The following is a 57,348-nucleotide window of genomic DNA, read 5'->3' on the forward strand; positions in this document are numbered from 1 at the left end:
CGCGATGGCCTCGGCGAGGGCCTCGTTGAGGCCCAGCGCGCGCGCCAGCGAGCGGGCGACCTGGGTGACCTGCAGCGTGTGGGTCAGCCGGGTGACGAAGTGGTCGCCGTCGGGGTTGAGGAACACCTGCGTCTTGTGCTTGAGCCGGCGGAAGGCCTTGGCGTGCAGGATCCGGTCGCGGTCGCGCTCGAAGGCGGTCCGCAGGGGGTCCTCCGGCTCGGGGACGGCGCGGCCGCGGGTGGCCGTCGAGCGCGTGGCCGCCGGCGCCAGGGCCTCCTCCTCGCGCTCCCGGGCCGCCCGGTCGACCAGGCGGAAGCACCCCCCGCCCATCAGCGCGACCGGGGCGCGGGGCGGTCCGTCGCGGGGTCCAGGGCGATGCCGAGCAGCGCGTCGACCGCGTCGGCGACGACCCGCGGGGCGCCGTCGTCGGGGTCGTCGTCCGGCCCGGTGGCCAGCGTCCGCGCCGCCCAGTCGTCGACCAGTGCGATGGCGCCGGGGCTGTCGAGGTCGTCGGCGAGCCGCTCGCGCAGCCCGTGCAGCACCGGGGCGGCCGGGGCGCCGGCGTCGCGGGCCACGGCGCGCCGCCAGGTGTCCAGCCGCTGCTCGGCGGTGGCCAGCAGGTCCGGCGTCCAGGCGCGGTCGGTGCGGTAGTGCCCGGCCAGCAGCGCCAGGCGGATGGCCATCGGGTCGACGCCCTCCCCGCGCAGCTTGGAGACGAAGACCAGGTTGCCCCGGCTCTTGCTCATCTTCTCGCCGTCCAGGCCGATCATCGCCGCGTGCACGTACGTGCGGGCGAACGGCTTGGTGGCGGTGAGCGCCTCGGCGTGGACCGCGGAGAACTCGTGGTGCGGGAAGACCAGGTCGCTGCCGCCGCCCTGGACGTCGAAGCCCATCCCGATCGTCTCCAGCGCGATCGTGGCGCACTCGATGTGCCAGCCGGGGCGCCCGGCGATGCCGCGGGGGCCGGGCCAGGAGGGCTCCCCCGGCCGCTCACCGCGCCACAGCATCGGGTCCAGCCGGTTGCGCTTGCCGGGGCGGTCGGGGTCGCCGCCGCGCTCGGCGGAGTACCGCAGCATGGTCGCCTCGTCGTAGCCGGACTCGCTGCCGAAGCCGGGCGCCTGCGCGACGTCGTGGTAGACGTCGCCGGTGCCGTCGTCGAGCACGTAGGCCAGGTCCTCGTCGAGCAGCGTCTCCACGTGGGCGACGATCCGCGGCACCGACTCGACCGCGCCGACGTAGTCGTCGGGCGGCAGCACGCGCAGCGCGGTCATGTCCTCCCGGAACAGCGCGGTCTCGCGCATGCCGAGCACGACCCAGTCCTCGCCGTCCCGCTCCGCCCGCTCGAGCAGCGGGTCGTCGATGTCGGTGACGTTCTGCACGTAGTGCACGGCGTGGCCGGCGTCCCGCCACACCCGGTTGACCAGGTCGAAGGCCAGGTAGGTGGCGGCGTGACCGAGGTGCGTGGCGTCGTACGGGGTGATGCCGCAGACGTACATCCGCGCCGTCGTGGCCGGTGAGGTGGCGACCACCTCCCCGCGCGCGGTGTCGTGCAGCTTGAGGACCGGACCGGTGCCCGGGAGGGTCGGGAGGAGCGGGGCGGGCCAGGCGAGCACGTACCGAGCCTAGAGGCGGCTATCCACGGGCCCGATCGGCCCTCATCCTGTCGGAGGACCGCGGCGCCGCCCGCGGGGAGAGGGGCGCGATGGAACCCGACGAGTACCTGCCGGTCCTGCAGAAGACGGACGCCCGCTTCGCCGACGCCGCCGCGGAGGCGGTGCTGGCCCGGGGGTGGCAGGCACCGGTGCCCGGCTGCCCCGGGTGGGCGCTGGCCGACCTGGTCTGGCACCTGGCCGAGGTGCAGCACTTCTGGGCGTGGGTGGTGCGCACCCGCGCCACCGACCCCGGGACCTACACCCCGCCGGTCCGGCGCCCGGACGACGAGCTGCTCGGCTTCGGCCTCGCCCAGTCCGCCGAGCTGGAGACGGTGCTCGACGGCGCCGACCCGGCCGAGCGGGTGTGGACCTGGGCGCCCCGGCAGGACGTCGGCTTCGTGCTGCGCCGGCAGGTGATGGAGGCGGTCGTGCACACCGCCGACGTCGAGCAGGTGCTCGGCGACGTGCACCCGATCCGTGCCGACGTCGGCCTGGACGGCCTCGACGAGTGGCTGGAGGTGATGGTCCCCGGCGCGCTGCCGCAGGGCCCGCCGGCGGACGCGCACCCCGTCGTCCTGCACGCCGTCGACGTCGGCGTCGAGCGGGTGCTGTTCCCCGGCTCCCGGCCGGTGCCGGTCGCCCGGCTCACCGGCACCGCGGGCGACCTGCTGCTCGCCGTCTGGCGGCGGGTGCCGCTGGAGGTGCTCACGGTGGACGGCGACGGGCTGCAGGCCGCCGCGATGATCGACCTGGTGCGCCTGGAGTGAAGGCCCCCCTGCCCCCCACCGCTCGCAGGCTCGCGGCGGGACCCTGCAGGGGGCCGGGCTCAGGGCCAGGTCGTGGCATTCTGCTCGAAGTCCTCCCCGGTCTGGACGCCGACGACGTCGAAGACCATCCCGGCGGGGTCCTTCATCTGCCAGAAGCCGCCCATGTCCGCGATCCGCCGCGCCCCCAGGGCCTCCAGCCGGGCCACCTCCGCCTCGACGTCGTCGGTCTCGACGTCGACGTGCCAGCGGGGCGGCGTCCCGGTCCCCGTGCGCTGCACCTCGAGGTGGAAGCCGCCGGCGAACGAGCCCAGCGACGACCAGTTCTCGTCCGAGGGGTCCGGGGACACGTCGTGACCCGTGGCGGCGGACCAGAAGGCCCGCCCGGCGTCGTGCAGCTCGGGCGGCAGGTCGAGCATGAGGACGGCCAGTCGGCTGCGGTGCGGCACGCGGAGATGGTGCCGCAGGGAGTGCGACGGCGTCCTGGCGATCAGGCGCCGATCACCACGGATCCGTCGCACCCGACGCGGGGAGGGCCCGGACTCAGAACGGCGGCCAGGGCAGCGCGGGCCAGTCGCCGCTGGGCTGGGGGTGCCGGCCGGTGCGCAGCAGCTCGGCGACCCGCTGCTGGGTGCGCCGCACCTCGCGCCGGGTCAGGTGCTCGTGCAGCTGGTCACCGAGGTCGCCCATCAGGTCGCCGGTGAGCTTCTCCAGCGCCTCGACCGCCTCCGCCGGCAGCGGCTGCCCGGCCCAGCGCCACAGCAGGGTGCGCAGCTTGGGGTCGACGGAGAAGCAGATGCCGTGGTCGACGCCGTACACGTGCCCGTCGGAGGTCGGGATGATGTGCCCGCCCTTGCGGTCGGCGTTGTTGACGACGGCGTCGAAGACCGCCATGCGCCGCAGCCCGGGGTCGTCGGAGCGGACGAAGGCGGCGAGGTCGACGTCGGGGTCGCCGTCCACCCACAGCTGCACCATGCCGGGGCCGAACGGACCGTCGCGCAGCACGGTCGGCGGCACGACCCGCCAGCCGGTCGCCTCGCTGACCAGGGCCGCGGACACCTCGCGCCCGGCGAGGGTGCCGTCGGGGAAGTCCCACAGCGGCCGCTCACCGGCGACCGGCTTGTAGACGCACTCGGCCTCGAGCTCGCCGGTGCGGACGTAGCCGACCAGCGTGACGTTGCTGGCGTCGAGCATCCGGCCCTCGAGGTCGATCTCGCCGGTGAGCAGCAGGGCGCGGGCCTCGGCGTCGTCGGCCGGGGCGCGCAGAGCCGCGGCGGGGTCGGCGGGGCGCTCGGTCATCGGGGCGGCCGGGTCGCGCTCAGCGGCGGTAGCCGTTCTGCCGCGGGCACACGTGCCCGGCGGGGTCCAGCGGGAGCGAGCACAGCGGGCAGGCGGGGCGGCCGGCGGCCACGACCCGGCGGGCCCGGACGACGAAGGCGCGGGCGGCGGCCGGGGTGATGGTCACCCGCAGCGCGTCGGGGCCCTCCTCGCTGTCGGAGAGGATGACGTCCTCCTCGACCGGCTCGTCGCCGGCGGCCACGGCCTCGACGACGACGGCCTGCGACTCGCCGTCCCACGCCAGGCCCATGGCCGCGACCCGGAACTCCTCGTCGACCGGGGCGGTGAGCGGCTCGAGGTCGTCGACCTCGGCGTCCGGCGGGACGACGGTGCCCGGACGGGTGGCGACCTCGTCGAGCAGCTCGTTCATCCGGTCGGCGAGCACCTGCACCTGCGCCTTCTCCAGCGCCACGCTGACCACGCGGCCCGAGGCGTCGGCGGCCTGGAGGTAGAAGGTGCGGTCGCCGGGCTGGCCCACCGTGCCGGCGACGAACCGGGACGGGCGGTCGAAGAGGAACAGCTGGCGAGGCACGGCATCAGGTTACGCGGGCGGGCGCGGTGGGCGAGCCAGGCGGCGAGGTCAGACGGTCGCGCCCGCGCCGCCCCCGACGACGGCGTCGGAGTCGGCCCTGCGGCGGCGCCGTCCCTTCTTCCTGGGCGGGATCAGCGCGGCGACGTCCCCGCCGGTGTCGTTCACGCGTACCACGAACGGGCGGGTGTCGGTGTAGGTGACCACCGAGATGGACGCCGGGTCGACGACGATCCGCTGGAACTGGTCGAGGTGCAGCCCCAGCGCGTCGGCGAGCACGGCCTTGATGACGTCGCCGTGGCTGCAGGCCAGCCAGACCGCGTCCGGCCCGAGCCGGGCGTTCCACTCGCGGACGGCGGCCACCGCGCGGGCCTGCGTCTGCGCCAGGCCCTCCCCCTCCGGGCCGGGGAAGACCGCGGCCGACGGGTGCTGCTGCACGACCTTCCACAGCGGCTCCTTGACCAGCTCCTTGAGCGGGCGGCCGGTCCAGTCGCCGTAGCGGGCCTCGCCGAGCCGGTCGTCGAGGGCCACCTCCAGGGCGCGCCCGGGGAGGACGGCGCCGGCGGTCTGCCGGCAGCGCTCCAGCGGGCTGCTGACGACGGCGGCCAGGGGCACCGGCGCCAGCCGCTCCCCCACCGCCCTCACCTGCTGCTCGCCGGTCTCGTCGAGCTGCACACCCGGGGTCCAGCCGGCGAGCACGCCGCCGGCGTTGGCCGTCGTGCGGCCGTGCCGCAGCAGGATCACGGTGGTCACGACGCCCGAGCCTAGAGAAAGGACCCTCCTGCTCCCCCACCGCTCGCAGGCTCGCGGCGGGGCCCTGCGGGAGGGCCGGCCCGGGTCCCGCCCTGAGCCTGCGTAGCACGATGCCCGTCCTCGACGCCGGGGAGATCGCCGCGGCCGTCGGCGACCACGTCGCCCGCAGCACGCCGTCCTCGTGTTGATCATGGGGGTGTTGCCGGGGGGCACGCCGCGTCGGGCGCGTCCGCGTGCACCGACCCCATGATCAACTCAGCGAGGCGGGCGAGCGGCGGGGCACGGGGAGCCGCTCCCCCGCGTCACTGCGGCGCGAGCACCCCCGCGCCGACGAGGCCGAGGATCAGCAGGCCGAGCAGCACCCGGTAGACGACGAACGGCGTGAAGCTGCCGCGGTCGAGGTAGCGCAGCAGCCAGGCGATGACGGCCAGGCCGACGCCGAAGGCCAGCACCGTGGCCACGATCGTCGGGCCCCAGGAGACCGCCTCCCCGGCGACGCCGCCGGTGAGCGCCTCGTACACCTGGAAGAAGCCCGAGGCCAGGACGGCGGGGACGGCGAGCAGGAACGAGTACCGCGCCGCGGCGGCCCGTGAGTAGCCGAGGAACAGGCCCATGGTGATCGTGCCGCCCGAGCGGGAGACGCCGGGCACCAGCGCCATGGCCTGGGCGAACCCGAAGGCGATGCCGTGCCCGACGGTCAGCTGGTCCAGCTCGCGCTTCTTGCGGCCCACCCGGTCGGCCCAGTAGAGGACCAGCGAGAAGGCGACCAGGGCGATCGCGACGATGCGCAGGTCGCGGAAGGTCGTCTCGATGCGGTCCTGGAACAGCAGGCCCAGGATCCCGATCGGCAGCGTGCCCACGATGATCAGCCAGCCCATCCGGGCGTCGGGGTCGCTGCGCATCCTGCGGTCGCCCAGCGAGCGGACCCAGGCGCTGATGATCCGGCCGATGTCGCGGCGGAAGTAGAGCAGCACCGCGGCCTCGGTGCCGATCTGGGTGATGGCGGTGAAGGCCGCGCCCGGGTCACCCCAGCCGAAGGCCTCCCCCACCACCCGCAGGTGCGCGCTGGAGGAGATGGGCAGGAACTCCGTCAGACCCTGCACCAGCCCCAGGACGACGGCCTCGATCCAGCTCATCGCCCGAGGTACCCCCGTCGGCCGCGAGCGGTCGGGAGGCTGGGCGGGGAAGGGCGCCGGGGCGGGCTGGTCAGCAGGAGCACGGGAGGCCACCCTAGGCCGCGCCCGGTCCGCGCCCCGCGCGGCACGCAGGGACCGCGGTCCCCGGGACCCGTCCGGACCCGCCGGTAGGTTGGCCCCCCGTGGAGCAACGCGCACTCGGGCGCAGCGGCCTGGTCGTCTCGCGCCTGGCACTGGGCACCATGACCTGGGGCCGGGACACCGACGAGGACGAGGCCGCGATGCAGCTGACGGCCTTCGTCGACGCCGGCGGCACGCTGGTCGACACCGCCGACATCTACTGCGACGGGGAGAGCGAGCGCCTCCTGGGCCGGCTGCTGGCCGACGTCGTCCCCCGTTCCGACGTGCTGGTCGCCACCAAGGCCGTCGGGCGCACCGCGCCGGGGCCGATGGGCCGCGGCGCGTCCCGCGGCCACCTGCTCGCCGCCCTCGACGCCTCGCTGGCGCGCCTGGGCACCGACCACGTCGACCTGTGGCAGCTGCACACCTGGGACGAGACCACCCCGCTGGAGGAGACCCTCGCCGCCTGCGACACCGCCGTCTCCTCGGGCCGGGTGCGCTACGTCGGCATCAGCAACTTCACCGGCTGGCAGACCGCGCAGGCGGTCACCTGGCAGCGGGCCTGGCCCGGCCGCGTGCCTCTGGTGAGCACCCAGGTGGAGTACTCGCTGCTGCAGCGCGGCGTCGAGCGCGAGGTGGTGCCCGCGGCCGAGGCGCTGGGTCTCGGGGTGCTGGCCTGGTCGCCGCTGGGTCGCGGCCTGCTCACCGGCAAGTACCGGCAGGGCGCGCCGGACGGGTCGCGGGGCGCCTCGCCGCAGTGGCAGGGCTTCATCGACGGCCTGCGCTCGGCGACGGCCGACCGGATCGTGGAGGCCGTGGTCACCGCCGCCGAGGGGCTGGGCACCACGCCGCTGGCGGTGGCGCTGGCCTGGGTGCGCGACCGCCCCGGGGTCACCGCACCGGTGGTGGGCGCGCGCACCGCCGCGCAGCTGCAGTCCTCGCTGGACGCCGAGGCGGTGCGGCTGCCCGCGGCGATCCGCACCGCGCTCGAGGACGTCTCGGCGCCCTACTTCGGCTACCCCGAGCGGCGGTACGACCGGTGACCAGCACCGCGACCGACCCGGTCTTCGCCGCCTTCTGCGCCGCGGGCCTGTGGCCGGGCCTGGGCAAGCGGGCGGCCGCCGAGCTGCCGGCCGCCGGGATCACCTCCCCGGACGACGTCACCGCCGACCGGCTGCTCACGCTCCCCCGCGTGGGCCGGCAGCGGGCCGAGCGGTTGTTCTCGGGCTTCCTGTCCGCGCAGCCGACCTACGAGGTCGTGGCGCTGCTGGTCGGCGCGGGCCTGGACGCCAAGCTCGCCTCGAGCGCAGCCGACGCCCTGGGCAACGACGCCGCCCGCCGGCTGCGCGACGACCCGTGGGCGTTGCTCGGCCTGACCGGGGTCACCCTGGGCGACGCCGACAGGCTGGCCATCGCCGTCCTCCCCGGGGCCGACCGGCAGGACTCCCGGCGCGGCCGCGCGATCGTCGCCCAGACCCTGCGGACGGCGACCCGCGACGGGCACACCGTGCTCCCCGCCGACCTGGTGGTCGCCGCGCTGCGCGCCGAGGGCGTCGCCGACCCGGCCGCGGCGATCATCGCCGCGGTCGAGTCCGGCGAGGTCCTCGAGCACGAGCCCCCGGAGCCGGAGCACGACGAGGACGCGGATCTCGACGAGCTGCCCGAGCCCGACCCGGCGCTGCGCATGCTCTCGCTGGCCCGCTACGGGATGGCCGAGGAGGCGGTCGCGGAGAACGTCGCCCGGCTGGCCGCCACCGCCGAGCGGATCGCCGACCCCGCCGCCGTCCGCTCGGTGGCCAAGGGGCTGGACGACGCGCAGAAGCAGGCCGTGGCGCAGGTCCTCGGCGCCGGCGTCTCGCTGCTGACCGGCGGCCCGGGCACCGGCAAGAGCCGCACGGTCGCCGCCGTGGTGGCGCTGCTGCGGTCCAAGGGCACCGAGGTCGCGCTCGCCGCGCCCACCGGCCGGGCGGCCAAGCGCCTCGAGGAGCTCACCGACCACCCGGCGGTCACCGTGCACCGGCTGCTGGGCGCGCAGGGCACCTCCGGCGGGTTCGCCCGCAACGAGGAGTGGCCCCTCGACGCCGACGTCGTCGTGGTGGACGAGGCCTCGATGCTCGACGTCGAGCTCACCGCCGCCCTGCTGGAGGCCTGCCCGGACGGCACCCACCTGCTGCTCGTCGGCGACCCGGCGCAGCTGCCCTCGATCGGCCCGGGGCACGTGCTGGGCGACCTCATCGACTCCGGGGTCGTGCCGGTCACCGAGCTGACCACCCTCTACCGGCAGGCCGAGGGCGGGGCGATCGCCCGCCTGGCCAACGCCGTCCGGGCCGGTCAGCTGCCGCCGGTGGACTCCCCCGACCGCGAGGTGGTCGTCGTCCCGGCGTCGGGCAGCGCGGAGGCCGCCAAGCGGGTCGTGCAGCTGGTCACCGACTCGATCCCGCGGGCGCTGGGGATCGACCCGGCGACCGTGCAGGTGGTCACGCCGGTGCACCGCGGCCCGGCCGGGACGATCGAGCTCAACAAGGCGCTCAAGGCGAGGCTGAACCCGGGCGAGGGCACGGTGTGGGGCTTCGACGTCGGCGACCGGGTGGTGGCCACCGCCAACCACCTCGACCTGGAGCCGATCGGGTTCGCCAACGGCGAGGTCGGGGTGGTCACCGGCACCGGCGACGGCACGCTCGACGTGGACTTCGCCTCCGGGCCGGTGACGGTGACCGGGTCGGCGATGAGCGACCTGCGGCACGGCTGGGCGATCACGGTGCACCGCGCGCAGGGCTCGGAGTGGCCCGGCGTGGTCGTCGTCCTGCCGCCGGAGGCCGGCGGCATGCTGTCGCGGCCGCTGGTCTACACCGCGCTGACCCGCGCCCAGCGGCACCTGTCGGTGGTGCACGCCTCCGGGGCTGCGCTGGCCCGCGCGGTGGGCCAGGTCGACGTCCGGCCGCGGCGCACCCGGCTGGCCCGGCTGCTGGCGGAGAACGCGCACTGAAGGACCTCGTCCTCCCCGCTGTCGCAGGCTGATGGTGCGACCCGGGACGGGGCCGCGCCGGTCCTACCTGGCCCGGGCGGCGCAGATGAGCTGGCGGGTGGCGGCCTGCAGCTGGCCCGGGCAGGTCAGCGGCCGCGGGAACGGCACCCGCAGGTCGCGGGCGCCGGCCGGGCGCTCGATGCGCAGCCGGAACCCGAAGCGGTCCAGCCCGAGCGGGCGGACGACGTCCCGCGGCCCGAGGTCGCCGGCCGGGATGCGGCTGCGCAGCAGGTCGAGCACCTCGGGGTGGTCGCGGTCGAGGTGCTGCAGCACCGGCGCCTCGACGGCGGCCAGCGGGTCGGGACGGGCCTGCGCGTAGGCCTGCGGGCCGACCTCGGTGCAGCGCCCGCCCTCCCGCAGCACGACCTCGGCGACGTCCAGCCGCAGCAGCGTGGCGCCCCGGCCCACGTCGAGCAGCGGCCCCACCGGCCGGGTCTCGGCGAAGGCGAGCACCGCCGCGCGCCGGGCGGCCGGGTGCACGGGCGTGAGCCAGCCGGACAGCCACAGCTGGGCGCGCAGCGGGTCCCGCAGCGGCACCGGCGCCCGGTCGCTGACCATCAGGACGGCGGTGAGGTCGTCGTGGCCGGCGAGCGCGGCGTCGACCTCCCCGCCGGTCGGCACCAGCACGTGGGTCGTGCCCGTGGTGGTCGTGGCGTGCGCCAGCGGGCGGCCGGCGTCCAACCCGCGCACGCACAGCACGGCGGAGCTGCGGGCGCCGACGGTGCGGGCGCGCTCGGCGGCGTCGGCGCGGAGGACGGGCGCTGCGGGGCTCGACGTCACGGGGCTCCCTCGGGGTCGCAACTGGGTTAGGGAAGCCTAACCTGACCGACCGCGGGGCGGGAGCTCCCCGGTGTGCCGCGGACGACGCGCCGGGCGGTTACGGACTGGTCCCGTTCAGGTGCCTTGTCCCCCACGCGCCCGCGGGTGTTGCATGGCGGTCCCGGGCGCCCACCGGCCGCCCCCAGCCTCGGGAGCCGCCGTGAGCGCACGCCGTCGTGCCGCTGCCGTCAGCACGCTGACCGTCCTGGTCCTCGCAGCGGGGACGGGGGTCGCGGGAGCGGAGAGCCCCACCGGCGAGCTCCCCGCGAGCCCGGTCGCGCCGCTGGCCTGGGCCGGGTGCGGGACGACGGCCGAGGCGACCGCGGCCGGGGTGGAGTGCGCCACCGCCGACCTCCCCATGGACTACGACGAGCCGGGCGGGGAGCGGGTGCAGATCGCCGTCGCGCGCGTCCCGGCCACCGACCCGGCCAACCGCATCGGGTCGCTGTTCGTCAACCTCGGCGGCCCCGGCGGCCCCGCGGTCGAGGTACTCCAGGCCGTCGGCCCGGGCGTGTTCGCCGCGCTGAACCAGCGGTTCGACATCGTCGGGTTCGACCCGCGAGGCGTCGGGCAGAGCACCCCGGCGGTCGCGTGCCAGAGCGACCAGCAGGTGCAGGACCAGCAGTCCCCGCAGCTGCCCACGCCGCTGGACATCGACGTCGACGCCTACGTCGCCGAGGCGCAGACCTACGTCGACGCGTGCCTGGCGAGCAACGGCGAGATCCTCGAGCACCTCTCGACGGCGAACGTCGCGCGGGACATGGACGCCCTCCGCGCCGCGATGGGTGACGAGCAGCTCACCTACCTCGGGTTCTCCTACGGGACCTTCCTCGGTGCGACCTACGCCAGCCTCTTCCCCGGCAACTACCGGGCCATGGTGCTCGACGGCGCGGTCGACCCCGACGAGTACGTCAACGACCCGCTCAGCACGAGGGCCGTGCAGACCGCGGCGTTCGAGACCGCCCTCGCCCGCTTCACCGAGGCGTGTGCGGTCGACCAGGTGGCCTGCTCCGGCTTCGGTGGCACCGACCCCTACCTGGCCTACGACCAACTGCTCGCCGCGGCCGAGGAGTCCCCCATCCCCGCCGACGGCTACCCGCCCGACCCGCGCCCGGTCACCGCCGACGACATCCGCGTCCTGACGCTGAACCTGCTCTACGGCAGGGAGCTGTGGGGCCAGCTCGGCGCCGCCCTGGCCGAGGCGGCGGCCGGGAACGGCTCCCCCGTGCGGGCCCTGCTCCACCAGGTGGTCTACACCGACGGCGCCTCGGGCGACCAGTTCTTCGCCATCACCGCATCCGAGCAGCGCTATCCGCAGGGGGACCTCGAGGTCTACCTCGACCGCGGCGCGGAGTCCTGGGCGTCCTTCCCCCACTTCTGGTTCACCAGCGGGTACGCCGAGATCCCCTACGCGCTGTGGCCGGCACGCGACGAGGACGCCTTCGCCGGGCCGTTCGAGGTGCCGGCCTCCTCGCCGACCCCCCTGGTCATCGGCACCACCTACGACCCCGCGACGCCCTACGCGGATGCGGTGAGCCTGGTCGCGGACCTGGGCAACGCACGGCTGCTCACGATGGAGGGCGACGGCCACACCGCCTACGGCGGCAAGTCCCCCTGCATCGACAGCAGCACCGACGCCTACCTGGTCGCCGGCGCGCTGCCCGCCCCGGGGACGGACTGCTCGCAGACCGTCCCGTTCACCGCCCCCGCCCCGGTGCCGGTGGGAGCCGCCACGGCCACCCAGCTGGTCCTCGGCCCCCGGCCCACCGCGTGGCTGCGCTGAGCTCCCGGGTGGGGTCAGGAGTTCGCATGAGCACCCGTCGCCGTGCTGCTGTCGTCGCCAGCACGCTGACCGCCCTGCTCCTGGCCGGCCAGGTACCCGGCGCGTCGGCGCAGGGCCCGGCCGCAGAGCCGCCCACCACGCCGGTGCCGCTGCTGGCGTGGGCGCCCTGCGGGACGACGCCCGAGGCCACCGCGGCCGGCGTGGAGTGCGCCACCGCCGACCTCCCCATGGACCACGACGAGCCGGGCGGGGAGCGGGTGCAGATCGCCGTCGCGCGCGTCCCGGCCACCGACCCGGCCAACCGCATCGGGTCCCTGTTCGTCAACCCCGGCGGCCCCGGCGGCCAGTTCGTCACCTCCCTGCAGCGGACCGGCGCCGGCCGGTTCGCCGACCTCAACGCACGCTTCGACATCGTCGCCTTCGCCCCGCGCGGGGCCGCGCCGAGCGCGCCGTCGATCGACTGCCAGGTCGACCCCGAGACCCAGAGCATCTACTCGACGCCGGTACCGAGCCCGCTGGACATCGACGTCGACGCCTACGTCGCCAAGGCGCAGACCTACGTCGACGCGTGCCTGGCCAACAACGGCGAGATCCTCGAGCACCTCTCGACGGCCAACGTCGCCCGCGACATGGACGCCCTGCGCGCCGCCGTCGGCGACGAGCAGCTGACGTACCTGGGCTACTCCTACGGGACCTTCCTCGGCGCCACCTACGCCAGCCTCTTCCCCGACGACCACCGGGCGATGGTGCTCGACGGCGCCCTGGACGCCGACGAGTACATCAACGACCCGCTCAGCGGGATCGCCACGCAGACCGCCGGGTTCGAGACGGCGCTCGCCCGCTTCACCGAGGCGTGTGCGGTCGACCAGGTCGCCTGCTCCGGCTTCGGCGGCGCCGATCCACACCTGGCCTACGACCAGCTGCTGGCCGCGGCCGAGGCCCGGCCCATACCGGTCGACGCCCACCCCGCCGACCCGCGGCCGGTCACCGCCGACGACATCCGGATCGTCACCTCGCAGCTGCTCTACGCCAAGCGGAACTGGGGCCTGCTGGGCGCCGTGCTCGCAGAGGCCGCGGCCGGGGACGGGTCGACGGTCCGCGCGCTCCTCGACCAGGTGGTCCACGCCGATGCCGCCTCGACCGACCGCTACTTCACCATCGGCGCGTCCGAGCAGCGCTATCCGCAGGGGGACCTCGAGGTCTACCTCGACCGCGGCGCGGAGTCCTGGGCGTCCTTCCCCCACTTCTGGTTCAACAGCGGGTACGCCGAGATCAACTACGCGCTCTGGCCGGCCCACGACGAGGACGCGTTCGGCGGGCCCTTCGACGTGCCGCAGTCCTCGGCGACCCCGCTCGTCATCGGCACGACCTACGACCCGGCCACGCCGTACTCCGGGGCGGTCCGCCTGGTCGCGGACCTGGGCAACGCGCGGCTGCTGACCATGGAGGGCGACGGCCACACCGCCTACGGCGGCAGGTCCGCCTGCGTCGACGGGGCGACCGAGGCCTACCTCATCGACGGCGTGCTGCCCGCCGAGGGCACCGTCTGCCAGCAGGAGGTCCCGTTCACGGCACCCAGCGACGTGCCGGCGGGTGCCACCACGGCGACCCAGCAGCTGGCCACGCCGCTGGCGGGCTGACCTGCGGGGCCCGGTCGGCCTCCTCGCTGCCCGGCCGGGTCCCGGCGCGTCGCCTGCGGCGCGCCGGGGACCGGAACGGCCAGATACCGCAGCCGTTGCCTGCGCAGATGCGTCGGGTGTTCCATGTCCGGCGTTCACGGGGCGCCGGCTCCGTGGCGCCCCGGCATCCTCGGAGAGGGCTGGGGTCCGTGGTCAGGTGCCGTCGATCGCTCGTCGTGGTGGCCGTGGCCGCCCTCGTCTCCGCCGCCGGGACCACCGTCGCCGGCGCCGTCCCCGCGGCCGAACCGCTGCCCGGCTCGGTGCCAGAACTGAGCTGGGCGGCCTGCGGAACGGCGGAGGAGGGAACCGCGGCCGGCGTGGAGTGCGCGAGCGCCGACGTCCCGCTGGACCACGACGAGCCCGACGGCGCGAGCATCCGGATCGCCCTCTCCCGGGTGCCGGCCACCGACCCGGCGAACCGGATCGGCTCGCTGTTCGTCAACCCCGGCGGCCCCGGCGGCCAGTTCGTCACCTCCCTGCAGCGGACCGGCGCCGGCATCTTCGCCGACCTCAACGCACGCTTCGACATCGTCGCCTTCGCGCCGCGCGGGGTCGCGCCGAGCACCCCCGCCGTCGACTGCGGGCTGGACCCGGAGACGGAGGGGTTCTTCTCGCGGTCCGCGCCCACGCCGTTCGACGTCGACCCGGCCGCGCTCGTCGCCAGCGCCCAGGAGTACGTCGACGCGTGCCTGGCGAGGAACGGCGAGATCCTCGAGCACCTCTCGACCGCGAACGTCGCCCAGGACATGGACCTGCTGCGGGCAGCCGTCGGCGACGACCGGCTGAGCTACCTGGGCTTCTCCTACGGCACGTTCCTCGGCGCGACCTACGCCGCCCTGTTCCCCGACCGCTACCGGGCCCTGGTGCTCGACGGCGCCCTCGACCCCGAGGAGTACCTCACCGACCCGGTGTCCCTGAGCACCGCGCAGGCCGCCGGCTTCGAGCGGGCCCTCGACCGGTTCACCGAGGCCTGCGCAGTCGACCAGCCGGCCTGTTCCGGGTTCGGCGGCCCCGACCCGCTGCTGGCCTACGACCGGCTGCTGGCGACCGCGGAGGCGGTCCCCCTCCCGGCTCCCGGCTACCCGGTGAACCCGCGCCCGGTGACCGCGGACGACATCCGCGAGGTGACCCAGACCCTGCTCTACGCCAAGCGGCTGTGGGGGCTCCTCGCCGCCGCACTGGCCGCCGCGGAGGACGGGGACGCCTCCGCGCTCCGGGCGCTGCTCGACCAGGTCGTGTACGACGACCCCGCGTCCACCGACCGGTTCGTCGCCATCTCGGCCGGCGAGCAGCAGTGGCCGACCGACATCGACACCTACCTGGAGCGCGGTGCCGCGGAGTGGGCCGCCTTCCCGCACTTCTGGGGCAGCTTCGCCTACGCGGAGATCCCGTGGGCGCTGTGGCCGGTGCAGGACGACGACGCCTACTACGGGTCCTACGAGGTCCCCGGGACCTCCCCGGCGCCGTTGGTCATCGGCACCACCTACGACCCGGCCACGCCCTACGCGGGGTCGGTCGCCATGGTCGAGGCCCTGGGCAACGCCCGGCTGCTGACCATGGAGGGCGACGGCCACACCGCCTACGGGCGCAACTCCGCCTGCATCAACTCGGTGACCGACGCCTACCTGTTCGGCCAGACGCTGCCGGCCGCGGGCACCGTGTGCCAGCAGGAGGTGCCGGTCGCCGCTCCGGCGAACGTGCCGGCCGAGGCCTCGACGGCGACCCAGCGCCTGGCCATCCCGCTCGCCGGCTGAGAGAGCCCCCCCCCCGAGCTCGGGGCGGTGCCCTGGGGGCCACACCGCGCGCCGGCGGGCCCGCGCCGCGGGCTACAGCGGGATGTCGTCGTCGTCGACGGGGACGTCGGCCTCCTGCTCGAGGACGTCGGCGGGGTCGGCCTCGCGGTCGCCGACCGGACGCAGCGGGCTGCCGGCCTCGCCCGGGCGGGCGGCCAGCTGCTGCTCGAGGGCGTCGGCCTCGGGAACGCCCTCACCCGGCGGGGTGGCGTCACCGGCGAGGGCGACGACCGGCGGGTCGAGCGGGGCCTCCTGCTCGGCGCGGTCGGCGTCGGGCACGTCGTTGCCGGGAGCGGTCACGCCGTCCTCCGTGTCCTCGGGGATGGGGTCGGGGCCCATCCTGCCGCCCGGCGCGGGGCCGGTGCAGTCCGGGAGGTGACGGTCACGTGACCAGCGGGCGTCCGGCGGGCACAATCGGCCAGATGGAGGCGGTCGCCGGGGATTACGAGTTCGCGCCGCTGCGGATCCCGCCGGGTACGTCCCGGTCCGCAGCGGCGACCATGCTGAGCCTGCAGGCGGACACCGGTGGCTGGGAACTCGCCCGGCTGCAGCTGCACGCCGACGGCACGCGCAAGGTCATCCTGCGCCGCCGGGCCCGGCTGTCCTACCTGCCCAAGCCGCACATCTAGCGCTGCCGGTGCCGGGTCGGCCCCCTGCGGTCGCCGAGCCGGCACGGGCGTGTCAGGGTCGGGGCTGGGTCGCCGCTGCCCGGGCGGCCCGGGAGGGCGGCATGAGAGAGACCCTGACCGACCGGTTCCGCTTCCTGCGCGCCTTCCTGGCCAACCCCCGTCAGGTGGGCGCTGTCCTGCCGACCTCCCGCTGGGCGGTGCGGGACATGCTGGACCTGGCCGACCTCCCCCGAGCCGACCTGGTCGTCGAGCTCGGCGCGGGCACCGGGGTGCAGACCGGCGAGGTCCTCGCCCGGCTGGGCCCGAGCGCCCGGCTGGTGGCGCTGGAGATCGACCCGGACCTGGCCGCGCTGCTCGAGGAGCGCTACGACGACCCGCGGCTGCAGGTGGTCTGCGACTCGGCGGAGAACCTCGACGTGCACCTGGGTGGTAAGCGGGCCGACGTGCTGGTCTCCGCGCTGCCCTACACCTCGTTCGAGGCGGGGCTGCGCCGCCGGGTGCTGGACTTGCTGCCGGTCGCACTGGCGCCCGGCGGGGTGCTGCTGGTGATCCAGTACTCGCCGCTGATCCTGCGCGAGCTGCGCCGCCGGTTCCCGTCGGTGCAGCAGAAGATCACGCCGTGGAACGTGCCCCCGGCGTTCCTGTACGCCTGCCGCACCGACCCCGCCTGACGCTCACCGCATCTGACGCTCACCGCATCGACGGCGGGCGCAGCGCCTCCGGGACGACGGCCGTCTCACCGCTGGCCGTCTTGGCGCTGGGCACCCCCTTGAACCGGTAGGGCACGGTGCCGACGCCGGGCTGGACGACGTAGGCCGCGCCCGGCTCGCCCGACGTCCAGGCCGCGACCATCGCGTCGGCCACCTCCTCGGCCGACAGCACCGGGAAACCGGCCTGCGTGAACTGGTCGCGGATGCGGTCGATGATCGCGGTGTCGGCGAAGCCCGGGCAGATCGCGGTGATCGTCGTCCCCTCGCGGGCCAGGCGCGGGGCCATCGACCGGACGAAGGCGATCGCGCCGCCCTTGGCGACGCTGTAGCCGGGGTCGGTGGCCATCGGCGAGAGGCCGGCCAGGGACGCCGTGACGACGATCGCGCCGCCGCCGGCCCGCTTGATCGCCGGGCGGGCGGCCACCGCGCCGTAGACGACGCCGAAGAGGTCGACGTCGACCACCCGCACGAACTCGTCGAGGTCGAGGTCGTCGTCGGACTTGGCCGCGGAGATGCCGGCGTTGAGGTAGGCGGCGTCGAGCCGGCCGTGCCGGGCCTCGATGCGCTCGACGAGCGCGGCGTTGGCCGCCCGGTCGGTGACGTCGAGGACCTCGAACTCCGCGCCCAGGTCGGCGGCGACCTGCCGGTTGCGCTCGCTGTCGAGGTCGGCGAGGACGACGGTGACCTCCCGCTCCCCCAGCTTGGCGGCGAGGGCGCGGCCGAAGCCGCCGGTCCCCCCGGTGATGAGTGCGACGGATCCGGGACGGGGAGTGGCAGCGGTCACCCGGCCATCAGACCACGGCCGGCCGCGAGGCGAGCGCGGCGTCGACGGCCGCGGTCACGTGCAGCCGGGCCGAGGGCAGCAGCGGCACCGGGCTGTCCCCGGCGCCGAGCAGCAGCTCGAGCTCGGTGCAGCACAGCGCCACGGCGTCGGCGCCCCGCGCGGCCAGCCGGCGGACGACGGCGCGCAGGTCGGCGCGGGTGGCGTCGGAGAGCACGCCCCGGCACAGCTCGTCGAAGATGGCCGCGTCCACGCGGTCCACGTCGTCCTCCGGCGGCACCAGCACGCTGAGGCCGGCAGCCCCCAGGCGCTCCCGGAGGAACGGCGCCCGCACGGTGCCCGCCGTGCCGAGCAGGCCGATCGTGGGGCCCGGCGCGGCGGCGGCCACCGGGTCGGCGATGTGCAGGAACGGCACGCCCAGGGCCGCCTCGATCGCCGGCGCCGTCCGGTGCATGTAGTTGGTGCACAGCAGCACCAGCTCGGCACCGGCGGACTCCAGCGCTCGCGCCTCGGCGGCCAGCAGCGCGGCCGCGTCGTCCCAGCGGTCCTCCAGCTGGCACTCCCGGACGACGCGGAAGTCCAGGCTGCGCACCAGCAGCGACGCGCTGGCCAGCCCGCCCAGCCGTTCCCGCACCAGCTCGTTGGCGATGCGGTAGTACAGCGCCGTCGACTCCCAGCTCATCCCGCCCAGCAGCCCGATGGTCCTCATGCGCCCAGGCTCGCCCCCGGGGAGGGGATCGTCCAGGCCGGGATGTCGACGTCCTGACCCAAGCGCTGCTTGGATGTCGCACCGTGGATCCCCGTCGGGTGCTCGTCTTCCGCGAGGTCGCCCGCGCCGGGTCGCTGGCCGGGGCGGCCCGGACGCTGGGCTGGACGCAGCCGGCGGTGAGCCAGCAGGTGCGGCAGCTGGAGCGCGAGATCGGCACGGCCCTCGTCCTGCGCCAGGGCCGGGGCGTGGCGCTGACCGAGGCCGGCCGGGTCCTGCTGCGGCACGCCGAGGGGGTCGCCGACCGGCTGGCCGCGGCCGAGCAGGAGATCGCGGCGCTGACCGGCCTGGCCGCGGGCACGGTGCGGCTGTCCGCCTTCCCGACCGCCGCGGCGGTCCTGCTGCCGTCCGTGCTGGTCGCGCTGCGGGAGCGGGCGCCGGCCCTGCAGGTGCGCTTCACCGAGGAGGAACCGCCGGAGGCCGAGGCGGCGGTGCGCAGCGGCGCGGCGGACCTGGCGCTGGTGTTCCGCCACGAGGACGACGAGGACGCCGTCCCCGGCGACCTGATGCGCGAGCCGCTGGCGCGCCACCCGGTCCTGGCCGTCGTCCGGGCGGGGTGGCCGCTGCCCACGACACTGGCCGACCTGCGCGACCAGCCGTGGATAGCCGGGTGCGTGCGCTGCCGCGGTCACCTGCTGCGCTGCGCGCGACGGGCCGGCTTCACCCCCGACGTCCGCTTCGTCACCGACGACCACGTCGTCGTGCAGGGCCTGGTGGCCCAGGGGCTCGGCGTGGCCCTGCTGCCCAGTTGGGCCCTGGCGGCGAGCACGCAGCCCGGGGTGGTCGCCGTCGACCTGCCCGACGTCGACGGCCGGGTGGTCGAGACGCTGGCGCGCCCGGACGCCCGGCGGGTGCCCGGCGTCGCCGCCCTGCTGGCCGCGCTGCGCGCCGCGGCCTGAGCGGCGTCAGCAGGCGCGCAGGAAACGGTCGAGCACCCGGATGCCGAAGCGCAGCGACTCCACCGGCACCCGCTCGTCGATGCCGTGGAACAGCGAGGCGAAGTCCAGGTCCGGGGGCAGCCGCAGCGGGGAGAAGCCGAAGCAGCGCATGCCCAGCCGCTCGAAGCTCTTGGCGTCGGTGCCGCCGCTCATGGTGAACGGCACGGGGCGGGCGCCGTCGTCCTCGGCCTTGAGCGCGGCCACCATCGCGTCGACCAGCGGGCCGTCGAACGTCGTCTCCACGGCCTGGTCGTGCACCAGCCACTCGCGCTGCACGCCCTCGCCGATGAGGCCGGCCAGCTGCCGCTCGAACTCCTCCTCCTGCCCGTAGAGGAAGCGGCCGTCGACGGTGGCGCTCGCGGTGCCCGGGATGACGTTGGCCTTGTAGCCGGCCTCGAGCATCGTCGGGTTGACCGTGTTGCGCAGCGCCGCGCCGATCATCCGGCTGATGCTGCCGAGCCGGGCCAGGGCCTGCTCTGGCTCGTCGGGGTCGATCTCGATGCCGTAGGCGTCCTCGACGGCGGCGAGGAACGAGCGCATCGGCGGGGTGAGCGTGGTGGGCAGCCGGGCCGCGCCGAGCCGCGCCACGGCCGAGCAGAGCCGCGTGACGGCGTTGTCGTCGTGGACGAACGAGCCGTGGCCGGGCTTCCCGCCCGCGGTGAGCCGCATCCAGGCCAGGCCCTTCTCCGCCGTCTGGACGAGGTAGAGGCGCAGGTCGTCGCGGACGGTGATGCTGAAGCCGCCGACCTCGCTGATCGCCTCGGTGCAGCCATCGAAGAGGTCGGGGTGCTCCTCGACGAGGTAGCGGGCGCCGCGCTTCCCGCCGGCCTCCTCGTCGGCGACGAAGGCCAGGACGACGTCCCGCGGCGGCCGGACGCCGGTGCGGGCCCAGTCGCGCACGAGCGCGAGGGTCATCGCGTCCATGTCCTTCATGTCGACCGCGCCGCGGCCCCAGACGTAGCCGTCGCGCTCCTCGCCGGAGAACGGGTGCACGCTCCACTCGGCCGGGTCGGCGGGGACGACGTCGAGGTGGCCGTGGACCAGCAGCGCCGGACGGCTGCTGTCCTGGCCCTCGATGCGGGCGACCAAGCTGGCCCTCCCCCGCTCCGACTCGTGGATGACCGACGGGATGCCGACCTCGCCGAGCTTCCCGGCGACCCACTCGGCCGCCACCCGCTCGCCCTTGCCCGTGGCGGTGTCGCCGGTGTTGGTCGTGTCGATGCGGATGAGGTCGGACAGCAGCTCCGCGACCTCGTCCTGGGCTCGGGACAGGGGCGCGGCGGTCGTCTCTGACATGCCGACGATCGTGCCACCGGGGGTGTGCAGACCCTGGCCGAGGCTCGGTTATGCTGACTCCCGACGCTCGCGAGAGCGGCTCACCTGTCCGGGTGGCGGAATGGCAGACGCGCTAGCTTGAGGTGCTAGTGCCCTTTATCGGGCGTGGGGGTTCAAGTCCCCCCTCGGACACCGAGTTGAGCCCCCGCGGCTTTCTGGCCGGCGGGGGTTCTCCTGTTCCTGCGTCGGCACGTCCGCTCGATACCTGTAGAACCACACCGGCCGGCTACCGTCTCCGGACGCCGGTCAGGGTGGGCCGAGATCCCGCTGCTCCACGGGTGAGCGGGCGCAGTGCTGCCCGCGACCTCGCGGCGAGGAGGAGCTCGTCGCCGAGTGGGTGGGAGGATGAGATGCGTCAGACCGCGGACCGTCACCGAGGCCGGCGAGCTGGCCGCCTTCGCGGAGCACCCGCCCAGCTGTTCGGCCTCAGCTGGCGGACGACCGAGTCACCTTCACGACCCCTCTGCCCGCCCGGAGGGGGCACGCCCTCGTCGGCGCAGAGCTCGGCTACTGCACCGCCAAGTGGCCGAAGTGGCGCCGGTGGTCGCCCGGGGTGGTGTTCCAACCGACGACGGAACGCACGGCTCATCATCTCCGGCGTCTGGAATCCGCGGACCGAGCGATGTAGTCGACGGCGTGGCTAGTGGTCCCGAGGAGCTGGCAGGCTTCCTCAAGCCGCAACCTTTCCACGTGCTCGCTCGGCGTCACCTCGACCTCGGCCCTGAACACCCGGCTGAACTGCCGTTCGGACAGGTGCACTCGGCGGGCCAGGGTGGGCACCGTCAGGTCTGCGGTGAGGTGGTCAGGCAGCCACGCCAGCAGCTCCCGCACGGGTTCCCTCTCCACTGCCTGCGCGGCGAGCAGCGTGGAGGACTGCGCCTGCCCACCGGATCGCCGCAGGTAGGCCGGCGACGTCCGTGTGACTGAGATCGGCCCGCGAGGGGTCACGTCGTAGACCGGGGATCCCGTGGCCAATAAATTTGCAAGCCCCCACCCAGCACAGCGCCGGCGTCACGGCCCAGGCCCAGGCCCCAGGGTGACTCACGTTGCACCAGCTCCCCGTCCGCATCGCTGACGCGGACCATCGGTCCCCGGTCGTAGCTCACCCCGTCGTAGGCCACCCGCTGAGCAGCGGCCGTCCCCACGAAAATCTCTGTTCCGGCAGGGATCACATCTTCGACGTACCTGTCGCGGGAACCCCAGCCTGGCTGCAGAGCAAGGCCGTGCAGGTCCTGTTCGGTGGTCCCCCTGTACATTGCAGGGGCACACCAGCCGCCGACCTCAGTCCTGCTGTCGTCGTCCCCGAGCCGCTTGTAGACGGGGATGTCCACGTCCGTGACCACCCGGTCGTAGCTCCCGTTCCGGAAGTTCTGCGCGACCGTTCCCTCCCCACCGGGCTGCTGCATCTCGGCGAGGGGCCCGGGGTTGATCACGGCGTTGTAGTGCTCGCGCTGGCTCCAGCTTGCGGAGATCCCCGGAGGGGGCACATCGCCACCGATGTCGCCGTCGGGTCCTCCTGGCGGCGGCACATCGCCACCGTCGTCACCGCGCGGTCCTCTTGGTGGCGACAGGTCGCCACCATTGTCACCGCCGGGTCCCCCGGGCGGCGGCACATCCACCTGAAGCGCTGTCGGTCGATGCGCTTCAGCTCCGCCAGAGGGCACGTCGACCTCAGGAGGATTGGGCTGCGCGCTGGCTGCCCACGCATCGTGCGCTGGCGTCGACGTCCGCGCCTCCGGCGTGGTCACCAGATCGGGCATCTCCGCCGGACCTTCAGCGCGTCGTAGGTCGTGCTGGTGGGCCGGGTCCGAGAGGTTGCTTCTCCACCTCGCATGGCCCCCGTCGAGATCCGCCTGCATCTCCGGCGAGAGCCTGAGAGCGGCGGCCTCCTCTGTGCGGCTGTCCCGGCGTACGTCCGGCTGGTGAGCAGGGTCGGACAAATTCTGATCCCAGCGCGCGTGCCTCTCGTCGAGGGCCGCATGCATCTGGGGGGAAGGCCTCAGCTCGGGCCCGTGGTCGCGGTCAAGCCCGTCGACGGCCAGGTTGACGGGCTCGACCGGTTGCACCTCGGGCCCCGACCGGTCGCGCTCAGGCGAGGGCCGCTCTACTGGTGGCCCCAAAGCGGAACGGTCACCTGTCTGCTCGACGGGCCGCCGCTCGTTCACTAGGTCCGCCTTCTCGTGCGCCGGGCGCTTGGCCGGAGCGTCGGGGGACGGTGGTGGTGGAGGCGGTGGAGCATCGGAGGGCGCAGGTCCGTCAGTGGCCATCAGCGATTCCCCTCACCAGTCAGACGACGATCATGTCCGCGCAGACGTCGATCAGAAGGTCGCGGTCCGGACCGACGGCAGCGGTCCGGACCGCGGTGGAGAAGGCGGCGGGACCGGTGTTGCCGGTCAGCGCGCGGACGGCGTCCGTCAGGCCCGAGACGGTCAGGTCGCCCACGGCTGCTCGCTCCTGGCCGTCGGCGTACTCCGGCCGGCCGAGCAACTGCTCGAACTGACCACGCAGGGTCGGTGCGTCCAGCGCCAGCCCCCGGCGGGCCCACTCCTGCGTGGAAGGGTGCTGCGGCAGGTCGCCGTCCCCGACGCTCTGCAGAGCCGTGCGCAGGTCGTAGCGGACGTCGGACCAGCGATAGGCGCCCGTGCGCCAGCGGTCGTGCGGGCGGCCGCGCAGACGACCGTCGAGCAGACCGGTCAGCGTGTGGAGGAGCTCCGCCGCGAAGTCGTCGGTGTCCACTGCCCTCCACAGCCAGCCGCGACGGGCACGGGTAGCCCGGTCGACCGCGTGCGCGAAGACGCAGTCCCGGAGTCGTCCCGGCGCGGGCAGCGCGGTGGTGACGACCTGCCGGGGGCTCGGCGGCGCCAGCCCCGCGACGAGGGCAGCCGTCACCGCCTCGATCCACACGGCGACCAACGGGGCAAGCGACACGTGCTCGGCCTCGTTAATCTCCCGCAGGGTGCAGGCCCGCTCCAGGCAGGACCGACCACACAGCCGGCTGCGCCGCCCGGTCAGGGGCGGGTAGACCACGCACAGGTCCGCGGACTCCCGCGCGTCGCCAGGCTCCATCTGCACCAGCAACGGCCGATCAACGTTGTCGATCGTCACGGCCGCCACGCCCGGCGCGAACGCCACGACGGACTCGGACTGCTCTGGCTGCAGGTTCATCGTCGCGCCTACGGCGAGCCGGTCGTCCGCAGCAGGCAGACGGTGCATGACCTTGAGCGCCGTGTTCTTGAGGACGTCGGACAGGATCTTCGAGGGGATCTGCTCGACGACGAGGACGCCCTCCCCGTACGCCCGGATCTCCGCCAGCAGCGACGCGAACAGCTCGACGGCCGCTGCCGCCGGCCCCTCCTCGACATTCTTCAGCAGGCGGTGTGCCTCCTCGATAACCAGCAGGTGGCGAAGCCCTGACTCCTGACCGCCGGCCTGGTGCACGCGGAGGTGCTCGACGATGCGGATAAGGATGGCCCCCATGAGGAACGCCTTGTCCTGGTCGTTGGTCAGGGACTCAAGCTCCAGGACGACGTTGCCCTCCAGCAGCGCCTCGACGTCCAGCGGGTGTCCGCCTTCGAAGAACCGGCCGGGCCGCCCCTCGCGCAGGCTCCCGATGCGGACATCGACGAACCCGCGCACGTCGGCCGCTACCTCCTTGCCGTACCCGATGCGCTCGACGACGCCCTGCGCAGTCTTCTGCAGGTCGCCGAGGGTGGGGTACTGCGGGCGCACCTCCACGTCCGGCTCGTCCAGCGTGTACTTGGGCTTGTGCAGGGGCCGGGGGGACCCGGTCACCAGGTCCCAGCCAGCCGCCCGGTAGCACTCGGTAATCGCGCGGGACAGCACCTGGGGAAACGGTTCCTGAGCCTCGAACGCCGCCAGGAAGAGCGCCCGCACGAGGTCGGCGTGGCTCTGCAGCGGGAATCCGGGAGCCGGTTCTAGCGGGTTGAGGCAAGCCGGCGCGGCGTCCGGCTCACCCGGGCGGATCACCAGCACCGGCCGGTCAGGCCCCAGACGCCCACTCATCAGCGCGTATTCGGCCTTGGCCGGCTCCACGACAAGCCAGGGAACCGGCTCGTCCGCCAGCGCCAGTTGCTCCAGCACGCCGCGGGTCGTCTGCGACTTTCCCGAGCCGGTGGCTCCACAGATGAATCCGTGCCGGTTGAGGGTCTGGGTCGGCACCCGCAGGATGCCCGCGCTGCGCCGCCCGGCGTCAACGATCGTCCCGAGCGGTATGCCTGCCCCGACGTCGTTCGGCGTGACGTCGAAGTCGTGCGGACTGACCAGCCGGATGCCCGGCAGCTCCTTGGCCGGAGGGCGCGCCAGACGGGCCACCAGATCGGCGCTCGCGAGGAACGGCGACCGCCCGTCCTCATCCTCGGGTACCCCTGAGGCCAGGATGTCGGCCAGCGGCCCGGCAGCGGCCGCAGGCAGCAGCGTGTACGGCAGTCCCTCGGCCTGAGCGGCACTGCACAGAAGAGCCGCGGCCTGCCGGAGAGACGTCGGGTCGCCACCCCCGACCAACACGTCGACGTCCCACATGCCGGTCGCGCGTGCCCGGGTTAGCTCCCGGTATCGGCCCTGGGCGCGTTCGAGCTCGAGCCGGCCGTCCTCCTGGTTCTCCCGCCGCCGCAGGCCCGGGATGCGCTCGGCCACCTGGAGGCGTTCCCGGTCCACGCGTTGCCGCGGGACCGGCGTCGCGACTACGACCCACGCGAAGGCGGTGCCTAGATGGGCGGCGTACTCGTCGAATGCGGACCCGAAGGGGACGACGCCCGCGTGCTCCTGTCGGTCCTGGACCTCCGCCACGAGGGCGTCCGCTCGGCCGGCGCAGCGGGTCCAATGCGGCAGGCGTTGGAGGAGGCACTCGACCTCGCCGGCTGGCACCGACACGCCGGTCGACCCCGGCGGATAGGCCAGCGTCCGCTCGTGACCGGACCCCAGCGCGGGCTGAGTCGAGAAGGGAATGTCCGGCCGGCCTCCAACGAGGAAGTGCATTTGGTCGTCGTCAGGGAGGCGCAGCCACGCCATCGCGAGAGCCCCGTCCGCGCCGGAGGCATGCTGGAGTCCGGCATGGCTTGCCGTCACGGCCGCCAGCAGTTGCGTGGGCCGCGGGTCGAAGCGCGGCTCCTCCGGCGGACGCGGCACCGACACCACGCGCAGCCACTGGAAGCCCGCCAGTCCCCCGGTCTCCACCGGTACCGCAGGGCTCAACGTCACCGGCGGCCCGCGTGGGAGGCGTACGCCTGCTGCACGTGCTGCTGGTCCAGCTCGTCGAGGGGACAACCGTCGCCGCGGGTGACCTTCCAGCCGTGCAGAGCCGGGCTTCCGCGTTCTTCCTCGTAACGGACAACGTACCCAAGGTCCCGGATGCGGTCGGCGACGGCCACCAGCGATCGGGACGGGTCCGGGATCTTTATGGAGTCGGGGCCCGGAACGGCGCCCTGCCTCGTCTGCCCCGAGGCGGTCGAGCCCGTCACCTCCGGCGTCTCGGCGAAGCCCTTGCGGGGTCGGTCGGAGACTCGGCCGAGGAGGTAGTACTTGGGGTCGCTGTCCCCCACCACGACCCGCCTCCCCCGTAAGCCATAGTCGATGAGAACGAACGCCGTCTCGGGTAGGTCCGCAATCTGGGTCGGCTCCATCATGAACTCGTACACCCGGGTGTCCGTCGTCCCGTGCGTGGTCGTCGTCCCCCGCGACCAGTTCTCGCTGGCGGTGAAGCTCTGCGCTACGGAATAGGCCTCGGAGTACGACCGGCTAGACCCGTTACCGACGGTCCGGCCGAAGGTCTCCGAATAGGTGTCAGTCGTCGTCTGGCTCGTCCCGCCACCCACAGTGTCGGTCTCCCCCAGGCTGCGGGTCACCTGCCCGAGCACGTACTTGTGGCCCTTCCCGATGAAGTTGGCCGCCACCTCGGCCTCCTGGTGATTGGCCAGGCGCATGATCAGTGCCGCGCTGTCGGCACCGCCGATCAACTGCTGCAGGTCGTCGCGGAGGTGCTCGAAGAGGAAGACCAACCGGACCCTGCGCCGTCGCGCCTGCCGGTGCAGTTCCTCAAGCGCGCGCACGCCCATCCGGTCCGCGCCGACGACGACAACTACCCTGCCGACGACCCAAGACGAGCCATTGCTCACGTGTCCCGACACCGCGTGGAACAGGACCGCGTCAACGAGATCCGTGACCAGGGACCGGCCCGGTGCCGTTTCGAGGACGAGCAGCGGGACGTCGGCCTCGAGCGTGGGGACGGCGGGGTCCATGGCGTCTTGCGCTCCGTCGGCTGCACCGAGCCGGTCAAAAGCAGAAATCAACCGACCGAGCTCGTCACGGGTCCGCTCCGTCTGCCCGATGAGGTCGACCCGTTCCGACAACCGGCTCCGCTCGTCAAAGGTGAGGATGTCGTCGGGATCGTCGAAGTAGGTGCGATCGAGCACCCGAAGGCCGGCCGCGATGCGGCGGGCGCTCACCTGCCCACCGAGCACCCGCAGGACCACCCGAAGCAGATCAGCACCGATAGGAACCAGATCCTGACGGTCAGACCCTGACCTGCCGGTGTGGACGGCCTCGGCCAGCACCTCAGCGAGTTCGTCGCTTCCCAAGCCGCTGAGCAGCGCGGCCAGATCATCGGGAAACTCATGGCGACGGACTTCCAGCCCCCGCAGGCCCGCGACCTCCTGCAGGGCGGCCGACAAGCGGTGCTGGGTCAAGTCGACCATGACCATCGGCGTCCGAGACCCGAGCACGGACCCGCCCATCGTCGTGAGGAGGTTGACCCAGCCCCGGCCGGTTCCACCGAAGACGTCGACCCGGCTGGGCGGCGGGTCCAACTCCAGCGGGAAGAACGCGTCGCGCGAGGACACGCGAGCGCCCTCAGCGGCATCGTGAGCACTCACGTCCCGCTGCCAGCGAGCATGCTCCTCCTGGAACTGTTGCCACGCCTGGGCTCTGCGCTGATCCGCCTCCCCCCGGACCTTCGAGATCCTCGACTCCGCAAGAAGAAGGGGCGCGAACCAGTAGTAGCCCAGGCCAAGTGCACCCAGGAAAAAGAGCCATCCCCCATCAGAAGCGAAGCTCATACTCACCAAAACGATGACTACGACGATTGCGATCTTGCGGCCAAGGTGATAGCGCGCTCGCTGCTGCGCATCGCGAATGTGCCGGACATCGGGTCCCATCGGCTCCGCCCACCGCGGCTCGCTGGCCAGCAGAGGACTGGGACGAGGCACTCCTGGATCGACGAACTCCCACCCCCAGCGCTCCGTCGGGGCCAGAACCACGCGCGCCAAGTCATTCAGAGGGTGCGCAGCCACCACGAAGATCTCCTCGAGCCAGGATGATCAAACCGAGCCTGTCGCGGTCACACAGCACCTCGCCGAGACCCGGACAAAGTTGCGACAAGCTAGCAGGACGCCCACCTTCCTGACTACCGTGCACCCCATCAGATTTGCGAGGGCACGCCTTTTCAAGATCCTCGAGGGGTATCCGGACTGAGTCCCGACGGTTCCTCGAACGCCATTTCCTTACACGCGAGTCGTCCCGTGGAAGCGGGGAAGGACGGACCGATGACGTACTCGACTCCTCCTGATGGCGGTGTACCGCCCTCCCCTGCCGCAGCGCTGGCGGCCTACTTCCGGCAGGGTGGCCAGCCAGCCCCCGTCGCAGCACCGTTCCGGATGGAGCCGGAGGAGCACTGCGTCGCGGTGGCACCGGTGACCGTGCTCCAGTTGGTGGAGGGAGACGGCACCTACGTTCACAAGTCGGGCGGCTACCTCGGTGGCGGCCTCGTCGGCCTGGCCGCGCTCTCCGCGGCCCGCGCCGTCGGCAATGCGCGGCGCAGGGCCAAGGCGGCTCGACGGGCCACCGTGGGATGGCGGCCGGTCGAGCACGGGGACATGGCGCTCACCAACCGGCGGATCGTCGTTCAGGGCCAGGAGTGGACCGACCTTTGGCACAGCTACCTGAACACCGCGGAGGCCGGCCCGGACTGGGTCGAACTGCAGTACAGCGGGATAGCGCCCCTGCGGATCGAGGTCCCCGACCCGGCATGGTTCCTCGTCATGCTGCACCGGATGGCGTGGAACGAGGTGATCGCCCCGCCCATGACCTGACGAGTGGGTCGCTCCCCTGGCTCGGCCGGGGCCACGCCTGAGCGTCGTCGGAGTTGCGGCCGCGCTCAAACCAACACGCAGGGACCGGCCGCCAGGAGCCCGCAGTCGAGCGGGGGTGTCGCCGCCCGCGGCGGCCTCTCGCCACCGCAGGAGCTGGGTCCGACCGAGGAACGCGCCGCACTTCAGCCCGTTCGATCAAGGTCGCAGGCGTGTGCGTATGTAGCGTGTCGCTCCTCGGACACTCTCCCGCCCCGGGATCCCTGCAGGTCAGGAGCCCGGGGCGTTCGCATGCAAGGACTCTCGAGGCCCTCGTGATACCCCCGTGATACTCCGCGCCTCGGATCGGCCCTCGAGCAGTGCGGCGAAACGGTCGGCCGCCTCGCGGCCCATGCCGGGGTGCACGTGCTGGTAGACGGTGAGCGTGACGGCGGCGGTGTGTGTCCCAGCCGCTCGGGGACCACCTCCACCGGCACACCGGCGGCGAGCAGCAGGGTGGCGCGGGTGTGGCGGAGGTCGTGCAGCCGGATCGCCGGCAGCTGCTCCTCCCCCAGCACCTTGCGGGCCTGGGCGACCTGGCCGGCGAACGGACGGGAGAACCGCTCGGGGTGCCGATGGGTGCCGTCGAGGTTGCCGGGCAGCAGGGCCGTGTCGCGGACCAGTCCAGGGTTGGCGAGTCGCGGACCACCCAGTGGGCGCGCAGTGCCGCCACCGTCCCGGAGTCCAGGTCGACGACCCGCGACTGCCCGGAGCTTGGTGGCGCCCTCGACCAGCTCCTCAGGCAATCCCGTGTCGCAGTGCCGACGCACCGCAACGCTCCCGCTATGGGGCCGCCACCGTAGCGCTACGTCTTGTGCCCAGGCTTTGGACGTCGCCGAGCACCGCTCCGACATCCACCACGATTGGGGACGGCCATGACCACGACCACCGACCGCGCCGGCACGCCGTTCAGCGAGCGGCCCACCGCTGGCGCGGCGCCGGATGCCTCGCAGTTGCGTGACGACCAGCCGCTCGTCACGCTCAATCATCTCCGCATCACAGCGGAGCCGGGAAGCCTCACCTCCCCGTCCTTCTTCTTCCAGCAGGCCGGCAGCTCGTCCGACGGCTGGGACTTCGCCCTGGTGGTGGAGAACCTCGGGATCGAACTGCGCCCCGGCGAAGAACCGTTGCAGGGCACCCTGCACTGCCAGGTACGCGCCTCCGTCCGACCGGCTTGCGGCTACCGGCTCACCGAAGTCAACGGCAGCGTGACCAGCGGCGTTGTTGGAGTGGATGCTCCAACGCGCGGGACCGCCGCGGTCACCACTCAGTCGACGCTGGGCGGCTTCGCGCTGCCGTCGACGAACAACACCACTGGGGAGAGCACGGACCTCATCCCGACCGTCACTGTTCCGCCCTCTCTCCAACGTCCCGGTCAGCCACTGCCGCTGGACATCTCGATCGCCATCGCGATCACCCGCGCTGACCTGAATGCAGATGTCCGCGCCCATATCGATTCGTACGATCTGCGTTTCGGGCTTGCTCGCTGTAGCTGACCGCGACGACCCGGCGCGGCGGCGGCCTGCACGACAACATGAGTGCCGCGGTGGAACCCGTAGACCCGCGGCCAGCACCCCCGAACCGCCGCGCCGTGCCACACCCCCGTCCCGCCGCCGGCGTCCTGCGGCGACAGCCTCCCCTCCCGCGCACCCGAGCCGCGGGCGGCTGCTCGGTCCGACGCTGCGTGATCAGCCCGCCTGGCCAACGGCGCAACCGTCTGCCGGCTCACCCTCACCCCGGTGACTCAGCGTCGCCGGACACCCAGAGGAGGCCGACCCGCGCACAATTGGCAGCCTTCGGGCTGAGAGCAGGTGACCACGATGGATGCCGCGGCTTCATCCGAAGAGTCGGCGGTGCAGATGCTGCGGATGCTCAGCGGCGTCCTGACCGTGCAGGCCCTCTACGTGGCCGCCGATCTGGGCGTCGCCGACGAACTGGCTGCCGGGCCGCGCAGCGTTTCCGACCTTGCGACGGCGACCGGCGCGCATCCCGGCGCGCTGTACCGGCTGTTGCGGCTGCTCGCCGGGACCGGCGTCTTTCGCGAACAACCGGACGGACGGTTCGCACTCACCCCGCTCGGCCGGTGCCTGCGCCGGGAGGGACCGGACTCGGTCCGGGACTGGGCCCTCTATCTCGGCTCTCCTGAGCTGTGGGAGGTCATCGGCACGTTGCGGGAGACGGTGCGCAGCGGCCAGCCGGCGTTTCCTCGGCTGCACGGCATGACCGTGTGGGACTACATGGCCGAGCACCCGGAGTTCGCGGCCCCGTTCCAGCGCTGGATGAGCCGACAGTCCGAGTTGCACAACGCCGCTGTCCTTGCCGCTTACGACTTCTCACCGTTCCGGGTGCTCGCCGACGTGGGCGGCGGGCAAGGCGCCACGCTGGCCGCGATCTTGGGGGCTCATTCCTCACTTCGCGGCATCCTGTTCGACCTGCCCGACGTGGTCAGGCATCCCATCCCGCTCGACGAGGCCCAGCTCATGCCCCGCTGCGAGGTCATCGGCGGCGACATGCTGCACGGCGTGCCCTCCGGCGCCGACGCCTACATGATCAAACGCACCCTGATGACCTTGAGCGACGAAACCGCGACCGCAGTGTTGCGCGGATGCGCAGCCGCCATGCCCGTTCACGGCAAGGTGCTGGTCGTCGAGATGGTGCTGCCCGCGGGCAACGAGCCGAGCCCCGCCAAGACCTTCAACGTCCTCATGCTGCTGCAGCATCCGGGAGCAGGCATCCGGACCGAGGCCGAGTTCGCCGACCTGTTCGCCGCCGCCGGCCTGGAACTCGCCCGGATCATCCCGACGAACTCACCCAACAGCATCCTCGAGGGCGTGAAGGCGCGCCGGCTGTCATGACCCCCGGTGACCCAGCGCCGCCCTGTGACAGCCGTTTCAGGCAGCTTGGCGGGTGAGGTAGCCGGCGTGAGAGAACCAGCCGGTGTCATCGGCTGCCGTGACGGCGGCCAGGGCGGCGGCGATCGCGGTGTCCAGGGCCGCACGGCTGCGCGTGGCGGCCGCCTTGACCAGCGCCTTGGTCTTGCTGAAGGCCTCCTCGATCGGGGAGAGGTCCGGCGAGTAGGCGGGCAGGAACACCAGCTCGCAGCCGGCGGCGGCGACCAGTTCGCGGATTTGCTCGGGCTGATGGGCGCCGACGTCGTCGACCACGATCACCGTCCCCGGGCAGAGCGCGGGGAGCAGGAAGTGCTCCCGATGGGTTGCGAACACCGCCGTGTCGGTGCCGCCCTCCACGGTCGTCTCCGGGCGCATGCCGCCCAGGCTCACCCCGGCCAGCGGGGTGGTCACCGGCCCGCGGATGCGCGGCACCGCTCCGCGCGCCCGCTCACCGCGCGCGGCGTGGGGCCGCCGGCGGGCCATCGCGGTGTGCGTGCCGCACTGGTCGACGACCACAGGCCGCACCGGATCCACCCTGTTCATCTGCGCCCGCCACCGGCGCGCGTGGTCTCGTCGCACTCGGTGGCGCTCAGGCTTTGTGCTTCAACGGCCCGCCCCGCCTGCCGCCGGCGCCCGCCGGGGGTCCGCTGCTGTTCGGGCGCGGGCGGCAGGCCGGCGATCACCCGCAACATCGAGGCCAGCGACACCGGCTGGCTGCCAGCGGCGACGAACGCCGCCACGTGCTCGGCCAGCGTGGCACCCACGGCAGCCTCCGGCCGGGTGGGCAGCCAGGCCTGCAGCCGTCGACGCACCGTCGGCTCCCGGCCGTGCCGCTGCACGGTCGCCGCCAGGCTGCCGGTCGCCCGCCGGCGGCCCAGATAGCGCTCCACGGTCCGCAGCGACACCCCGAACCGCGCCGCCGCCTGCGGCTGGGGCAGCCCCGCGTCGACCGCGGCCACCACCCGCTCACGCAGATCCATGGCCGGCGGCGTACGTGGCAGGGCGATCGGCCCACGCCTCCTGGAGAGCATGCGCGGTGACCGGGTCGAGAGCGTCACCGGTTCCTGCGGCGGAGGACGACTGGACTGGCCTCGTGTCGCGGCGGCACAGGGCGATAGCTCGTGGAACTGCGTTCAGCTGTCACGCAGGCGTGTGCGCATGTACCGTGTCGCCCCTCGGACACCACGGAGTGGGAACCTCGCCACCTCTCCGGCCTGCAGCAGGCCCTCGCTGATCAACCCACCGCCACGGTCCCGGGCGCCTCGGGGAACAGCAACCAGTCCGCCGGACACGCCGGATCCCCAGCCCGGGCCCCCGGCCGATGGCACCTCGGACGCCGCCGCCCTCGCGCGGCGGCTGACGGCAACTGCGCATCAGGAGATGGTCCGGACCAGTCGGCCCGTGCCGAACCCCGCGCCGCCGTCCGGCCGCCGGCTGGCGGTGCCGGCGAACTCCGGCAGCGGCCGCAACTGCGGGCCGGGCGGGTATGGCACCGGCGCACCGTAGCCGTGCGGACGGGCGCCATCGCCCCCCGCGCAGCTGACCGATCGACGGGTCATTGGCGGGTAGCACCGACGCCCCGGCCGCCGAGAGAGAAGCGGGCGTCCGACCGAGCCACCGGGATCGGCCACGCGAACGCGCGGCCGACGCCGTGCACCGCAACGCCCAACGCGGCAGCCCCTGACAGGCCCGGCTCGGCGGCGCCGGTCAGGCGGTGAGGACGAAGCCCTCGTAACCGCGGGCGGCGACCCCCTCGCACGTGACGCCGAAGGGGCCGACCCCGCCCAGGTAGACCATGAAATCCCGCGCCTTGCCCTCGACGTTCGACCCCAGGTACCAGGAGTTGGAGGTCGGGAAGAGCGTTGCGTCCGCCACCTCGCGGACGTGGGCCACCCACGTCTCCTCGGCTTCCGCAGTCGCCTCGATGGTGCGGAGGCCCCGCTCGACGACGTGACCGATGGCGTCGGCGATCCACTCGACGTGCTGCTCGATCGAGACGATGACGTTCGACAGCACCGTAGGCGTCTGCGGCCCGCCCACGATGAACATGTTCGGGAAGCCTTCGACGGCGAGCCCGAGGTAGCTGCGCGGACCCGCCGCCCACTTGTCCCGCAGTTGCCGTCCACCGCACCCGCGGATGTCGATCGCGGTCAGGGCACCGGTCATCGCGTCGAACCCGGTGGCGAGGACCAGACTGTCGACCGGGTGTTCCCGCTCGGTGGTGCGGACACCGGTCGGAGTGATCTCCAGCAGCGGGGTGCGTCGTAGGTCGACGAGGTGGACGTTGTCGCGGTTGTAGGTCTCGTAGTAGTCCGTCGCGAGGCAGAGACGCTTGGTGCAGATCGGGTAGTCCTTCGGGCAGAGGACCTCGGCTGTCTCGGGATCCGTGACGATCTGCCTGATCCGCTCCCGGACGTACTCGGCGGCGGTCTCGTTGGCGTCCTTGTCCACCAGGATGTCCGCGAAGGACAGGTAGAGGTCGCCGAGACTGTTGTCGGGGTCGTTCCACGCGCGGTCGTACACGCGCCGTCGTTCCTCGGGGTCCACCTCGAGCGCGGAACGCTCCGGCATGGGAGCCGCGATGCCGAACATCGAGGCCCGCGCCTGGGCACGCAACTCGCGGTACCTCGCCTTGACACCTTCCTGATAGCCGGGCGCGAGCGGGTGGTTGTGCGCCGGGATGGCGAAGTTCGGCGTCCGCTGGAAGACGGTCAGGTCGGCCGCTTGCCGGGCGATGAACGGGATCACCTGGATGGCCGAGGAGCCGGTCCCGATCACCCCGACGCGCTGGCCGGAGAAGTCGACATCCTCGTGCGGCCAGCGGGCGGTGTGGTACCAGGCACCACGGAAGGTCTCCAGCCCGGATACCTCGGGCTTCTTCCAGACCGACAGCGGTCCCGAGGCGTGGACGACGAAGCGCGCGGAGACCTCGTCACCGCGGTCGGTGTGCACCGTCCACCGCGCCTCGCCCTCGTCCCAGATCGTGGCGGTCACCCGCGTGTGGAACCGGATGTCGCGGCGCAGGTCGAAGCGATCGGCGACGTGCTGGGCGTAGCGGAGGATCTCCGGCTGCGTCGGGTACTTCTCCGTCCACTTCCACTCTTGCTCGAGGTCCGGGTCGAACGAGTACGAGTAGTCCAGGCTCGAGAAGTCGCAGCGGGCCCCGGGGTAGCGGTTCCAGTACCACGTGCCTCCGACGTCGTCCGCCATCTCGAAGGCCTGTACCGTGCTGCCCTGCTGGCGCAGCCGGTGGAGCATGTACATGCCGGCGAAACCGGCACCGATGACGACGACGTCGACCGTGCGACGAACGGTGTCATCGTGGGCACTGCGGGCGAGGATCTGGGTCACGGGTGCTCCTTGCCGGGAAGCGACGCGACGCGGCAGCCGTGCACCGAGTACGGGATGGGCCGGGGCCGCTGTGTCGGGGACCACGAGTCTGCCGAGCGAGCCCGATGCCGGTACAGAGACCTTCTCCCCCCACCCCGCGTCCGCTGCCGGCCACTGACGGGGCGCCCGCCGCGGCCAGCCGCCATCGCCGGCGACGGGTTGGGAGGGCCGAGGGCGCCCTACGCCGCCGTCCCGCACCTCGGCCGGGGTGTGCGACGACCTCGCCTGCACCTTCGACGCGCTCCGCCGGCACGCCGACGCGGTTGCGATGCGCGAGCGTTCCCGCAGCGCAACGCCATCCGTCGACGACCGCGGCATCGAGCCATGAGTTTCGGGGGCGATCCTCACCGAGCCGGGCGAGAGGCCCGGTGACGGTGCACGCCTGGCGGTGACCCCGGTCTCGATGGCTCGGTGCGGACCGGCAGTCGCTCGACGCTCCGCGATGGGTCGCTGCCCTCGGCGGCCAGCCGCTCCATCGTCGCCACCAGCTCGGCGTGCCAAGGTCCAGGTGTGACCAGCCTCGACGACGTCGCGGCCCTCGCCGCCGACGAACACCACCTCGCGGTCGTCTCCACCCTGCGGGCCGACTCGACCATCCAGGCCTCGGTGGTCAACGCCGGGATCCTCGCCCATCCGGCGACCGGACAGCCGGCGCTGGCCTTCGTCACCTACGGCCGGGTCAAGCTGGCCAACCTCCGCGCCCGCCCGCAGGCGACCGTGACCGTCCGGCGCGGCTGGCAGTGGGCGACCGTGGAAGGACGCGCACAGCTGGCCGGGCCCGACGACCCGCAGCCGTGGCTGGCCGACGCCGACCAGCTCCGCCTCCTGCTGCGCGCGGTGTTCACCGCGGCCGGCGGCCGGCACGACAACTGGGAGGAGTACGACCGGGTCATGGCCGAGCAACGGCGCACCGCCGTGCTGATCGATCCGAACCGGGTCTACAGCAACGGATAGGCAGCACCGCAACCGGCCCCTCGGACCGGCAGGCCCCGGCGACCACCGCACCCTGCGCGCCGGGACGGCGTCGGCCGGGCCCAGCCGGTGCGCGAGGGCCTCACCCACCGGGGCGCGGCCGGCGTCCGAGGGGATCGTGATGTCCCATGCGCCGCCGCCAGGGCGCGCAGCTGCGTCTCCTCCTCCGTGGAGACGTACACCCGGGGCCATGTGCTTGAACGATCACCGGGCACGTCCTGGCGCCGCCGCCGTGGCAACTCCGCCGTACCTGCGATGGCTCAGTCCCACCCCAGCCGGTCGGCCTTCGCAGACCACGGCGTCCCGGTCTCCACCGTCGACTGCTCGGCGGCGGCACGTCGGGCTGCGGTCCCAGCCGCACCCGTCGGCCCCCACCCACTCGGTGTGGTCGCGTGCTACCCGTGCCCGGTCGATGCCGACCCGGCCGCCGGTACGTCGGGCACCGTCGGCAGCGGCAACGTCCCCCGATGATCCGCACCCGAGAACGGCCGCACGTCATCGGTCACGTCGCCGCACACCCGGCCCGCGTTCAGACACCCCTCCACCAACGTCTGCATCTCTCCCGGGTCCCACGCCAGGATCGCGTCCGCGTGGAGCCCGTACGGCGACAGCCCGCCCTCGAACCGCATCCCCTCGTACGTCGTGCCCTCCGCGTACGAGGACTCCAGCGACAGCTGCGGAATCGCCACCGGATGCGACGCCGGGCACTCACCGCCCCGCGGGTACGCCATGTGCGCCACCCCCTCCAGCCACAGGTTCACCCCGTCCCAGCACTGCGGGAACTCGACGTCGGACCGCAGGAACTCTCCCGGCCCACAGTCCACCGCGGTGTCGTGGACGGAGTTCACCAGCGCATACGACGTCCCCAAGCACAGGTAGTCGATGTCCAGCGGTTGCCGCGACGTCGCCATCGGATCCCCTGCCACCAGACGCAAACCGAACGGCGCCGGCTCGATCAGCCGCGGGTCCACCTCACCCGCCCGGTAGTAGGCGCGGAACGACTCCGGCACCACCGGCTGACCGGCCTCGTCCACCAACGTCGGCTGCCAGTACGCCGACCGGTCCGCCGAGTCCTTGCACCCCGAGCCTCCCGCGAACAACTGGCCGGCCGTCGACGACGCGTGCACCGCGGGGTTGCCCCCGAACGTGTGCAGATGAGGCCACGACCCGCCCGGGTTCAGGATCGGGTCGATGTGCGCCGTGCCGGACTGGTCGCACTCCACGATCCAGTGCACGTCCACCGGCACGGCCCGCACGGCGGCCATGTCCGGGGCGGGAGTCATCGCCGCCGCCACCACGAACACCGCCGCCACCGACGCAGTCACACGACCCCACATGGGCCGAGTCTGGAGGTGTTCAGCCGACGGGGTCACTACACCCACGACCCGCCGGAGCCAGCGGACGCCGGCCCTCCCCCTGCCCCTCGTCGCCGAGCTGCACCGACACGAGGCCACTCAGCTCGGCGAACCGGATGCTGGCCGGCTCCGAGTGGCGGCCGTGATGGCTCTCGCGGTCGTGACCACGGATCCTCCTCGGACCGAGATCCGGCGCACCGGAGCGGGGCCCGGGCACGGTCCCGCACGAGGCACCCCGCTGGCACGCGTTCCTGCCCGGGAGTGTCCCCTCTCGGCCGCCGAGCGCGCCGCGCCTCCCGGCGTGCCCGCCGGCAGGTCGTGCGACCCGTCGACGGGGAGGTCTCACCACGGCCACTCCCGACCTCGTGCAGCGGGTAGGACGCTGTACAGGGAGCGCTGTCGCGGCCATGGTGGGCCCGGCCACGGGGACACCACATCGTCACCTCCACGGGAGGAGCTGCTCCTCATGCGCCGATGGATGCGCCCCGCCGCCCTCGCACTCGCCCTGCTCGCCGGGGCCGGGACGACCGGCTTCACGGCCAACCCCGTTCTCCCGGCCGGGTCCGCTCCTCCCCCGGCCCCGACCCTCGACCCGGACCTCGCCGCACAGGTCGACGAACTGGCCCGGGCCGCGCTGACCAACGGCATCACCGGTGCGGTGGTCGGCATCTCCGACCCGGTCCGGGGGAGTTACCTCCAGGCCTACGGGACCGCGGACGCCGCGGGCACGCCGATGACCACCGACGTGCACTACCGCATCGCCAGCGTGACCAAGACCTTCACCGCGCAGGCGGTGCTCCGCCTCGCCGACCAGGGGAAGCTGTCCCTCGACGACCCCCTGGAGGAGTACGTCCCCGACATCCCCCACGGGGACGAGATCACCATCCACGACCTCCTGGGCATGCGCGGCGGCGTGTACGACTTCGTCACAGACGAGGAGTTCATGGCGCGGTACGTCGCCGATCCGCTCCTGCAGGGGTGGTCCCCCTACGACGTCCTCGAGATCATCCGCGCGCACGCCGACGAGGCCACCCCACCCGACCGGGCGACCGTGTACTCCAACTCCGAGTACGTACTGCTCGGGCTGGTCGTCGAGCAGGTCACCGGCCGCTCGGCACAGCAGTACACCACCTCGGTGATCGAGGACCTCGGCCTCCCGGAGACGTCGTATCCCACGACCGCGGCCCTGCCGGAGCCGTTCACCCACGGCTACATGAACACCGACAGTCAGCTGGCACCGGCCGACCCCGCCGCGGAGGAGCCGCGGGACGTCACGCTCAGCAACCCCGTGGTCCCGTTCACCGCCGGTGCGGTCATCTCCACCGTGCCGGACATGACCCGCTACGCCGAGCAGCTGGCGACCGGCGCGGGCCTCGCCCCGGAGACCGCCCGGCTGCGCCAGGAGTGGACGCCGCTCACCTCGACCGGCATCCGGGTGCAGTACGGCCTCGGCGTCCTCCAGCTCGGTGACTGGGTCGGCCACAACGGGTCGATCTTCGGCTACAGCGACATGGTCTCCCACCTGCCGGAGGAGGAGGCGAGCGTGGTGGTGATGGTCAATGCGGCCGACGGCGAGGCCGTCCCCGCGACCGACCTCTGGGGTGGGATCGTCACGCTGCTGTACCCCGACAGCCTGCCGACCTGGTGACCGTCAGGGCACCGCGGTCCGCTCCGACCCCGTGGCACCAGAGTGGGCCGAGCCCAGCACGCGTCCACGCGGGACGCGGTGCAGGACTGCCACCATCTCAGCGAGCTTGCCGTGACTCCTCAACGCGACCCCGCAGCAGGGCGTCGTCCCCGGACCCGACCCGACGTGACACATGAGCCCTCCCCGTGCAGACCGTCCACGCCGCGGCGACGCCGGGCCGTACCGCCCCCTCGGTCCAGGCCCGGCTCGAGGCGTTCGTGGGGTCGTCACCGCGGTGGACGACGAGCGCCGAGGAGAGTCGGACCGGTGCGTCGACGGAGGTACCAGGAGACCGTCGATGGACCACGAGCGATCGCCGTCGGGCGAGATGGCCCAGCGGTTCGGGACGTGCGCCGCCCACGCCTCTCCCGGAGGGCCGCGGTGTGGCGCGCCGACCACTCGCTCCTGATCCTGACCTGCGCGGCGGAACACGGGAAGCTGGCCGGTACGTGCGAGGTCCACGCCGCCATCGCCCGGGAGCTGACCGATCCGGGGGCTCTCTCGGTGTGTGGGCTGTGCGAGGAACTCACGGGCACGGCCGCGTGCGCCGCCGCGGCGGCTGCGGTCACCTGCGTGCTGCGCGTCCTGCCGATCGCTCCCGTGCCGGGCACCAGGCTGCCGGCCGGGATGCAGTCGCTCGCTGGCGCACGTGGGGTCGGCGGTGCTGGTCCCTGCGGCCGTGTTCGGTGCGCTGGGCTGCGCGACCCCGGCTTCCCTCGCCGGGACCCTGCTGACCGGCCTGCTACCTGGCGGATCCGCGGGGTCGCACTGCCCACGGTCGCGGGCGTCATCAGCGTCGCCGTCCTCGGCGCCGTGTGGTGAGCCGGCCGCGGTGGGCGCCCGAGCGTCCCTCGGCGACCGCGCGGGCCGCCACGCTGATCGAGGCGGCCTTCCCCGCGCTGCGCGGCCGGCCCGTGGAGCCGCTGGCGGAGGGCTGGGACAACACCGTCTTCCTCGTGGACGGGACCTGGGTCTTCCGCTTCCCGCGCCGGCAGCTCGCGGTGCCCGGCTTCAGGCGGGAACTCGCCGTCCTCCCCCGGATCGCCACACTGCTCCCCCTCCTCGTTCCCGAGCCGGAGTTCGTGGCCGAGGACGACGACCCGGTGGACCCCTGGCCGTTCGCGGGTGCCCGGCTGCTGCCAGGACGGGAACTGGCCGACACCGGGCTGCCGGATGACCAACGACGGGCGGCGGCTGCGACGGTGGGTGCGTTCCTGCGGGTGCTGCACGCCGCCCCGACCCGGCAGGCCGTGCCGACGGGGCTGCCGCTGGACCCCATGGGCCGTGCGTGGCCGCGGGCCCGGATCGACGACACCCGGGCCCAGCTGCGGCAGCTCGTCGAGGAGGGCACGTGGGCCGGGGACACGGGCGTGGAGGCACTGCTCGCCGAGGCCGAGCGGTTGGACGCCCCGGCCCGGCCACCCGTCCTCGTGCACGGCGACCTGCACGTGCGGCATCTCCTCCTCGACGACGGGGGCGGCGCGGTCGGCGTCATCGACTGGGGTGACGTGTGCCTGGCCGATCCCGCGGTCGACCTCGCCCTCGCCTACACCGGCTTCTCGGGGTCGGCTCGGGCGGCCTTCCTCACCGCGTACGGGGAGGTGGACGCCGACCGGGAGCTGCGGGCCCGTGCCCTGGGCGTGCGGCTGAGCTCCTTCCTCGCCGCCTATGCAGCCGACGTCGGACGCCCCGCCCTGCTCACCGAAGCCCTCGCCGGCCTGCGCCGGGCGGTGGGCTGACCACGGGCAGCGCCCTGCCCCGGCGCTCGGGCCGGCCGGCGTAGACCAGCGCTCCACCGGCGACCCGGACCGCGCCACAGGTGGCGTCCGCGCCGCCCCGCTGCATGTCCCGTCGACGCCGCGGTTCCCGATCCGACCGTGTGCCACGGCCTGCCGTCGACGACCCGGCCCGGGACGCCGCGGCCGCGACCTCCGCTGCGGATCCTCCGGGGCGGATCGAGTGGCCGCCCAGGTCGGCTATCCGCTCACGCCTCCCACGTGATCAGGACTTCCGCAGGCGATGTAGCGCGGCATCCGGTCCGCGCGGAGACGCCCGTCCGCGGTGAACACGCTCTGCTCGTACCGGCGGATGCGTGCCCGTTCCTCAGCGGTGAGGTGGCCCTTGGCCAGCCCCGGCCCGAGATGCTCTGACTGGTAGGCGGTGTGGTCGTGAGCGGGGAGCACGAGCAGCTCGGGCAGACGTGCTCTGAGCTCGTTGAGCCGACGGATGGACGCATTGTGCTGCTCGACCCGCTTCCCGGCGCCGAATGCCTGGACGTCGCCGTTCGCCAGGTGGCGCAGCGTGTGGAACGCCACGTTCTTCGGTCGCCGCAGTGCCAGGAACGGCTTCCTCGGCCTGCTGGCCTTCCTCTGCCCCCTGGGACTGCTGCAGATCTCGATCATCGAGGACCGGAGGTCCTCGCTCACCCTGGGTGCCTACACCGCCTACGTCATCGGCTACGACCTCCCGTGGACATACCGGCTCTGGCGCCTCAACCCGGCTCCAGCGGAGCGGTCGGCCCCCTCGTGGCCCATGCCGGGGTGCACGAGCCGGTAGACGGTGGGCGTGCTGGTGCCGCTGGTGTGCCCGAGGCGCGTGGGGACCGGACACCGCGGTGACCGTGATCGGGGGCCTCGACCCTGGAACCCAGAGGCGGCGTCCCCGAGGATGAGTTCGCGCCGGCCGCGGGCAGGACCCGGCTGCGGAGGGGACGGGCGAGGGCGATGGACGAACTGGTGCGCAGCGCGGTCCGCTGGACCACCACCCACGGCGCGTTGCGGCTGGCGATCCGGGCACGCGCCCGCGCGGGCAACCCGGACGCCCAGGTCATGACCGACCCGGCACTCCGCGCGGACCCGTACCCGCACTACGAACGGCTGCGGACGGCGGCCCCTCTCGCCGACGGGGCGCTGGCCCGCGTCAGCGTCCACCACGACGTGTGCACCGACGTGCTGCGCAGCGAGGACTTCGGGCAGATCGGTGCCCACCGGACCGACCGGCTGCCGGCGGCGTTCCGGATGGTGCTGCGGCTGGCCGGCGACCGGCCGGGGGTGAGCCCCATCGACCCGCCGTCGATGGTCGCCGTCGACCCGCCCGAGCACACCCGCTACCGCCGGCTGGTGAGCCGGGCGTTCAGCGCACGGGCCGTCGCCGGGCTGCGCGAGCGCACCCGCCAGATCGCCGACGAGCTGCTCGACGACCTCGAGCGCGAGGCCGCGGCACACGACGGGCAGGTGGACCTCGTCGCCCGCTACGCGAGCCTGCTGCCGGTCACGGTCATCTCCGAGATGCTGGGGGTCCCGGTGGCGATGCGCGAGCAGTTCCTCGCCTGGGGCGACCGCGCCGCGCCGGTCCTCGACCTGGGCCTGGACTGGGCCACCCACCGCGACGTCGAGCGCACCCTCGCCGAGCTCGACGCCTGGTGGCGCGAGCACCTGCGGCGGCTGCGCCGGGACCCGGGCCCGGACCTGCTGTCGAGCCTGGTGACCACGGTCGACGACGACGGTGGCGGCCTCACCGAGACCGAGCTGCGGGCCACGGCCGCACTGGTCGTCGGTGCCGGGTTCGAGACCACCGTCAACCTCATCGGCAACGGCGCCGCCCTGCTGTTCGCCCACCCCGACCAGCGCCGCCTGCTGGCCGAAGACCCGTCACTGTGGCCGAACACGGTCGACGAGGTCCTCCGCGTCGACCCGCCCGTGCAGCGGACCGGACGTCGGGCCCGGCGGTCCACCACCGTCCACGGCGTCCCCGTCGCCGAGGGCGAGTGGCTGGTCCTCCTGCTCGCCGCGGCCAACCGGGACCCGCGGGTGTTCCCCGACCCGCGCACCTTCGACGTCACGCGCACCAACGCCCGCGACCACGTCGCCTTCTCCAGCGGCATCCACTTCTGCCTCGGGGCCGCGCTCGCGCGGATGGAGGGCGAGGTCGCGCTGCAGGCGCTGTTCGAGCGTTTCCCCGACCTCGGCCCCGCGGGCTCCGGGCGCCGCCGTGACACGGTCATCCTGCGTGGCCACGAGTCCCTGCCCGTCACCCTCAGGTCCACGACCTGGCGAGCCCGGTCCGCGTCCGGTGGGAGCCGGCCCGACCAGGAGCCGGTCGGGACGGGCTCCGCCTGACCCCGCGGCGGCGCGGCCACGGTCTCCTCGTCCTCCTGGCGGAGCCGGGAGTCGTGCAGCCGGATCACGGGCAACACCTCCTCCGTCAACGCCTCGCGCGCTCGGTCCGCCTGGCCGGCGAGCGGGGGACGCCGCTCCGCGTGCCGATCGGTGCCGCCGAGGTCGCTGAGCCCCTGGCCGCGACACCCGTGCACCGTTGCGGTGCTGAGCGTGGTCGCTGCGCTCGCTCGACAGCCGGCGCCGCCCGACGGCCTCCTCGTGGAGGGTCATCGCGATGGGCGTCCGCACTCGGCCGTCCCGGTCCGCGGTCGGGAGGGGGGAGCTCACGTGCCCGCCACCGAGTGCCACCTGCGTCCTATCCGCTGGCCGACGACGTGCGCGCCCACGCTGCGGCCGCGGAGGACGACGGCTGGGAGAGGCCTCGGTCGGCGATCCGTGGCGTCGGCGTCACCAGGTCGCCGGGCACCGCCGACAACACCCTCTCGACGTAGTCCCGCACCGCGGCCTGCATCCCGACGTCCCGGCCGGCCGCTTCGGACAGGAACCACCGGTGCTCGAGGATCTCGTGGAAGATCTCGGCGGCGTCCAGCCGACTGCGCAGGTGCGCCGGGATGGCGGCGATCGTCGGCTGGTACACCTCGGTCAGCCAGCGGATGGCGGCCGCGGTCTCGGAGACCGGGCCGTCCTCTGCCTGTTCCAGCCCGGCCCGGTAGCTCGCGATGTCGGCGAGGAGGCGGCGGGCCTGCTTCTCCTGCACGTCCAGCCCGGTCCGGGTGAACAGGGCCCGCCGGCAGGTGCCGGGTTCGGCGACGCGGGTGGTGAGCCGCAGCCGGCTCCCGCCGGCCGGGTCGTCGACGAGCTCCATCTCGCCGACGTCGAACCCCAGGTCCTGGAGCCTGCGGATGCGCTCGGCGACGCGGAACTGCTGCTCGTCGCGGGGCATCACCTCCTCGCTGGTCAGCTCCGCCCACAGCTGTTCGTACCGTGCCACCAGGTCGGCCGCCGCGAGGGCCGGGTCGAGGTCCTGGGCCAGGGAGCCGCTCTCCCGCAGGTCCGTCAGCTCGCCGACGACCCGCGCATAGGCGACATCGGTGTCGTGGTCGCGCTGGCTCTGGGTGAGGCGCTCGTGCACCTCCCCCGTCTCGGCGTCCACGAGATAGGCGGCCAGCGTCCCGGCGTCGAACCGGAACAGGGTGTTGGCCAGGGAGCAGTCGCCCCAGACGATGCCGGCGAGGTGGAGGCGGACCAACAGCTCGACCTGGGCGTTCATCACCCGGTCGATCAGCTGCACCCCTCTCGGGTTGGCGAAGAGGGCGAGGAAGGACGATGAGTAGTCCAGGAAGCGGGTGACGAGCACGGCCTCCTGGGCGCCGGGCCGGTCGACGACGACGCCGATGACCTCGACCGCCGGGATGCCGAGCTCGTGCAGTCGGCGCAGCACCTCGTACTCGCGGCGGGCGGGTCGTTCGGGCAGCTCCTTGAGCGCGAACACGCGTCCGGCCTCGGCCACGAACCGGACGACGTGGCGGGAGCGTCCGTGCTGCGGGATCTCGACGATCCGGTCGTCGGTCCACTGCGACAGCGGAGCGTCCCAGGGCAGGGTCACCAGATCGGCCGCCGCCTCGGCAGGAGGGCTGAACACGAAGCGCATCCCGGACCTCCGGTCCTCGGACTCGGTTGCCTGTGAGGCTAGCGCGCGGCAGTCCAGCTGCCGGGCGGTCAGGGTGGTGTGCGCGGACCCGACCCGGTTCGCTCGGACCCGCGCCCGGCGCCGACGACCGAGGCCGACGGAACGGACGCCCGACGATGCCTCGATCCGGCGGCGACCTCGTACGGCGCGGGCTGGTCGCCGACGGGGCACTCACCGAGCAGGGGCGGCGGCTGCGCGACGGGCATCGAGCAGCAGACCGAGGCCGCACTCGCGCCGGTCCTGGACGCGATCGGCCCCGCGCTGCCCACGCTCACCCGGCGGCTCGACGAGTGGTCGACGGCGATCGTCACCGGCGGCGCGGCCCCGCCCGACGTGTACAGGCGGATCAGCGGCTGACCCGCGCGGCCTCCGGCGCCGCCACACCGGGGAACGGCCGCGCGCGCCGGGATGGGAGGCTGCGGACCGGCCCGGACCGTGCGCCGGTCATCCGTCATCCGAACCGGGCACGGCTGTCGGACTGGTCACCGGTTCCGATCCAGCCATTCGAGGAGCACCTTCGACACGTGCTCGGGCTGGTCGGTCATCAGCACGTGGTTCGCGTTCGGGATCATCACGAGCTCGGCGCCGGGGATCCGGCCGGCGATGATGCGGCCGTTCTCCGGCGGGACGAGCGCGTCCAGCTCCCCGTGTACGACCAGCGTCGGCGCGGTGATGCCCTCCATGCGGTCGTAGCCGTCCCATCGCGACGACCCGACCACCTGCGCCAGGTAACCCTCGTTCGAGGCGGCGAGCGGGAACCGCACCGCCCAGTCCTCCTCGATGCGCTCGCGAGGTGTCTCGGGCGCGTAGTTGTAGGGGATGGAGGCCTCGGCCGCCTCCTGGGGTGTCATCTGGCCGCGCTGCGTCAGCATCGCCACCGCCTGGGGGTTCATGACGGCGTGCGCGATGCCCGGGTGCGTGGCGAGCAGGCACAGCGAGCGGACCCGTTCCGCAGCGGTGAGCACGATCTCCAAGGCGATCAGGCCGCCCATCGAGATGCCGACGATGTGGGCGGTGTCCACATCCGCAGCGTCCAACACGGCCAGGGAGTCCGCCGCCATGGTCTCGACCGTGTACGGCGCCCCAGGAACGTCACCGGTGCGGCCGGCACCCCGGTTGTCGATCCGGATGACCCGGTAGCTCTCGGCCAGAGCGGGCACCAGCCGGAACCACATCGCGGCCGGGTAGGCGAGCCCCATGAGCAGCAGGACGGCGGGAGCGTCCTCCGGCCCGTCGGACTCCCACGAGATGCGGGCCGTGTCAGGACGCTCGATGACCGGCACGGGTCGCTCCCCTCATCGTGAGGTCTCGCGGCCTGGAACGGAGTTGCAGCTCCTCACGTGCACCGCACCCCGAAAGGTCGGGTCCGGGCCCGAGAACGGCTCCAGACTCCCGGGAGACCGGGGCTCGGTCCATTCTGCAGCACGACCTCGGCGCCACGTGCAGCCGTGTGCGCATGTGGCGTGTCCCCCCTCGGACACAGTCGAGGCGCACGGGCTCGGTGTCCTCTCAGTTCCCGGTGGCAGACCCAGCGTTGCTGTCACTCGCGCGTCGGCAGGCCCAGCCGCAGCTCGTCCATGGCATGCGCGAGGCTCACCCGCGGCACCCATCCCCACCCCCGCGCGCGCTCGGTGAGCAGCTGCCCGGTCCAGACCGGCTCGTCGGTCCACTCGGGCACGACGCCCAGCGCGTCGGTCACCGTGCCGAGGTAGTCCCGCCACGTCGCAGCCTCGCCCGCGACGATGACCGGCGTCGTGCCACCGGCCACGGGGCCTCGCTCCGGGTCGTCGACGGTCGCGACGGCGCCCGTGGCGACGTCCGCGATCAGGGCCGCCAGGTCGTCGACGTGCACCCAGGCCCAGGTCTTGGCCGGGTTCGCTCGGCGCTCACCGTCACGGATCCCCTGCGGTCGCAGCGTGTTCCAGACCGACGTGTCGCCGACGCCCATGATCGCCGGGGGGCGGACCAGCACGGTCGTGAGCCCGCCGACCTGCGCCAGCGCGGCGTCGGTGGCGTTCTTGGTGTCGGGGTAGTCGCCGCTGCCCGCGGGCAGGAGGGCACCGTCCTCGGCGACGTCCCCGACACCGGCCGAGCGGTCGTAGACCCCGGCCGTGGACACGTGCACGAACCGGGCGACGCCGGCGTCCCGGGCAGCCCGAGCGAGGACCGGCGTGCCCTCGACGCCCACCCGGTGCTGCACCTCCCGGGATGCGCGCATCGGGTGGACTGTCGTGACGGCCGCGTCGGCGCCCTGGGTCACCGCGCGGGCGAGGCCCTCGTCGGCGAAGTCGCCGACGTGCTCGGTGACTCCGTCGAGTGCAGGCGCGCTGCCGGCGCGTCGGACGACGGCGCGCACCTGCGCCGACCGCTCCACGAGCGCCCGGCACACCGCGGCGCCCACCAACCCGTTCGCACCGGTCACCACGACGACGGGAGCGGAAGCGGCCATGCCGTCCACACTGCCAGCGACCACACGACGGCACCCGCTGCGCCGCACGTCGCGGCGTCGGGGTGGGCCCGGTGGGCGGTCGCCGTCCGGTCAGCCGGCCGTCGCGCGTGCGGCCTCGTCGATCACCCGTGCGACGGCGTCGGGCTGAGAGACCGTCACGGCGTGGGAGGCGTCGACCTCGACGATGTGCGACTCCGCACGCTCGGCCATGAAGCGCTGCGACCGGGCCGGGACCGCGAGGTCCTGACCCGTGACCACGGTCCAGGACGGGATGGTCCTCCAGGCCGCCTTCGTCGCCTTCCCCTCGAGCGCGTCGGCGACGATGGGCCGCTGTGTGGCAGCCAGGAGCGCGGCGACGTCCTCCGGCACGTCCGCGGCGAAGACCTGTCGGAACTTCCCCAGCTCGATGTACAGGTCGTCCACCGTCTGCCCGTCGGGACCGGCGACGGGCACCGGACGCAGCGCAGACCCCAACTCGTTGCCGGGGAACCTCCCGGCCAGCTCGCCGGTGCTCTCACCCTCGTCGAGGAGGAAGCTGGCGACGTACACGAGCGCCTTCACCCGCGGGTTCCCGTCGGCGGCCTCGCTCATCACGCTGCCTCCGTAGGAGTGGCCCGCGATCACGAGCGGCCCGTCCACGCTGTCGAGCACGCTGCAGAGGTACTCGGCGTCGCTGGGCAGGGCGCGGAGCGGGTTGGCCACCCCGATCACCGGGTAGCCGTCTGCTCGGAGCTGCGCGATCACGCCGTTCCAGCTGGAGGAGTCGGCGAAGGCGCCGTGGACGAGCACGACCGTGGGCTTCGGCGCGTCAATGCGGGGCGCTGCGGTGCTGAGGGACATGGGTCGTCTCCTCTCCAGTCGTGGGCGGCCGAGCCGCCCGGGTCCGACGCCGCAGCCGGGCTGCTGCGGGTCTGCGGAGGGCCTCGCGTTCAGGCGGCGATGACCAGCTCGGCGATGAGGTCGCCGTCCATCGCGAAGCGGTACTGCAGCTCCGCGACGCCGCCGGGGAAGTCCCCCTCCAGCCGGTTGACGGCCACCCACCGTGTCCCGTCGATGCGCTGCGCGCCGACGAGTTCGGTCGTGTACCTGAACTCGGCTCCGGCGTTCCGGAGGAACTCGAGGACCTCGCCGCTCCCCCGGAAGGTCTGGCCCTGGTCGACGACCACGGCCGTGGGGGTGAAGGCGCGGATGGCGGCGTCGACGTCGCGGGCCGCGTGGGCGTGGAGGAAGTCGCGGAGCGTGGCAGGGAGCTCGCTGGGACGGATGCCGGTCGGTGTGGTCATGTCCCGACCGTGCGGCCTCCCGCACCGGGAGGGTCAAGCACTGGACTCTCCCCCGGGGAGAGGGTGCACAGTGCCCCCGTGCTGCCGATCGGCGAGTTCTCCCGGCTGACCCACCTGAGCGTGCGCACGCTCCGCCGCTACCACGACGCCGGGCTGCTCGAGCCCGCGACCGTGGACCCCGCGAGCGGTTACCGGTACTACAGCGCCGACCAGATCCCGACCGCTCAGGTCATCCACCGCCTGCGCGCGCTCGACGTCCCGCTGCCCGACGTCCAGCGTTTCCTCCGCCTCCCCGACCCGAGCGCCCGCGCCGCGCTCGTGGCCGAGCACCTGGAGCGCCTCGAGTCGGAGCTGGACCGGACCCGCGCCGCCGTGGCGTCCCTGCGCCGCCTGTTGCAGCCGGAACCCCCTCCCCTGGACGTCGAACTCCGCGCGGTGCCGGCGAGCACGGTGGCGGCCGTCGAGGACGACGTCGACCACGAGGACGTGCTCGCCTGGTACTCCGGCGCCATGGCCGAGCTCGATGCGGTGGTCAGCGATCCGACCGGCGTCCCCGGCGGCCTGTACGACAACGCGTTGTTCGAGGCCGGCCGGGGGCACCTGCTCCTGTACCGGCCGACGACGGAGCCGCCGCGCAGCGGGCGGGTCCACCCCGTGACGCTGCCGGCCGTCGAGCTGGCCGTCACCACCCATGTCGGGCAGCACGACGACATCGACGTCACCTACGGGGAGCTCGGCGCCTGGGTGGTGGCCAACGCACTCGCCGTCGCGGGGCCGGTGCGGGAGACGTACCTGGTCGGTCCCCGCGACACGACCGACCCGGCCGCGTGGCGCACCGAGATCGGCTGGCCCGTCTTCCGGGTGGCCCCGCGCCGAGCCGCCAGCGGCACGGGCGGGAGCGGCCGATCGACGGTCAGCAGCCGTCTGCGCATGTAGCGAGTCGCCCCTCGGACACCGTCCCACCCCGGTGTTCCTTCAGGTCAGGCGCCCGGGGTCCCAGGTCCTCTCCCGGCGCTCGCCGGTCCGAGCGACCTGGCCGGTGGAGCGGCAGGAGGACCTCGGGGTCCCGGCGGGTGCCGTCGAGCCTGCTGAGCACGCGCGCCGAGTCCCGCAGGAGCTCCAGGGCCGCCCCTGCGCGGCCTGCCCGACAGGCGCGGAGCGCGGCCACGGTGCGCGTCCCGGTCGGCGACCCGAGACCGGCCCATCGTGGCCGGACCCTCGACGAGGCGCTCGCCGGAGGCTCGACCGCGACCCCGCAGGACGCGAACGTCGCCGCCACTGCTGGACGCGGGCCCGCTCGGGCACCCGCCGCTGCCGATCGAGCCCCTGCTGACCGGGACGGCCGCGCAGCGCCTCGCCCAGGGCAGAGACGTGCGCCGAGACCTCGATGTCACAGATGGCCGGGGCTGTCTCGTCACCGGGCTGAGAGCCGATGCTGCGATCAGGAAGGTGATGGTCATGCGGGTCTTCGTGGCCGGTGGCACCGGGGTCATGGGGCGGCGGCTGGTGCCGCAGCTCGTGGCCCGCGGTCACCAGGTGACGGCGACGACGACGGACCCGGGCAAGCTGGGCCTGCTGGAGCGGCTGGGCGCCGATGGTGTCGTGATGGACGGGCTGGATGCGGTGTCGGTCGGTGGGGCCGTGGCAGCCGCCCGGCCCGACGCGATCGTGCACCAGATGACCGCGATCAGCCCCGCTCACGCCGGCAAGCCCGACATGAGGCACATGGACCGGTTCTTCGCCACCACCAACCGGCTGCGCACCGAGGGGACCGACCACCTGCTGGCCGCGGCCGAGGCGACCGGCGTCTCCCACGTCGTCGCCCAGGGCCACGCCAGTTGGAACGGGATCCGCGAGGGCGGGTGGGTCAAGACCGAGGAGGACCCGCTGGACCCGGGCCCGCCGAGCATGCGCAGAGGGATGGCGGCGATGCGCCACGTCGAGGACGTCGTCGTCGAGGCCGGCGGCGCGGTCCTGCGATACGGCGGGTTCTACGGGCCGGGCGCCACCGATGACGTGGTCGAGCTCGTGCGCAGGCGGCAGTTCCCGCTCGTCGGGGGCGGCACCGGGTACAGCTCGTGGGTGCACCTCGACGACGCGGCGAGCGCCACCGTCCTGGCCGTGGAGCAGAAGGCGACCGGCGTGTTCAACATCGTCGACGACGACCCGGCGCCGGCCAGCGAGTGGCTGCCCCACCTGGCCGCGTGCACGGGCGCGAAGCGGCCGATGCGGGTCCCCACGTGGCTGGCCCGGCTGCTGGCCGGGGACGTGGCGGTCACGATGATGACCGAGGGGCGCGGCTTCTCCAACGCCAAGGCCAAGCGCGAGCTCGGCTGGGAGCTGCGCTATCCGTCGTGGCGCCAGGGCTTCAGGGAAGGGTTGGCGTGACCCGGGCCGAGGAGTTCGAGGAGCTGCGGTCGCTGCTGTTCGCGATCGCCTACCGGATCCTCGGCAGCGTGAGCGAGGCCGAGGACGCGGTGCAGGAGACCTGGCTGCGCTTCCAGTCCTCCCCGACACGACCCACGTCGACCAAGGCCTTCCTCTCGGCCGTCGTCACCCGGATCTCGATCGACGTGCTGCGCTCGGCCCGCGTGCGGCGCGAGGAGTACGTCGGGCACTGGCTCCCCGAGCCGCTGCTCGACGACCCCTACGAGGATCCGGCGCGCTCGGCGGAGCTGGCCGACTCGGTGTCGATGGCGGCCCTGCTGCTGCTCGAGCGGCTCAGCCCGCTCGAGCGCGCGGTCTTCGTGCTGCGGGAGGTGTTCGGGTTCGGCTTCCCCGAGGTCGCGTCGGCGGTGGGCCGGTCGGAGGCGGCGTGCCGCCAGCTCGCGGTGCGGGCGCGCCGCCACATGGACGCCGGGCGCCCTCGGTTCGAGGCCGACCGGAGGCAGCGCGAGGAACTCGCCGAGCGGTTCTTCGACGCCTTCCGGGAAGGGGACGTCGACGGTCTGCGGGAGCTGCTCGCCGCCGACGTCCAGCTGGTCGGGGACGGCGGCGGGAAGGCCCCGCAGCTGGCCAGGGCCGTCGTCGGCGCCGCGAAGGTGGCCCGGCTGCTCACCGCGATCGCCCCTCCGATGGCCCGCATCGACGTGACGTTCGAGCCGCACGAGATCAACGGCCAGCCGGGCGCGGTCTTCCGCGATCGGGACGACAAGGTCCTCCTCACCTGGACGCTGGAGATCCTCGACGGGCGGATCCAGACGATCCACTCGCTGATCAACCCCGACAAGCTCGGGCACCTGGGTCCGGTGGCGGACGCCTGGGCCGTCGCCCGCGAGGTGAGCCAGGCTCGCCGGCGCACCGATTGACCCGAGAACGGAACGGGTCATCGCAGAGCCCGGCACCTGCGACATCCGGCGGGCCCGCCGAGGCTCCCGAGGACGTCGGCCGGGACTTCTCCCCACACGGAGCTCCCGTTCCCTGACCGCGACAGCCAGCACCGACGGTGTCAGCCGCGCTCGTGGGCCACGGCACGACGCCACTCGGCTCCATCGCCCCCGTCACCGGGCCGGTCGGTTGCTCACGGGCCGACTGCTGCGCCGTCCACCCGACCCCGGCCGCCCCGAGGGCCACGGGGCTCCAGGCCCGGGCGGGTGAGCGCCTTGGAACCGACCGCCAGCGTCCCGATGTCACAGGCGGACCGGGTTGCCTCGTCCGGGGGGTGAGGCCGTGACGCCGAGTCTCGGCCCGGTCCCCTCACCCACCGAGGCGGCCCGGATCACCTGCACATCGCTGGGAGGGAGAACTCATGGACCTCGCCCTGTGGATCGCTGCCGGACTGCTGGCCGCAGTCGCCCTGGCCGGCGGCACCAGCAAGACGTTCGTGCCGAAGGCGAAGCTGGCTGCGGCCCATGGCGGTGAGTGGACCGCGGGTGCCAGTGCCGGCTTCGTCAAGACCCTCGGGGTGCTCGAGCTCCTGGCTGCCGTCGGCCTGATCCTGCCTGCCATCGTCGACGTCGCACCGGTGATGGTGCCGGTCACTGCCGTCTGCTGGGTCCTGCTCATGATCGGCGCGATGATCACACATGGCCGCCTCGGCCAGTACAAGCTCGCGATGCTGAACCTGGTCTACCTCGCGCTCGCGGCCTTCATCGCCTGGGGCCGCTTCGGCCCTGAGTCCTTCGCAGGCTGACGAGGACCACGTGAGGCAACAGGAGCCGGTCGGGACCTCGGTCGTCTCGGTGCGCAGGCCGTCGGCACCGCCCTGACGGTCGCCCCGTACGCCCGGGCTCGCCGGCCGGGTGTGCTCCGGAGTCGCGGTGGGTGCCCCTCACCCTCGCGTGGGTGGGCAGCGGCGCCACCTGGGCCGGCGGGTGGTGCCCGTGCTCCTGTGGATCGGCGAGGTCACGGGAAGTCGGTGACGAGCAGCCGCATCCCGGCCACTCAGCCGACGGGGACCGCCAGGGCGCGCTCGGCGGCGGCCGCGGCGTCGAACGACGACGGGACGCGGACCAGCGGCGGGCGCACGATCCCCATCGGGTGCCCGTGGCGCTGCTCGGCGATGCGCTTGAGCGTCCCGGGACCGACGAACTCCTTGGTCATCGCCCGCACCCGCTGGAGGTGCGCGGACAACGACGCAGCCTCCTCCGACCGGCCGCTGCGGACGTGCTCGTAGAGCGCGACGACCTGCTCGGGGACGATGTTGGCCAGCGCCGAGATCGAGCCGTGGGCGGTCAGCAGCCGGGATGGCAGATCGTCCTCCGTCCCGACCAGCACCCCCTTCCCGGCCGCGTGCACGGCCTCGGCGTAGCCCACCTCGCCCCCGGAGTCCTTCACCCCCCACACCGGCAGGCTCGTCACGAGTTCCGCGGGGACGGGCACTGCGTACTTGGGGATGTGGTAGACGACGACGGGGTGCCGGATCGCGGCCACGACGCGTTCGTAGAAGACCCGCAGGCCGTCGATCGGTGCCGGCTTGAAGTAGTACGGCGGCATCACCATGACCGCTCGCACGGGCAGGTCCTGCAGGTACTCCAGCAGGTCGAGGGTGTCGGGCAGGTTCCCCTCGGCGACCGTCGGGACGACGTGCAGTGCCCCCACCACCGGGAGGAGGGCCTCGAGCACGGCCCGCTTCTCCCGCGCCGAGACGGAGGGGCCCTCGCCGTTGGTGCCGAACGGGATGACGCCGGTGACCCCCTGCTCGCCGAGCCACCCGACGTGGGCGAGGTAGGAGTCGACGTCGATGCTGAAGCGCTCGTCGTCGCGGAAGGGCGTCACGTTGGCGACGTAGACGCCCTCGAGGACGCCGGCGGGGTCGTCGGACTGCATCGTCATCTCCCGAGGTCGACGGTCCGGTCCAGGAACGCGGTCAGTTCGCGGCGACTCGGCAGGCCCTCGTAGTCGCCGAGGTTCTGCACGCAGAAGGCCCCCATGGCGTTGGCCGTCCGCAGGCGGTCCGCCGGCTCGAGGCCCCACAGGACGGCGGCGAGGTAGCCGGCGGCGAACGCGTCCCCCGCCCCGATCGGGTCCAGCTGGCGAGCCGGGAAACCCGGGGAGGCCAGCCGCTCGCCGTCCACCATCGCCACGCAGCCGCGGGCGCCGAGCTTGAGCACCACCTCGTCGGGACCGGCGTCGGCGAGGCGCTCCAGGCAGGCCTCGTCGTCCCGGCCCCACAGCGCCCGGGCCTCCTCGTCCCCGGCGAGCAGCACGTCGACGTGCGGCAGCAGAGCCTCGGTGGCGGCGCGGGCGGCCGCCGGCTCCCAGAGCCGGCTGCGGTAGTTGACGTCGTAGCTCACCCGCACGCCCGCCTCGCGGGCGGTGCGCGCCGCCCACGTCAGGAACTCCGCGCACTCCGGCGACAGCGCCGCCGTGATGCCGGTGAGGTGCAGGAAGGCGGCGCCCCCGAGGACCGCCGGGTCGAACGCGCCCGGGGCGAGGGTCGAGGCCGCCGACCCGCGGCGGTAGTAGTAGACCCGCAGCGCGCCGGCGACCTCCTCACGCAGGTAGAGCCCGGTCGGCCGGTCCGGGACCCGGAGCACGGCGCTGGTGTCCACGCCCTCGGCGCGCACCCGGTGCAGCACCAGCTCGCCGAGCTCGTCCTCGCCGAGGGCGCTCACCCAGCTGGCCGGGACGCCGAGCCGGGACAGCCCGATGGCCACGTTGCTCTCCGCGCCCCCGATCGAGAGGGTCACCGCGCCGGCGTGCCGCAGCCGGCCGGGGGCCGTGGGGACGACGAGCACCATCGTCTCCCCCGCGGTGACCACCCGCGGGACGGCGACCGTGCCCTGCGCCGCCATCTCCCCCGGCTCACCCACCGAGGAGGTTCTGCAGCTGCTCGTTGAAGGTGAGCACGGACAGGAAGCCGAACAGCAGGAAGGCCCAGACCAGGGCGGCGACCCGGCCGGCGCCCGGGCGGATCTCCTTCGGCAGCACCCGCCGGTTCACCAGCAGCAGCAGCGCCGAGTAGATGAACATCATCAGCCCGCCGGTGACCGCCGAGATGACCAGCAGGACCAGGGGCTGGCTCAGCCCGGACAGCAGGACGACGACGCCGATCACGACCAGGCCCCAGACCAGCGCGAAGTAGATCTTGCTCTCGTTCGTGTCCTTCAGGTAGGCGGTCTTGAGGACGTCGGCGCCGAGCCGGCTGGTGTAGTCGACGATGCCCAGCGCGGCGGCGAACAACGAGAACGCGCCGATGATCCAGAAGAAGGTGCCGAACCAGCCGCCGACGGTCTCGTCGAGCACCTCTCCCTCTGCCCGGAGGAAGGAGATGTCACTGGCCAGGCCCTCCCGGCCGAACACGGTGGCGTAGGCGAGCAGCGAGGTGAACAGGATGGTCAGGAAGCTGATCAGCACGAACGTGGTCAGCTGCTCGATGTTGGCGAAGCGCCACCAGCGCCGCCACCGGCCGAGGTTGTCCGGGGTCGGCTCGAACGCGAAGCCGGTCGAGGGCGCGGCCTCCGGGTGCCCGGTCACCGGGCTGACGATCCGCGGTACGTAGGCGCCCATGCCGAAGCGCTTGTCGCGGATCCAGTTGCTCTGGCACAGGTTCTGCCCGCCGCCCGCGCCGGCGAAGGCCAGCGCCCCGAGGAGGAGGGCGAAGCCGAGCTCCTCGTAGGGCAGCCCCGCCTCGGTGACGATCTGCGGCACGTCCGCCCACGTCGACGCACCGATGGCCGCGAACGAGGCGACGACGATGAGCAGGAGGACGGCCGCGACCTTGACCATCTCGATCTTCTCGAGCGCCTGGTACACCACCGGCGCCATCGTCAGGATGACGCCGATCAGGAGCAGGATGCCGATCGCGATCGGCACCACGCTGCCACCGACGAGGTAGGTGATCAGGGTCGCCGAGCTCGTCGCCCAGCCCGGCCAGATGTTGGCGAAGTACGCCATGATCGCGAAGACGAGGCCCCAGTGCCGCCAGTACCGGCTGAAGCCGGTGAGCGCGGTCTCCCCCGTGGCGAGCGTGTAGCGCTCGATCTCCATGTTGAGGAAGTACTGGGTGGCCAGGCCCACGAAGGCCGCCCAGACGTACACCAGCCCCACCTGCGAGGCGATGTAGGGATAGAGGATGAACTCGCCGCTGGCCATGCCGACGCCGGCGGCGATGATGCCCGGCCCGATGACGTGCCGGAAGTGGGGCGGTGGCTCCGGCATGTCCCGGACCGTCGGTGCGGCCAGGTGCTTGGTGGGGAACAGGTCGATCACCGAGGTGGGTCGACCTCCCGGACGAGTGGAGACCATCGCGCCCCCTCTGTGTCCTGCGTCACGATGAGGGCGTCCATTGCTGCACGTCCGCGACGCAGGGGCAACCTGGGGATGCGCGACCGCGATCAGACCGAGACGTTGGGGTAGTCCCCCGCGCCGTGCGGCGTGAAGGCGACGTGGCGGTCGGAGAGGTCCTCGCTGCGCCGCACGCCGAGCAGCTGCATGGAGCGCTGGTACTCCTCGGCGAGGATCTCGTAGGCGCGCAGGACGCCGTCCCGACCACCGGCCATGAGCCCGTAGAGGTAGGCCCGGCCGATCATCACGGCGTCCGCGCCCAGCGCTCGGGCGGCCACGACGTCCTGGCCGTGCAGGACGCCGCCGTCGATGAGGACCGTGGCCTGCCGGCCGACCGCCGCCCGGATGGCGGGCAGCACGTCCAGGGTCGCGGCCGAGCGGTCGAGCTGGCGCCCACCGTGGTTGGACACGACCACGCCGTCGGCTCCGCGCTCCATGATCTCGGCGGCCGACGCGGGCGTCGTCACGCCCTTCACCAGGAGGTTGCCCCGCCACCGCCGGCGCAGCCAGTCCAGGGAGGTCAGGTCCAGGCCCGGGTCGAACATCATGCTCGCCACCTCGCCCGGCGTCGGGTTGCCCGGGACCCCGGCGAGCGAGGCGAACGTCAGCCCGCCGGTGGTCAGCTTGTTGAACCACCACACCGGGAAACGCGACATGTCCAGCACGGTCCTGGCCGTCAGGGTCGGCGGGATGGTGAGACCGTTGACGACGTCCCGGTACCGCATCCCGGAGACCGTGGTGTCGACGGTGAGCATGATCGTCGAGTAGCCGGCCGCCTCCGCGCGGGAGACCAGGTCCTCGTTGACCTGCGGGTCGGCCGTGAAGTACAGCTGGAACCACAGCTCGCCGCCCGGCGCCGCGGCCCGCACGTCCTCGATCGAGGTCGAGCCCACCGTCGACAGGGCGTAGGGGACGCCGACGTGCGCGGCCACGGAGGCCACGGCCGCCTCCCCGTGGTGGTGCATCATCCGGGTGTAGCCCGTGGGAGCGAAGACCAGCGGCATCGCGATGCGCGACCCGAACAGCCCGACGCTCGGATCGGGGTCGGCGACCGACCGGAGCGCGTCCGGGAGGAAGGTGACCCGCCGGTAGGCCGC

Annotated in this window: 52 protein-coding genes and 1 tRNA gene (2 of these 53 running past the window's edge); 23 read left to right on the forward strand and 30 right to left on the reverse strand. The window is 73.5% G+C overall.

The genetic code is table 11. The annotated features are described in order from the left end of the window. Together ACI79G_RS03985 and mshC are read right to left on the reverse strand one after the other, a co-directional pair. Positions 1 to 330, reverse strand: partial view of an HD domain-containing protein gene (locus tag ACI79G_RS03985; protein WP_456879845.1) — the beginning only. 699 nt of this gene lie to the left of the window's left edge; 330 of the gene's 1,029 nt are visible here — the first part of the coding sequence; the start codon lies at positions 328 to 330; its stop codon lies beyond the left edge, outside the window. Beyond that, positions 330 to 1,613: a cysteine--1-D-myo-inosityl 2-amino-2-deoxy-alpha-D-glucopyranoside ligase gene (gene mshC, locus ACI79G_RS03990; protein WP_456879846.1), complete on the reverse strand. Its 1,284-nt coding sequence runs from the start codon at positions 1,611 to 1,613 to the stop codon at positions 330 to 332. Before mshC ends, ACI79G_RS03985 begins: the two co-directional genes overlap by 1 nt. A gap of 89 nt (positions 1,614 to 1,702) precedes the next feature. Here mshC and ACI79G_RS03995 point away from each other — a divergent pair, with 89 nt between their 5' ends. Then, complete coding sequence (locus ACI79G_RS03995) at positions 1,703 to 2,419, forward strand: maleylpyruvate isomerase family mycothiol-dependent enzyme (protein ID WP_456879847.1); 717 nt, start codon at positions 1,703 to 1,705, stop codon at positions 2,417 to 2,419. 59 nt (positions 2,420 to 2,478) lie between these two features. On the opposite strand, the gene ACI79G_RS04000 is transcribed toward ACI79G_RS03995, so the two are convergent. The 5 genes from ACI79G_RS04000 to ACI79G_RS04020 form a co-directional block, all read right to left on the reverse strand. After that, complete coding sequence (locus ACI79G_RS04000; protein WP_456879848.1) at positions 2,479 to 2,865, reverse strand: VOC family protein; 387 nt, start codon at positions 2,863 to 2,865, stop codon at positions 2,479 to 2,481. Between the two features lie 94 nt (positions 2,866 to 2,959). Then, on the reverse strand, positions 2,960 to 3,715 hold the full coding sequence (locus ACI79G_RS04005; RefSeq protein WP_456879849.1) for an SCO1664 family protein: 756 nt from the start codon (positions 3,713 to 3,715) through the stop codon (positions 2,960 to 2,962). 19 nt (positions 3,716 to 3,734) lie between these two features. Further along, a complete protein-coding gene (locus ACI79G_RS04010; RefSeq protein ID WP_091214397.1) occupies positions 3,735 to 4,286 on the reverse strand; it encodes a DUF3090 family protein in 552 nt (183 codons plus the stop codon). 48 nt (positions 4,287 to 4,334) lie between these two features. Next, positions 4,335 to 5,036 carry a histidine phosphatase family protein gene (locus ACI79G_RS04015; protein ID WP_456879850.1) on the reverse strand — a complete coding sequence of 234 codons (702 nt, stop codon included), beginning with the start codon at positions 5,034 to 5,036 and terminating at the stop codon, positions 4,335 to 4,337. A gap of 302 nt (positions 5,037 to 5,338) precedes the next feature. Next, the gene (locus ACI79G_RS04020) at positions 5,339 to 6,172 is read right to left on the reverse strand and encodes an undecaprenyl-diphosphate phosphatase (RefSeq protein WP_456879851.1); all 834 of its coding nucleotides are present in this window, start codon (positions 6,170 to 6,172) and stop codon (positions 5,339 to 5,341) included. A 182-nt stretch (positions 6,173 to 6,354) separates the two neighbouring features. On the opposite strand from ACI79G_RS04020, the gene ACI79G_RS04025 reads away from it, so the two are divergent. Then, positions 6,355 to 7,335 (forward strand): aldo/keto reductase, encoded by a 981-nt coding sequence (locus ACI79G_RS04025; protein WP_456879852.1) that lies wholly within the window; start codon positions 6,355 to 6,357, stop codon positions 7,333 to 7,335. After that, positions 7,332 to 9,278 (forward strand): AAA family ATPase, encoded by a 1,947-nt coding sequence (locus ACI79G_RS04030; protein ID WP_456879853.1) that lies wholly within the window; start codon positions 7,332 to 7,334, stop codon positions 9,276 to 9,278. Before ACI79G_RS04025 ends, ACI79G_RS04030 begins: the two co-directional genes overlap by 4 nt. 63 nt (positions 9,279 to 9,341) lie before the next feature. On the opposite strand, the gene ACI79G_RS04035 is transcribed toward ACI79G_RS04030, so the two are convergent. Beyond that, the gene (locus ACI79G_RS04035) at positions 9,342 to 10,097 is read right to left on the reverse strand and encodes a DUF2470 domain-containing protein (protein WP_456879854.1); all 756 of its coding nucleotides are present in this window, start codon (positions 10,095 to 10,097) and stop codon (positions 9,342 to 9,344) included. Positions 10,098 to 10,296: 199 nt separating this feature from the next. Here ACI79G_RS04035 and ACI79G_RS04040 point away from each other — a divergent pair, with 199 nt between their 5' ends. From ACI79G_RS04040 to ACI79G_RS04050, 3 genes are all read left to right on the forward strand, one after another. Further along, entirely contained in the window at positions 10,297 to 11,919 is a 1,623-nt protein-coding gene (locus ACI79G_RS04040; RefSeq protein ID WP_456879855.1) for an alpha/beta hydrolase, read from the forward strand. Positions 11,920 to 11,945: 26 nt separating this feature from the next. Further along, complete coding sequence (locus ACI79G_RS04045; protein ID WP_456879856.1) at positions 11,946 to 13,559, forward strand: alpha/beta hydrolase; 1,614 nt, start codon at positions 11,946 to 11,948, stop codon at positions 13,557 to 13,559. A gap of 224 nt (positions 13,560 to 13,783) precedes the next feature. Further along, the gene (locus tag ACI79G_RS04050; protein ID WP_456879857.1) at positions 13,784 to 15,352 is read left to right on the forward strand and encodes an alpha/beta hydrolase; all 1,569 of its coding nucleotides are present in this window, start codon (positions 13,784 to 13,786) and stop codon (positions 15,350 to 15,352) included. Between the two features lie 72 nt (positions 15,353 to 15,424). Here ACI79G_RS04050 and ACI79G_RS04055 read toward each other — a convergent pair whose 3' ends face one another. Then, a complete protein-coding gene (locus tag ACI79G_RS04055; protein ID WP_091214419.1) occupies positions 15,425 to 15,691 on the reverse strand; it encodes a hypothetical protein in 267 nt (88 codons plus the stop codon). A gap of 86 nt (positions 15,692 to 15,777) precedes the next feature. Here ACI79G_RS04055 and ACI79G_RS04060 point away from each other — a divergent pair, with 86 nt between their 5' ends. Together ACI79G_RS04060 and ACI79G_RS04065 are read left to right on the forward strand one after the other, a co-directional pair. Next, complete coding sequence (locus ACI79G_RS04060) at positions 15,778 to 16,020, forward strand: DUF5703 family protein (RefSeq protein ID WP_245700059.1); 243 nt, start codon at positions 15,778 to 15,780, stop codon at positions 16,018 to 16,020. Between the two features lie 101 nt (positions 16,021 to 16,121). After that, positions 16,122 to 16,691, forward strand: coding sequence for a class I SAM-dependent methyltransferase (locus ACI79G_RS04065; protein ID WP_456879858.1), 570 nt, complete (start codon positions 16,122 to 16,124; stop codon positions 16,689 to 16,691). 19 nt (positions 16,692 to 16,710) lie between these two features. On the opposite strand, the gene ACI79G_RS04070 is transcribed toward ACI79G_RS04065, so the two are convergent. Together ACI79G_RS04070 and ACI79G_RS04075 are read right to left on the reverse strand one after the other, a co-directional pair. Further along, positions 16,711 to 17,514 carry an SDR family oxidoreductase gene (locus ACI79G_RS04070; RefSeq protein WP_456879859.1) on the reverse strand — a complete coding sequence of 268 codons (804 nt, stop codon included), beginning with the start codon at positions 17,512 to 17,514 and terminating at the stop codon, positions 16,711 to 16,713. 7 nt (positions 17,515 to 17,521) lie between these two features. Continuing rightward, the gene (locus ACI79G_RS04075) at positions 17,522 to 18,220 is read right to left on the reverse strand and encodes an aspartate/glutamate racemase family protein (RefSeq protein WP_456879860.1); all 699 of its coding nucleotides are present in this window, start codon (positions 18,218 to 18,220) and stop codon (positions 17,522 to 17,524) included. Positions 18,221 to 18,303: 83 nt separating this feature from the next. Between ACI79G_RS04075 and ACI79G_RS04080 the strand changes: the two genes are divergently transcribed. Continuing rightward, complete coding sequence (locus ACI79G_RS04080; RefSeq protein ID WP_456879861.1) at positions 18,304 to 19,176, forward strand: LysR family transcriptional regulator; 873 nt, start codon at positions 18,304 to 18,306, stop codon at positions 19,174 to 19,176. A gap of 6 nt (positions 19,177 to 19,182) precedes the next feature. On the opposite strand, the gene ACI79G_RS04085 is transcribed toward ACI79G_RS04080, so the two are convergent. Beyond that, positions 19,183 to 20,511 (reverse strand): M20/M25/M40 family metallo-hydrolase, encoded by a 1,329-nt coding sequence (locus ACI79G_RS04085; protein WP_456879862.1) that lies wholly within the window; start codon positions 20,509 to 20,511, stop codon positions 19,183 to 19,185. A gap of 86 nt (positions 20,512 to 20,597) precedes the next feature. Between ACI79G_RS04085 and ACI79G_RS04090 the strand changes: the two genes are divergently transcribed. Further along, positions 20,598 to 20,682: transfer RNA gene (locus ACI79G_RS04090), tRNA-Leu, on the forward strand. A gap of 456 nt (positions 20,683 to 21,138) precedes the next feature. On the opposite strand, the gene ACI79G_RS04095 is transcribed toward ACI79G_RS04090, so the two are convergent. The 4 genes from ACI79G_RS04095 to ACI79G_RS04110 form a co-directional block, all read right to left on the reverse strand. Then, positions 21,139 to 21,381 (reverse strand): helix-turn-helix domain-containing protein, encoded by a 243-nt coding sequence (locus tag ACI79G_RS04095; RefSeq protein WP_456879863.1) that lies wholly within the window; start codon positions 21,379 to 21,381, stop codon positions 21,139 to 21,141. A gap of 113 nt (positions 21,382 to 21,494) precedes the next feature. Continuing rightward, on the reverse strand, positions 21,495 to 22,310 hold the full coding sequence (locus tag ACI79G_RS04100; protein ID WP_456879864.1) for a hypothetical protein: 816 nt from the start codon (positions 22,308 to 22,310) through the stop codon (positions 21,495 to 21,497). Between the two features lie 526 nt (positions 22,311 to 22,836). Then, entirely contained in the window at positions 22,837 to 25,767 is a 2,931-nt protein-coding gene (locus tag ACI79G_RS04105) for an ATP-binding protein (RefSeq protein WP_456879865.1), read from the reverse strand. Continuing rightward, positions 25,764 to 27,857 carry a hypothetical protein gene (locus ACI79G_RS04110; protein WP_456879866.1) on the reverse strand — a complete coding sequence of 698 codons (2,094 nt, stop codon included), beginning with the start codon at positions 27,855 to 27,857 and terminating at the stop codon, positions 25,764 to 25,766. Before ACI79G_RS04110 ends, ACI79G_RS04105 begins: the two co-directional genes overlap by 4 nt. Before the next feature lie 249 nt (positions 27,858 to 28,106). Between ACI79G_RS04110 and ACI79G_RS04115 the strand changes: the two genes are divergently transcribed. From ACI79G_RS04115 to ACI79G_RS04125, 3 genes are all read left to right on the forward strand, one after another. Then, the gene (locus ACI79G_RS04115; protein ID WP_456879867.1) at positions 28,107 to 28,652 is read left to right on the forward strand and encodes a hypothetical protein; all 546 of its coding nucleotides are present in this window, start codon (positions 28,107 to 28,109) and stop codon (positions 28,650 to 28,652) included. A 911-nt stretch (positions 28,653 to 29,563) separates the two neighbouring features. Next, a complete protein-coding gene (locus ACI79G_RS04120; RefSeq protein ID WP_456879868.1) occupies positions 29,564 to 30,184 on the forward strand; it encodes a hypothetical protein in 621 nt (206 codons plus the stop codon). Positions 30,185 to 30,508: 324 nt separating this feature from the next. Further along, positions 30,509 to 31,543 (forward strand): methyltransferase, encoded by a 1,035-nt coding sequence (locus tag ACI79G_RS04125; protein WP_456879997.1) that lies wholly within the window; start codon positions 30,509 to 30,511, stop codon positions 31,541 to 31,543. Between the two features lie 36 nt (positions 31,544 to 31,579). On the opposite strand, the gene ACI79G_RS04130 is transcribed toward ACI79G_RS04125, so the two are convergent. From ACI79G_RS04130 to ACI79G_RS04140, 3 genes are all read right to left on the reverse strand, one after another. After that, on the reverse strand, positions 31,580 to 32,104 hold the full coding sequence (locus ACI79G_RS04130; protein ID WP_456879869.1) for an IS630 family transposase: 525 nt from the start codon (positions 32,102 to 32,104) through the stop codon (positions 31,580 to 31,582). Positions 32,105 to 32,118: 14 nt separating this feature from the next. Continuing rightward, complete coding sequence (locus ACI79G_RS04135) at positions 32,119 to 32,559, reverse strand: helix-turn-helix domain-containing protein (protein WP_456879870.1); 441 nt, start codon at positions 32,557 to 32,559, stop codon at positions 32,119 to 32,121. Between the two features lie 727 nt (positions 32,560 to 33,286). Continuing rightward, positions 33,287 to 34,930 carry a flavin-containing monooxygenase gene (locus ACI79G_RS04140; protein ID WP_456879871.1) on the reverse strand — a complete coding sequence of 548 codons (1,644 nt, stop codon included), beginning with the start codon at positions 34,928 to 34,930 and terminating at the stop codon, positions 33,287 to 33,289. Positions 34,931 to 35,479: 549 nt separating this feature from the next. Between ACI79G_RS04140 and ACI79G_RS04145 the strand changes: the two genes are divergently transcribed. After that, positions 35,480 to 35,923 carry a TIGR03618 family F420-dependent PPOX class oxidoreductase gene (locus ACI79G_RS04145; protein WP_456879872.1) on the forward strand — a complete coding sequence of 148 codons (444 nt, stop codon included), beginning with the start codon at positions 35,480 to 35,482 and terminating at the stop codon, positions 35,921 to 35,923. 413 nt (positions 35,924 to 36,336) lie between these two features. Here ACI79G_RS04145 and ACI79G_RS04150 read toward each other — a convergent pair whose 3' ends face one another. Next, positions 36,337 to 37,254 carry a DUF1996 domain-containing protein gene (locus tag ACI79G_RS04150; protein ID WP_456879873.1) on the reverse strand — a complete coding sequence of 306 codons (918 nt, stop codon included), beginning with the start codon at positions 37,252 to 37,254 and terminating at the stop codon, positions 36,337 to 36,339. Positions 37,255 to 37,762: 508 nt separating this feature from the next. Between ACI79G_RS04150 and ACI79G_RS04155 the strand changes: the two genes are divergently transcribed. Further along, the gene (locus ACI79G_RS04155; protein WP_456879874.1) at positions 37,763 to 38,944 is read left to right on the forward strand and encodes a serine hydrolase domain-containing protein; all 1,182 of its coding nucleotides are present in this window, start codon (positions 37,763 to 37,765) and stop codon (positions 38,942 to 38,944) included. Between the two features lie 857 nt (positions 38,945 to 39,801). Beyond that, a complete protein-coding gene (locus ACI79G_RS04160) occupies positions 39,802 to 40,722 on the forward strand; it encodes a phosphotransferase (protein WP_456879875.1) in 921 nt (306 codons plus the stop codon). Between the two features lie 237 nt (positions 40,723 to 40,959). On the opposite strand, the gene ACI79G_RS04165 is transcribed toward ACI79G_RS04160, so the two are convergent. Next, positions 40,960 to 41,298, reverse strand: a complete 339-nt coding sequence (locus ACI79G_RS04165) for a hypothetical protein (protein ID WP_456879876.1) — start codon at positions 41,296 to 41,298, stop codon at positions 40,960 to 40,962. On the opposite strand from ACI79G_RS04165, the gene ACI79G_RS04170 reads away from it, so the two are divergent. Continuing rightward, a complete protein-coding gene (locus tag ACI79G_RS04170; RefSeq protein WP_456879877.1) occupies positions 41,285 to 41,539 on the forward strand; it encodes a hypothetical protein in 255 nt (84 codons plus the stop codon). The two genes, ACI79G_RS04165 and ACI79G_RS04170, sit on opposite strands and share 14 nt — an antisense overlap. 167 nt (positions 41,540 to 41,706) lie before the next feature. Beyond that, a complete protein-coding gene (locus ACI79G_RS04175) occupies positions 41,707 to 43,101 on the forward strand; it encodes a cytochrome P450 (protein ID WP_456879878.1) in 1,395 nt (464 codons plus the stop codon). Positions 43,102 to 43,456: 355 nt separating this feature from the next. On the opposite strand, the gene ACI79G_RS04180 is transcribed toward ACI79G_RS04175, so the two are convergent. Next, positions 43,457 to 44,752 carry a DUF4032 domain-containing protein gene (locus ACI79G_RS04180; RefSeq protein WP_456879879.1) on the reverse strand — a complete coding sequence of 432 codons (1,296 nt, stop codon included), beginning with the start codon at positions 44,750 to 44,752 and terminating at the stop codon, positions 43,457 to 43,459. A gap of 78 nt (positions 44,753 to 44,830) precedes the next feature. Here ACI79G_RS04180 and ACI79G_RS04185 point away from each other — a divergent pair, with 78 nt between their 5' ends. Further along, positions 44,831 to 45,148 (forward strand): hypothetical protein, encoded by a 318-nt coding sequence (locus ACI79G_RS04185; protein ID WP_456879880.1) that lies wholly within the window; start codon positions 44,831 to 44,833, stop codon positions 45,146 to 45,148. 125 nt (positions 45,149 to 45,273) lie between these two features. Here the strand turns inward: ACI79G_RS04185 and ACI79G_RS04190 are convergent, their stop codons facing one another. From ACI79G_RS04190 to ACI79G_RS04205, 4 genes are all read right to left on the reverse strand, one after another. Then, positions 45,274 to 46,074, reverse strand: a complete 801-nt coding sequence (locus tag ACI79G_RS04190) for an alpha/beta fold hydrolase (RefSeq protein ID WP_456879881.1) — start codon at positions 46,072 to 46,074, stop codon at positions 45,274 to 45,276. A gap of 257 nt (positions 46,075 to 46,331) precedes the next feature. Beyond that, positions 46,332 to 47,240 (reverse strand): NAD-dependent epimerase/dehydratase family protein, encoded by a 909-nt coding sequence (locus ACI79G_RS04195; RefSeq protein ID WP_456879882.1) that lies wholly within the window; start codon positions 47,238 to 47,240, stop codon positions 46,332 to 46,334. A 90-nt stretch (positions 47,241 to 47,330) separates the two neighbouring features. Continuing rightward, a complete protein-coding gene (locus tag ACI79G_RS04200) occupies positions 47,331 to 48,080 on the reverse strand; it encodes an alpha/beta fold hydrolase (protein WP_456879883.1) in 750 nt (249 codons plus the stop codon). An 89-nt stretch (positions 48,081 to 48,169) separates the two neighbouring features. Next, a complete protein-coding gene (locus ACI79G_RS04205) occupies positions 48,170 to 48,523 on the reverse strand; it encodes a nuclear transport factor 2 family protein (protein ID WP_456879884.1) in 354 nt (117 codons plus the stop codon). A 78-nt stretch (positions 48,524 to 48,601) separates the two neighbouring features. Here ACI79G_RS04205 and ACI79G_RS04210 point away from each other — a divergent pair, with 78 nt between their 5' ends. From ACI79G_RS04210 to ACI79G_RS04225, 4 genes are all read left to right on the forward strand, one after another. Then, positions 48,602 to 49,459 carry a MerR family transcriptional regulator gene (locus ACI79G_RS04210; protein ID WP_456879885.1) on the forward strand — a complete coding sequence of 286 codons (858 nt, stop codon included), beginning with the start codon at positions 48,602 to 48,604 and terminating at the stop codon, positions 49,457 to 49,459. A gap of 522 nt (positions 49,460 to 49,981) precedes the next feature. Continuing rightward, positions 49,982 to 50,911 carry an NAD-dependent epimerase/dehydratase family protein gene (locus ACI79G_RS04215; protein WP_456879886.1) on the forward strand — a complete coding sequence of 310 codons (930 nt, stop codon included), beginning with the start codon at positions 49,982 to 49,984 and terminating at the stop codon, positions 50,909 to 50,911. After that, entirely contained in the window at positions 50,908 to 51,831 is a 924-nt protein-coding gene (locus ACI79G_RS04220; RefSeq protein WP_456879887.1) for an RNA polymerase sigma-70 factor, read from the forward strand. Before ACI79G_RS04215 ends, ACI79G_RS04220 begins: the two co-directional genes overlap by 4 nt. Positions 51,832 to 52,271: 440 nt before the next feature. Then, positions 52,272 to 52,655, forward strand: a complete 384-nt coding sequence (locus tag ACI79G_RS04225) for a DoxX family protein (RefSeq protein WP_456879888.1) — start codon at positions 52,272 to 52,274, stop codon at positions 52,653 to 52,655. Positions 52,656 to 52,906: 251 nt separating this feature from the next. On the opposite strand, the gene ACI79G_RS04230 is transcribed toward ACI79G_RS04225, so the two are convergent. The 4 genes from ACI79G_RS04230 to ACI79G_RS04245 form a co-directional block, all read right to left on the reverse strand. After that, positions 52,907 to 53,791 (reverse strand): dihydrodipicolinate synthase family protein, encoded by an 885-nt coding sequence (locus ACI79G_RS04230; protein ID WP_456879889.1) that lies wholly within the window; start codon positions 53,789 to 53,791, stop codon positions 52,907 to 52,909. A 2-nt stretch (positions 53,792 to 53,793) separates the two neighbouring features. After that, the gene (locus tag ACI79G_RS04235; RefSeq protein ID WP_456879890.1) at positions 53,794 to 54,777 is read right to left on the reverse strand and encodes a sugar kinase; all 984 of its coding nucleotides are present in this window, start codon (positions 54,775 to 54,777) and stop codon (positions 53,794 to 53,796) included. Beyond that, positions 54,770 to 56,176, reverse strand: coding sequence for an Nramp family divalent metal transporter (locus ACI79G_RS04240; RefSeq protein WP_456879891.1), 1,407 nt, complete (start codon positions 56,174 to 56,176; stop codon positions 54,770 to 54,772). Before ACI79G_RS04240 ends, ACI79G_RS04235 begins: the two co-directional genes overlap by 8 nt. 125 nt (positions 56,177 to 56,301) lie before the next feature. Beyond that, positions 56,302 to 57,348, reverse strand: partial view of an alpha-hydroxy acid oxidase gene (locus ACI79G_RS04245; protein ID WP_456879892.1) — the 3' portion only. Its footprint extends 237 nt past the window's final position; only the last 1,047 of its 1,284 coding nucleotides appear in the window; its start codon lies off the right edge, out of view — the gene reads right to left on this strand; it ends in the stop codon at positions 56,302 to 56,304.

Source organism: Geodermatophilus sp. SYSU D00779 (genome assembly GCF_054050595.1).

Bases quoted from the DNA above. Each gene is read 5' to 3' on its own strand.
- ACI79G_RS04155 (WP_456879874.1), top strand. From the start codon at position 37,763: ATGCGCCGATGGATGCGCCCCGCCGCCCTCGCACTCGCCCTGCTCGCC.
- ACI79G_RS04045 (WP_456879856.1), top strand. From the start codon at position 11,946: ATGAGCACCCGTCGCCGTGCTGCTGTCGTCGCCAGCACGCTGACCGCC.
- ACI79G_RS04215 (WP_456879886.1), top strand. From the start codon at position 49,982: ATGCGGGTCTTCGTGGCCGGTGGCACCGGGGTCATGGGGCGGCGGCTG.
- ACI79G_RS04075 (WP_456879860.1), bottom strand. From the start codon at position 18,220: ATGAGGACCATCGGGCTGCTGGGCGGGATGAGCTGGGAGTCGACGGCG.
- ACI79G_RS04020 (WP_456879851.1), bottom strand. From the start codon at position 6,172: ATGAGCTGGATCGAGGCCGTCGTCCTGGGGCTGGTGCAGGGTCTGACG.
- ACI79G_RS04125 (WP_456879997.1), top strand. From the start codon at position 30,509: ATGGATGCCGCGGCTTCATCCGAAGAGTCGGCGGTGCAGATGCTGCGG.
- ACI79G_RS04195 (WP_456879882.1), bottom strand. From the start codon at position 47,240: ATGGCCGCTTCCGCTCCCGTCGTCGTGGTGACCGGTGCGAACGGGTTG.
- ACI79G_RS03995 (WP_456879847.1), top strand. From the start codon at position 1,703: ATGGAACCCGACGAGTACCTGCCGGTCCTGCAGAAGACGGACGCCCGC.
- ACI79G_RS04120 (WP_456879868.1), top strand. From the start codon at position 29,564: ATGACCACGACCACCGACCGCGCCGGCACGCCGTTCAGCGAGCGGCCC.
- ACI79G_RS04135 (WP_456879870.1), bottom strand. From the start codon at position 32,559: ATGGATCTGCGTGAGCGGGTGGTGGCCGCGGTCGACGCGGGGCTGCCC.
- ACI79G_RS04200 (WP_456879883.1), bottom strand. From the start codon at position 48,080: ATGTCCCTCAGCACCGCAGCGCCCCGCATTGACGCGCCGAAGCCCACG.
- ACI79G_RS04180 (WP_456879879.1), bottom strand. From the start codon at position 44,752: ATGCGCTTCGTGTTCAGCCCTCCTGCCGAGGCGGCGGCCGATCTGGTG.
- ACI79G_RS04100 (WP_456879864.1), bottom strand. From the start codon at position 22,310: ATGCCCGATCTGGTGACCACGCCGGAGGCGCGGACGTCGACGCCAGCG.
- ACI79G_RS04225 (WP_456879888.1), top strand. From the start codon at position 52,272: ATGGACCTCGCCCTGTGGATCGCTGCCGGACTGCTGGCCGCAGTCGCC.
- ACI79G_RS04065 (WP_456879858.1), top strand. From the start codon at position 16,122: ATGAGAGAGACCCTGACCGACCGGTTCCGCTTCCTGCGCGCCTTCCTG.
- ACI79G_RS04175 (WP_456879878.1), top strand. From the start codon at position 41,707: ATGGACGAACTGGTGCGCAGCGCGGTCCGCTGGACCACCACCCACGGC.
- ACI79G_RS04230 (WP_456879889.1), bottom strand. From the start codon at position 53,791: ATGCAGTCCGACGACCCCGCCGGCGTCCTCGAGGGCGTCTACGTCGCC.
- ACI79G_RS04085 (WP_456879862.1), bottom strand. From the start codon at position 20,511: ATGTCAGAGACGACCGCCGCGCCCCTGTCCCGAGCCCAGGACGAGGTC.
- ACI79G_RS04205 (WP_456879884.1), bottom strand. From the start codon at position 48,523: ATGACCACACCGACCGGCATCCGTCCCAGCGAGCTCCCTGCCACGCTC.
- ACI79G_RS04115 (WP_456879867.1), top strand. From the start codon at position 28,107: ATGACGTACTCGACTCCTCCTGATGGCGGTGTACCGCCCTCCCCTGCC.
- ACI79G_RS04005 (WP_456879849.1), bottom strand. From the start codon at position 3,715: ATGACCGAGCGCCCCGCCGACCCCGCCGCGGCTCTGCGCGCCCCGGCC.